This window comes from Dendronalium sp. ChiSLP03b, assembly GCF_034531165.2.
GTDB lineage: Bacteria > Cyanobacteriota > Cyanobacteriia > Cyanobacteriales > Nostocaceae > Dendronalium > Dendronalium minutum.
Genome location: NZ_JAVRBR020000083.1, coordinates 57,672 through 106,272 on the forward strand (window position 1 = coordinate 57,672; position 48,601 = coordinate 106,272).

The following is a 48,601-nucleotide window of genomic DNA, read 5'->3' on the forward strand; positions in this document are numbered from 1 at the left end:
AGTGTAGCGATCGCCAAGCTGGGGGCAACAGTTTTAGCATTAGACAACGACAGCATTGCCGTACAAGCCACTCAGGATGCTGTGCAGCGTAACGGCGTAGAACAGCAGGTGACAGTTATTCAAGGAAGCTTAGGCTGTGGCAGCGATCTGGGGCATTGGATGGGTGGCGACACAATCGACAATGTGTCCAAAATCGAAGCAAAAGAAAGCTTTGATATTATAGTTGCGAATATTTTAGCAAGGGTGCATATTACCCTTGCTGAAGATTATCGGCGATCGCTTCGTCAAACTGATACACATCCAGGACTACTGATTACAGCTGGTTTTACCAGCGATCGTGAGGAAGATGTTGTTACAGCCTTAACAGAAGTAGGATTCGAGGTCATCGATTGCGAACGATTAAACGAATGGGTTGCGTTTGTTTATCGCATTAAGTAGAGACGCGATTAATCGCGTCTGTACAATAGTCAGCAGAGACGTGATTAATCGCGTCTGTACAATGGTCTCCCCCTACCTCCCCTGCTCTCTTATCCCCTTATCTCCCTACTTTGACCGTTGCTGAGATAAATCCATTAAATTCGCTAGCTTGTAAACAATCCTTGCACCAACATTGCCATCCCACTCAGCATCACCGACTTCGCACAAATCAAAGCCAATGATTTTTCTACCACTATTAACCAATTCTCGGAACAGACAAAAAGTTTGCTCTAATTCCAGTCCGCCTGGAACAGGAGTACCCGTACTCGAACAGAGTTTGGGGTCGAGTCCATCTACATCAAAGCTAATGTGAACGTATTCAGGTAAATGAGCGATGATTTCGCGGCATAAATCAATCCAAGTTGTTCCAGAATAAAGCTTTTGTTTAATAGCTGGGTCGTAATAAGCGACAATGCGATCGCTATGGTCAATCATTTGCACTTCATCGTGAGAAATATCGCGTAAAGCCACCTGCACTAACTTGGAAATTTGCGGTATCTTCATCGCATTAAACATAATTGACGCATGAGAAAATTCAAATCCCTCATAGGCATCGCGTAAATCTGCGTGTGCATCGATGTGCAAAATGCCAAAATTGTCGTAGTTAGCTGCTAATGCTTGGAAATAACCTAACGGCGAACTGTGATCTCCACCAATCACCGCAACTCGCTTACCATTTTTGATTGCTTCTTGAGACTGTGTAAACAACCATTGATTCACCTGTTGACAAGCTTGATTAATTTCTGTCAGGACAGGTGTTAAATCTGGTGTTTCTGTTAGAGGTTTGCCTTGTGCTAATCGTTCAATAACTTTTGCTGCTAAGGCGCGGAAGTATGTGTTTTTCTCTAAAATATCTTGGGAAATTTCCTCCATGAAAATTCCCTGTTTCCAGCCATCAGGATGGTCAAAATCGAACAAATCTAGTTGAACTGAAGCATCTAGAATTCTCTGCGGGCCGTTGGCTGTGCCAGCACCATAAGAAACGGTAACTTCCCACGGCACGGCAAAGACAATCAAGTTTGCAGACTCGTAATCGAATGGCAAACCCAAAAGATTGCCATTGATTTCACCTATGCCGCTGGGATTGTAGTCCTGAAGTTGATTACTCATTGATGTCTTTCAGATTTACGTGGGTAGACAGCACGCCGCCTAGTGGACACCTGTATTGTAGTAGAGCAAATTATGCTCTGAGGCGTTAGCAGTTAATCTCTAGGTAAAATTTGTCTTAAACTTTCTGGTATTATGCGTTCAAAGAAACGCTCGATCGCTCTACTGTTTTGTTCGTATAAAATACCCAAATAGATAATGCATAATCCCACAACAGTCAGTGCCACCGGAAATAGTACGGCATCCTGAAAAACGGATTGGGCAAGGTGTCCCAAATACGCAAATACTCCTATTGCGCCAAAAATTATAAAAACTTTTCGTTTCAATAACACCGACAGTACTATTAATCCCAAATTAATCAAACAATATATAAATTTTTGCAATTCATTACTGTCTCCTGTGAAAGAAAGACCGAACCAGAAAGCGAGTAATCCAAACAAATACAACCAAAAAGCAAAATCTCCATCCCGTCTGCGCGTGCGAATATCGACTAGGTAGGCAACGATTAAACACGCTATCCCAAACCACATGGAAACTAATAATCGTTGCTTCCAATTAAAATTCGCTTCACCAAATAGTATTGGTGTTATATCCATCGACATGAAATACAGTGAAAAGGCAATGGGAGCAGTCAAAAATGGAAACCGTACAAACTTGAGTGCGATTAACCCAGCAATAATAGTTCCCAACTCCATGAGAAACCAGCTGCCTTTGACCCAACTATAGAAATCACGATATGTACCAGGATCGCCTTGAGTCCAAAATCCCGTCCATCTTTGCAGTCCGTAAATGACTAAAGGAGCCATGGAAACTGCTATCGTAAATAGCAATCCTCCAGGAATTTTGAGATTTTGGCGAAACCACATATCCCTACCTGTGAGGACAAAGCACAAGGCATAAACGCTAGCTAAAAGAAAAATTCCACCACCACCAAACGACTCCCACGCCAATGTCATGAACCAAGTCATGGCGGAAATCACAATCAACGCACCAAAGTAAAAAGCTACATTGGCAAAATTAAATTGGGGGCGCTCGCTGTTACGCTCAGATAGTGCTTTCCAAAGTGCATCTGCTTGTTCCACAGAAATTAAACCTTGCGAAGCAGCCCATTGCAAATCTTCTTTATCAAATTTCATATGACTGATGACGAATGAATCCCAACAGTCTAGCAAGTGAATTTGCAATTTTATTGATGTAATAGCTTAGTGCTTAACTATACGTTATTCGCTTACAACAATGCTTCTATTACTCGATCGAAATTGCGAAGATACACTTTTTCGTTATATTCTTGCCACTTTTGATTTGAAGAGTAAGGTAAGCGTTTTAACGTTACCTCTTGTACGTAAGCCATCAATGGACGACGAAGACGTTCGTATTTCTCAAAAGCTGTGGCTATAGCTTGTGTATCATCCCAGCGATTGTTTTGGGCAATGTTTGCGATCGCAGTTACTATTGCTAATGCATCTTCCAATCCTTGATTCGCCCCTTGAGCCATAAAAGGAGGCATTCCGTGCGCTGCATCTCCCACTAAGACAACGCGCCCTGCACTCCAGGCTGGCTGTTTGATAGAGCGATCGCTATTATTGTCAGAACTAATAGCGCGGTGAATGTAAAATGGACGCTGCTGCATATTCGCAGGAGGAGATATCCGCACTAATTGGATAAGTACATCAGAAAAGCTTGCTTTCTCGAATTTCTGCACAGCTAACTCTACTAGGGAACTTCCAGACTTACCTTGCAATAACTCCAAAGGCAAAGCTATATGTATGGTATATCCAATTTGACCATTTGGTCTGCGAAATAATAGCATCCTTGTGCCATCCACATCAGTAGGTTCTGTGGATATTTCATCATTACAAATTGTCAAAATAGGTGAGTTTTCAAAGAATTTCTCTTCCAATTCTGCCCGTAGTTCGTTTGGTATGTCGGTTATTTCCGTACAATATATAGATGCATAGCCAGAATATTCAGGTCGTGCATAAAGACTATCTGAGTAAAGCACTCTACGAATTGTAGAATTAATCCCGTCTGCTGCAACAATTAGTTTAGCTCGGATTGATTTTGTTTCTGATCGTTGGTAGGCAATATCTGAATTTTGTGGCTGCACTTCCTTAGATTGCTGCCCGTTTGTCCAATGTGCGTAAGGGTTAGCTTCTGTACCTTTGTCAGATACATAATCAAGCCGGATGCACTCATTTTCTGGCTCATTTACAACGTTGATGCAACGATGATTAGCTTTAACTAAGTCTTGAGGCAGCAAGTTTCTTAGGGTAGTTTGCAATTCATACCAAGACAGTGAAACTCGTCCCTCGCCATAATCTTGAAACCACTCATCGAACCCAAGAGGAACTGTCCGAATTCGCTCGCCTTGCAAATTTTTGAAAACCCATTCTAATGTAGTTTTGGTAGGTGTTGGTTCCTCATTTGTCTTTTCATCAGACTGCTTAAGATTTAAAAACCCAAGGTTATGTTTCTTGACTTCGTCATAAGCATTAGGATCTAAATATTTAATAGCTTTTAATCCGTTGGGAAGAATATCCAAGACTTGCCCAACTTGACGAAAGGCGCGAGTTTGGTCGATGACAAGAATATTTTCAATGCCACGTTTACGCAAACCAACAGCTGTTGCTAACCCCACAGGCCCAGCGCCAACCACTAAAACATCGTATATTCCTGTGGGAGAAGATGAGGAAACAACAGCTTCAGCTAAGGTGTCAATATTGGTTGATATGTCTGCGGGTGTATGAAGACTTGATTTAGATTCTGACATTTTTATACAGGAAAAATGTGGATTGGTACTCAGTAAAGTGAAAAAGAATAGCTATCAAGTAACATACCATCACAAAATAATCTTAATTGATTAGATTGCGATCGCTCCTCTCAACATACTAGCTACTAGCACGAGCAGGTTTTCATCAGATATCGCCTTTTTTACTCGACAGTTCGTGTTTGGAAGTGGAATGGTGAGGGTTGGAGGGTAAGCGATCGCCCTATTTACTCGACAATTTGTGTTTGCAAGGTGAATTATGAGGGTTAGAAGGGGAGCGATCGCCTTTTTTGCTCGACAGTTCGTGTTCAGAAGTGAAATGATGAGGGTTGAAAGGGGAGCGATCGCTTTTTTTGCTCGACAGTTCGTGTTCTGAGGTTGAATGTTGAGGGTTTGAGGGGGAGCGATCGCCTTTTTTACCCTTTATACTGACTAAATCAGTGATTAGCTTGGGTTTAGTGGTGCTATTGCTTCAATGCAATCCTTGATACAAGATAAATTATTAATTAACTCTATTTGCTGCGTAAAAGCGCAGTGGCTTGTTGTCAGACATTGTGTTGATAGAAACTCTGCTCATGACCAACGAAGAACTGCTGCAAATCATTGAAAAAGCTGCTAGAGACAAAGCGACAACATTAGACCTTTCTGGTAAAAGCTTAACAACGCTGCCAGAAGAAATTAGTCAACTCTTCAACCTCAAGGAGCTTGACCTTAGCTACAATCGACTGGCGAGACTGCCAGCAGTAATTGGTCAACTCTACAATCTCAGCCTGTTTTACTTGAGCTACAATCAACTGACGAGTCTGCCAGCAGAGATTGGTCAGCTCTCCAACCTCAGGGAGCTTTACCTCTACTTTAATCAACTGACGAATCTGCCAAAAGAGATTGGTCAACTCTCCAACCTTAGTGGACTTTACCTCAGCTCCAATCAACTGACGAATCTGCCAGCGGTGATTGGTCAACTTTCCAACCTCAGGAAGCTTCACCTCTACTCTAATCAACTGACGAGTCTACCAGTAGAGATTGGTCAACTTTTCAACCTTAGTGGACTTTACCTCAGCTCCAATCAACTGACGAATCTGCCAGCAGTGATTGGTCAACTTTTCAACCTCAGGGAGCTTTACCTCTACTCTAATCAACTGACGAGTCTGCCAAAAGAGATTGGTCAACTCTCTAACCTCAGCACACTTGAGCTTAGCTTTAATCAATTGACGAGTCTACCAGAAGAGATTGGTCAACTCTCCAACCTTAGCCAGCTTTACCTCAGCAATAATCAATTTACGATGCTGCCAGTAGAAATTGGTCAATTCTCCAACCTCAGCCAACTTGACCTTAGCAACAATCAACTGACGATGCTGCCAGTAGTGATTGGTCAATTCTCCAACCTCAGCCAACTTGACCTCAGTAACAATCAACTGACGACGCTGCCAGCAGAGATTGGTCAACTCTCCAATCTCAACGTACTTTACCTTGACGGTAATCAACTGAAGACCCTGCCAACAGAGATTGGTCAACTCTCCAATCTCAGCGTGCTTGATCTCAGCGATAATCCCCTAAAATCACTTCCACCAGAAATCCGTATAAATGGGTTTAGAGCAATTCTCAACTTTTACAGACAACAGCTAGAACAAGAAACCGATCGCCTCTATGAAGCCAAATTATTAATTGTGGGAGAAGCTGGTGCAGGTAAAACTACCCTAGTTAAAAAAATTCAAAATGCCAATTATCAGTTACCGCAAGATGAAAATTCCACTGAAGGCATTGATATAATTCAATGGCAATTTTCACTAGGAAATGGTAAAGAATTTCAAATTAATATATGGGACTTTGGTGGTCAAGAAATTTATCATGCTACCCACCAATTTTTCCTAACAAAACGCTCACTTTATGTTTTAGTTGCAGATAATCGTAAAGAAGACACAGATTTTTACTACTGGCTTAATGTGGTTGAGTTACTCAGCGACAATAGCCCCTTGTTGATTATCAAAAATGAAAAACAGGAACGCAAACGTGAAATCAATGAGCGAGAATTACGAGGTATATTCACCAATTTTAAAGAAACACTCACTACAAACTTTGCTAATAATCGCGGTTTACCAGAAATAATAAATAATATTAAGTATTATATTAGTAATCTACCTCATATAGGAACAGAACTACCCAAAACATGGGTTAAAGTTCGAGAAGCTTTAGAACGCGACGCCCGCGAACATATTAGCTTAGAACAATATTTGAATGTCTGTCAGGAGCATGGATTTACTACAGAAGAGGACAAACTCCAACTCAGTGGCTATTTGCATGATTTAGGTGTATGCCTTCACTTTCAAGACGATGACTTGCTAAGAAAAACCGTGATTCTGAAACCCACTTGGGGTACAGATGCCGTTTATAAAGTATTAGATAACTCACAGGTAATTGAAAATTTAGGTAAATTTAACCGCAATGATTTAGCAAATATTTGGCATGAAAATAAATATGCCAATATGCGAGCAGAACTGTTACAGCTAATGAAGAAATTTAAACTGTGCTACGAAATACCTAGTCGTTTGGGTACTTATATTGCACCTCAATTACTTTCTGCTAACCAACCTAACTATACCTGGGATAAATCTAATAATTTAATACTCCGCTATAAATATGACTTCATGCCTAAAGGTATTCTTACCCGCTTTATAGTCGAAATGCATTCTTATATTGAACAGCAAACGCTCGTTTGGAAAACTGGCGTTGTTCTCAGCAAAGACCAAACCCGTGCTGAAGCAATTGAAAACTATAATTTACGAGAAATTAAAATACGTGTGGCAGGAAAGCGAAAAAAAGAACTGCTAGCAGTTATCAGTCATAAACTTGAAGAAATACATAATTCATATGAACGTCTGCAATATCAGATACTTGTTCCCTGCAACTGCGAGAGATGTAAGGAGAGTCAAACGCCTCATTCCTACCCCCTAAATGTGCTGTACGATTTTCTGGACGCTAAACAATATCACATTCAGTGTCAGAAAGGCTTTCGCATGGTAGATGTTCGCAGATTAATTGACGATGTTTTACCGACACTTAAAGATTTGCAACTAATATCAGAACCCGTAACCAGAAATCAAGTTTTTATTAGTTATAGCCGTCAAGACCAGACATGGTTTAATAAACTCCAGACTCACCTAAAACCCATGATTCGCAACCAAACACTGGATGTATGGGACGATAACAAAATTAAACCGGGCGCTGAGTGGCGCAAAGAAATTGAAAAAGCTTTAGCAGCAGCAAAAGTAGCAGTGTTAATGGTTAGCCCCGACTTTCTAGCATCAGACTTTATTGCTGATAATGAGTTACCTCCATTGTTAGATGCTGCTGAAGCCGAAGGACTTACAATCATTTGGATACCAATAAGTTATAGCAGCTACAAAGAAACAGAAATTGAAAAATATCAAGCAGCGCACTCTCCCAACCAACCCATAGACAGTCTAAGTTCAGCAGAACAAAATCGAGTTTTAGTGGATATTTGTAAAAAGATAAAAGCAGTGGCAAATAATCAATAAAAGAGATAAAAATTTATTTTATCAATTATGAGCGTACAATTATAAAAGATGCTGATACTATGGGATTTCCAAATACAGTATTTGGTTACATCAAAGTTGAAGGTGATATTAATAAAGCTTTAGAGAAGATTGAACAACTGCCATCAGTCACAGCAAAAGAATGGCCGCCCATGCCGCGTGAAATGTTTAGTGTTGTCAACCATTCTGATTCGCTTGTCAGTTATAAAGATGAACACATCGTGCATTTTGGTATGTGCGTTAAAGAAATCAATTATGAATGGGCTACATGGTTAGAAAGATTTGAGGCTTTATTTAAAAGTATGAAGGCTACAGAAGCTTTTGTTGTTTTACAGATAGTGTATTGGGATTCAGGTGAGTTTGATGGACGGTTTTATTACAAATGGAGTTTGGGATGGTCAGATGAGATACCCGTCACAGAAAGGACTTTAGATAATCAAGTATGGATATTTGCAGGTAGTCCAAGAGAGTTTTGAGAACAATAACACTGAGGACAAATCTGTAAAGTGTTCAGACTAACTCAGAGATGATATCCTTAGCCAATCTCCAGTAAAAGATAGAGAAGATTTTTTCTGTCAAACTTGTGCATGGTTTTGGGTAAAGGCGATGTTTGGCAGTAAGCTGCTACATCTACGCATGAATAGAATAGTTATATGTCAGCATTGCTTGAAGAAATTCGTCGCAAGATAGTTAGCAATCAATTTGAATTCTCTAAACATGCAGTTGACCAATCTATCCTGCGTGACATTCACATACAAGAAATTAAAGAGGCAATTGCCAGTGGTTAAGTTATTGAAGACTATCCTGATGATAAATATGGGCCTAGCTGCTTGATTAGTGGCTTGACGCAAACAAACCGACCTATTCACGTTCAGTGTAGTTATCCCTTTCGCTCATTAATCAAAATCATTACAGTTTACAAGCCTAACCCAAATCTATGGAATAGTAATTTTACTAAAAGGAGAACCAGCAATAATGAATAACTGGAACGAGAGACTAGTAGAGCAAACAGTAACCTACACATTAGAGATGAATGGCAAATTATACTTGATAGAGAATGTACCTGCACGAGTAAATACAGAGACAGGAGAACAATTTTTCTCACCATCCACAGTAGAACGCTTGCAGCAAATTATTCAGACTCAACAAGAGCCTGTTCGCACGGTTGAAACGCCAGTGTATGACTTTGCTGCTTAAGCAAGCAAGCTGATAGTTAATATCCTCTTGTACTTTATGCGATCGCTCTCTTCATTTACGCTTGCAATCGCCTTTTTGACTCGGCAATTTGTGTTCTGATGTGCAAACTTCGTGTTTGGAAATCAAATGATGAGGGTTTGAGGTCGAGCGCTCGCCTTTTTGACTCGACAAACCGTGTTCAAAGGTACATGCTTCGTGTTCGGAAGTCGAATGATGAGGTTTTGAGGTCGAGCATTCGCCTTTTTGACTCAAAAATTTGTGTTATGAGGTGCAAACTTCGCGTTCGGAAGTCGAATGATGAGGCTTCCAGGTCGAGCGTTCGCCCTCTGTGTACAAAATCTTCAAAACGGTGTCTTTACATATAGGTGAATAGTTTCTCCTAACTGCGGATGCTGAAAGCGAATTTCTCTTGCGTGTAAATGTAACTGATCGCCAACTGCACTACATCCATAAAGGCGATCGCCTAAAATATTCACCCCAAGTCCTTGCAAATCAGCAGCGTGAACTCTCAGTTGATGAGTCCTTCCTGTGAGAGGCATAAACTCTACACGAGTGTAGTCTCCTTCCCTTCCTATCACCCGAAAGCGTGTCAAACTAGGTTTACCGCGTTGCCAATCAACTTTTTGATAAGGGCGATTTTGCGGATCTCCCCAGAGTGGCAATTCAATTACACCTTGATCGCTTGTCACATCACCAGCAAGTACAGCTTCATAAATTTTGTGAACTTGACGCTCTTGAAACAGCCCACTAAGTTGACGATGGGTGAAGCGATCGCGAGCCAGCAAAAGAATACCAGAAGTTTCCAAATCCAAGCGATGCACCGTCGCCAGTCCTGTGCCATCAGGCAATAAATGACGCAAACGACTGAGAACGCTGTCTTGGGTTTCATAATAACGACCAGGAACCGATAGTAGCCCAGCAGGTTTATCCACAGCAATCAGCCACTCGTCCTCATAAACAATCGGTAAAACCTCTCCCCTACTTAGTGACATTCTTACTCTCCCTTCCCTCGCAGGGAAGGGGGTAGGGGGGTTAGGTTTCAATCCCGACAGCAAAAACCCCATTAACGGCTGACACCGTTCAACACAAGCCTCATAAAATTCTCCCTGAACTTTATCCTGATTCACCGAAGATGGCCCCCACCAAAACTCTGCCATCGCTAATGGTTTCAAATTATGCGTCGCTGCATAATGGAGTAACTTCGGGGCACAACAATCTCCTGTACCAGTAGGCATAGAACCTTTCGGCATTAATTGTTGCAGCGATCGCGATTGTCCGAAAAAATTCGTCAGGCTGTAGACAGCGTGCATCTGCGCCTGTAACTGACGGGATAATTCTTTACGCCGCTGTTTTAGTTCGCGCATCCGTGCATCAACTGCTGCGATCGACTCCTTAAGTGGCTGTAACACTTCATCCCGTCGGCGTTTGAGTTGTCGCCGTTCAATTCCATGCTGACGACTTTCAGCATCGAGGTGTTCGAGGGCAATAGTCAGTGCTTCGTCTTTTAGAGTTTCGCACAGCAGCCGACGCTTTTCTTGTCGTTGCTGTTTGCAATTGCGATGGCGATCGCTCATTGCTTGCAACTGCTGCTCAAATTCACGAGATAATGTTTCGTACTCTTGCCGTTCTGCGAGTTGTTTTAAAGTAATGAGTTCTTGTTTAATGGCATCTAACTCAGTTAAAGTACGGGCTTCTTCTAAGGCTACTTCGTCTCGTCCTGGAATTGGCGGTATCCAACCTTCAACTACGCTGTAACCATTCATGAGGCCGGAAAACGCTTTTATTACCCTTTGTTCGCCAGCGGGTAATTCTACCAGCAACACCCCATACATCTTGCCCTCACGAGAATAACAGTCATTTTCGGCAAGATATCGCATCAAACCACAGGCGATCGCTTCTGCTAAAGGTGTGCGCGGTAGTCTCAGCAGTTCGCCACTTTGAGGACAACGCCCCTCATACCAATAGCGAACAGATGAGTCACTGACAGCAAAATTAGAGTCAATAAAATCTGAAAGCGGATGAAGAACCACCATACAAGGCTTGATTTTAAATCTGGCTGAAACTCATTCTGAAATTATTGTGTCTTAAGCTATATACCTTTGCGTAGTGCGATCGCCAAATATCGGTGTAAGTAGATGAACAAAAATATTTACAGTCATTGCGAGCGAAGCGAAGCAATCCCAACCCTTGCGATTGTTTTATTCCGCTGCGCTACATTCGCAATGACTTTGTGTAATTAATTATGTTTACCTACTTACCAATTTGAATAATGATTGCAACAGATAGAGTGCTTAAAAGCTTATCCTGTAGCTCTTTTACAATCCTAAATCTCAAATCCAAAATCCAAAATGGTATAACCTAGAAGCAATGCCGGGATTATTCTTGTCAGTACAAGGACATCCTTCTTCACTTGATTTGAAGTTTCCTGTTACCGTGACTTGGTGCTATCTTAGGCGCGATCGCGGCAAGATGGAAAAAGGCTTTTTCCCCAGGTGCAAGCTATGAATAAGGCTATCTGCATAAATCCTGACTGTCAACGTCCTTATCCTCAGCCTTGGGGAAACAAGTTTTGCAACAGTTGTGGCACAGTCCTACAGCTGTTAGACCGCTATATCCCACTCCAGCGCTTAGGTTCTGGAGGTTTTGCCCAAATTTACACGGTTTGGGATCAAAAGACCAAAACCGAGAAAGTGTTGAAAGTGTTGGTGGAAGATTCACCAAAGGCACTGGAATTATTTGCCCAAGAGGCAGAGGTTTTAATTAGATTGCAGCATCCCGGTGTCCCGAAAGTCGATGCTGATGGTTTTTTTCAATTAAATTTGACTAATCCCAAATCTCGCCAACTAGCTTGTTTGGTGATGGAAAAAATTAACGGGCAGACTCTTGAGGAGATTCGAGAAAATTATCCTCAAGGCTGTCCTCAAGATATGGTGTTAACTTGGTTCACCCAAGCGCTAAAGATATTACAAGAATTGCACAAACGCCAAATAATTCACCGTGACATCAAGCCTTCTAATTTGATGCTGCGAATGCCTGCGACAGCAACCGCCTCGAACCAAGGCAGAAGCGGCTGGGAACAATTGGTATTAATTGATTTTGGTGGAGCAAAACAATTTAGGGCAGCAACGCTAAGTCGAGAGTCTAGTTCCACGAGGTTATTTTCTTCAGGTTACAGTCCACCAGAACAAGTGACTGGGGGAAATGTCGGGCCAGCTACTGATTTTTATGCCCTCGGTCGGACGATGATTGAATTACTAACGGGTGAATATCCGCCAAACTTGGAAGATCCCATCACTGGCAAGTTGATGTGGCGAACCAAGGTAAATGTAAATGTGCATCTAGCAGATCTACTCGATGAGATGGTGCAAGAAGATGCGCGATCGCGTCCGGCAAATGCAGCTATTATTCAAAAACGTTTGGCAAATATTACCCGCAAATCAACACAGCCAAGGTTATTTGCCCAACTTCAGGACTTTGTGCGCCAAGCATCTACGCAAACTTCTAACCAATTGACTTTGTTAATCCAAGCCCTAGAACAAGCTGGAGCCGGTTTTACCCAAACTTTAGGCAAAACAGTTATTTTTATCGCCCAGGTGATTATTAAAGTCTTACAGGCATGTCTGGCAACAATTTGGGCGATGCTGCTAACTGGTATTGGCGCTAGTGTAGGTGCGATCGCTGGTTATATCTTGGCACGATGGACAATCTTAGGCGATCGAGTTGCCGAATTTATTTTTCGTCAGTTGCCCGAATTAGTGCAAAATACTCAAACTGTCGTCGGCACACAAACTTTAGTATTTGCCGCCGCAGGCTTGGGGACAGCATGGGGACTAAGAGCATCGGGGTGTTTTGGTCAACGGCGGCGGTTTTTGGTCGCTTCGCTAATGGGTGCGATCGGCTATGGGTTCGCTTGGTTATTTTTGCAATTAATCTCTTCACAAGATAGCGGCGAGGGACTGGTGACAGTGATTTTAGTTGCCGTTTTTCTGCTCACCCTGAGTTTAGGTTTTCGCAGCCATCACATAGTTCATGCTGTAGTTGCTGCATTTGGTACCGCAAGTATCTTTGCAGTTTTAATTTTTTTAGGATTTCCAACGAATGTCTTGCAATTTTCCGGTGCAAACTTTTGGTCAGCATTATTTCCTCCCCTGACTTTTTTTGGTTTTGTGGGCATCTTCATGAGCTTTTGGTTAGGGGTGAGTCATTATCTAATTGTGCCTGGGCTACGCTTTTTGGGATGGCGTTAATTAAATGCCCAAAAACAAGATCCCCCCAGCTACTTGTTTATCTAGCCAGGGGGATCGCATATGTGGTAGTCTATAATTAGTTCGGTATAGTTCCTTACGAATCGATTTTATAGCCTAAATTTTGTTTTGAGTAGTCTAAGAGTCAGAATTTATAGTATTTTTACAGATTCTTCACCACCGCTTCATCCCTGATATTTACTGAGAAAATCGTGTATGTTAAGTATGATACTTAGAAACGCGTAATTTTTCATCCATAACAATATCCATAAGAAATATGAAACTCAAGATTGTTGCTACTATTGCCCTGTTAGCCTGTTTCGGTTTGACAGAACAAACCCTCGCGTTTAACCAGGGGGACTTAGAGCAGTTGAAGGCAACTGGTGTCTGTCCCCGATGCGATTTGAGTAGTGCAGATTTAACTCAACTGAATTTGACTGGAACAAATTTACGAGGGGCTAACTTAAAGGGAGCCACTTTATCTCAAGTGAATCTTACAAATGCAGACCTGACTGGAGCTAATTTAGAAGTTGCTGTTTTAAATTCTGCAAATTTAACTGGTGCTGCGTTAACAGGCGCAAATTTAAAATCAGCCTCTCTAGAAAATGCCGATTTGTCTTTCGCTGGTTTCATTAGCGCCAATTTAGAAGCAGCTAACTTAAAGGATGCCAAATTACAGTTCACCAATTTTCGGGGAGCCAACTTCCGATTAACAACTCTAGCAAATGGTGCTGTCACTTCTGACAAGCCCTATGATTGGTCGTTAGAGCGTACAACTCTCAAAGAATGTAACAAGTTCCGCACTGAAAATTACGGAGGCACAACTTGTTCTACTAAATAAAAGGACTGGGGACTGGAAGATAGAAGCAGAGGGGCAGAGGGGCAGAGGGGAAAAAGACTGTACTGAAATTAGCTTGTTTACCCATTTCTTCCGCTCCCTATCACCCATCCTCTTTTTTCTCTAACTCCTAACTCTTGTACAGACGCGATTAATCGCGTCTCTACTTAGCACTTAGCTACTAACTGTCTTTTTCGGCTATAGCAATTTGCAGCATGGTTTTGAGTACAGAGTCAGGGTTAAGACTCATGGAATCAATTCCTTGTTTTACTAAGAAGCGGGTAAATTCAGGATAATCGTTAGGTGCTTGACCGCAAATACCTATTTTACGTCCGTGCTGTTTAACAGTAGCGATCGCTTTAGCAATTGTTCGCTGCACAGCGTCATCGCGTTCATCAAATAAATGCGCTACTAACTCCGAATCTCTATCTAGTCCCAGTGTTAACTGCGTCAGGTCATTCGAGCCAATGGAGAAGCCATCAAATACTTGACTAAATTCATCTGCTAGTTGCACGTTACTGGGTAACTCGCACATGACATAAACTTGTAAGCTGTTTTCTCCCCGCACCAAACCATGTTTTGCCATTTCTGCCAGCACCCGCCGACCTTCTTGGGGAGTACGGCAGAAGGGAATCATTAAAATTACGTTGGTTAAACCCATCTCATCCCGTACCCGCTTCATTGCTTGACACTCCAGGGCAAAACCTTCCCGGTAGCGTTCGTCATAGTAGCGAGAAGCACCACGCCAGCCAATCATCGGGTTGTTTTCTTGGGGTTCAAACTGCTTGCCACCTAAGAGATTGGCGTATTCGTTGCTCTTAAAGTCTGATAGGCGGACAATTACAGGTTTGGGATAAAAAGCAGCAGCGATCGCACCAACACCTTGTGCTAATTTATCTACAAAGAATTGCGCTTTGTCTTCGTATTGGGCAGTTAATTCAGCGATTTTGTATTTGGCAAGTTTGTCTTCTAACTCATCAAAGTGAATCAACGCTAGAGGGTGTGCTTTGATGTGGTTAGCAATCATAAATTCTATCCGTACTAATCCCACCCCATCATTAGGAATAGCAGTTAAGCCAAAAGCTTCTTCTGGATTGCCTACGTTGAGCGTAATGTGGGTGTGAGTGCGGGGCAGTTTTTCTAATGCTACTTCTGTTACTTCGTAAGGCAATAAACCCTGGTAAACCTTTCCAGTTTCACCTTCCGCACAACTGATGGTGATTTCTTGCCCCGTTCTTAAAACATTAGTGGCATTACCACAACCAACAATTGCCGGAATTCCCATTTCTCTGGCAAGAATTGCTGTGTGACAAGTGCGCCCACCTGAATTGGTGACAATAGCGCTGGCACGTTTCAAAATCGGTTCCCAATCAGGGTGAATACGGTTTGTTACCAGCACTTCTCCTGATTGAAACTGGTTAATTTGATCTACATCCATAATGACTCTGGCTTTGCCTTGCCCAATCATTTCGCCAACACTATTACCAGTCACAAGAGGATGGGGGGACAAGGAGAAATTATTTAAGAATTCTCTTTCCTGCTCTCCTGCTTTTTCTACAAGGCGATAGCTACGTAGCACGTTGTTCATCTTCTGAGACTGCACCGTTTCTTTCCGCGCTTGGACAATAAATAATTCATTAGTTAAACCGTCTTTTGCCCATTCAATATCCATGGGTGTGTAAACGCCACACACTTGGGAATAGTGTTCTTCAATTACACAGGCCCAATGTGCTAGTTGTAAAATCTCGTCATCGTTGAGTGCAAATCGGGTGCGATCGGATGGTGTAACAGAGATGTTTTTGGTTAATTTCAAGCCTTCCTGGTCATAAACCATCTTTATTTCTTTAGTACCCAGACGCTTTTTAATAATTGAGCTATATCCCTGTTTCAGGGTAGATTTAAATACTAAATATTCATCGGGGTTAACTGCTCCTTGGACAACATTCTCACCCAAACCGTAAGCTGCGGTAATGAGGGCAGCATCTTTAAAACCTGTCTCAGTGTCAATAGAGAACATTACGCCAGAAGTTGATAAGTCAGAACGCACCATTTTTTGCACGCCCACTGATAAGGCAATATGAAAGTGGTCGAAGCCTTTAATTTGTCGATAGGAAATGGCACGGTCTGTAAATATTGAAGCAAAACACTTGTGACAAGATTCCAGAACAGCCTCTAATCCGTGAACGTTTAAAAAAGTTTCTTGCTGTCCAGCAAAGCTAGCATGGGGATCTTGAGTAGTGGCACTAGAACGGACGGCTACATCAGTGTCAGCACCATAATTTTGGCAGAGGTTTTCGTAGGCTAGAGCGATCGCTTTCTGTAATTCTGGAGGAAACGGAGTTTGGAGCATAAGCAATCTCGCTTTTCTGCCACACTGTCGCAGATTTGTAACATTCTCGACATCTAAATTTGTAAAAATCTCTCTGAGTTTTGCTTCTAAACCTGCTGAAGAAATGAAATACCTATAAGCATAAGCAGTTGTAGCGAACCCTGTGGGGACTTTCACTCCTTTGCGTCGCAGTTGCTGAATCATTTCACCCAGAGAAGCGTTTTTAATGCCTACTAAAGCAATGTCTGCAATCCCAACTTTGCTCAAAGGCAAAACTAAGGCTTGTTCTTTAGAGATTGGGTTTTTATTGTCTGAATGTACAAGTATTTCTAACATGACTGAAGTTCCATAAGTATCAGGATACTTAAAAGGCATGTAGTAAATTAATCTACTACTAAGGTTCGCACTTAATGTTTATAGAGAGTTATTTTGAGGATCTTGTGAGGATAAAGCTAGTAAGCAATTCTATTCACATTTGACATATAGATAAAGTCAGAAACGTTTAACTAGCTTTGTATTGAAAAGCTAATGGATTGCGGACGGATTTTCTCATGAGGTAGCAACTAGACTGCAACTATACATCAAGTACTAAAAATTACTATTACTATTAGTGCTAGTAAAATTTTAAAAAGCTAATTCGTGGGTATTACTTAAGCAATTATGTATAAATATTAAAAAAAATTGATTAATATGATTTTCTTCACAACTTCCTCATATTTGACGACTATCCTCGAATTATAAATAGTTTGTTTTGAAAAACTACTGGCTTATCAACTGAACCGCTTTAATATTGAACACACTTATTTACAATCAGGGTTTCAAAAAATATGACTTACTGTCCTTGCTGTTCTGGATTACTTTTACAACATGTACGTGGTTCCGAAATTTCCTGGTTTTGCCGCCATTGCTGGCAAGATATGCCAGTATTTAGTGGAAATAATTCTGGGTCATTAACAGAGCTTGTTGTAGGAGAATTATCTCCCAATCTTCAGACCCGAAAAAATACGAATACCAGAAAATACACTAGCAACCGCAAAACTGTAACTGGGTGGATAGGGGTACAAGATGTGCCCGCATAAAACGCTCGCACTTATAATGTTTAACTTGCATATTCTAGCCTCTCTCAAAGTCTAAATAAGTAAACGCTGAGCTTGAGCAAAACGTACCAATTTTGGATTTTAGCTCGCACCTTTGGTGCTATTCCAGCGCAACTTAAATTTTGGATTAAAAGGCTTTTCCAGAAATTTCAAACAATACTATCCATCCCAATTTGGGACTATACTCTGATAGACGACTAAATCGTGTTATTGCTCAAGTATGACTGCTATATCATGCAAAATTCGTCAAAATTTCTTATAAATGCCCTCAAGTGCCTGTTTTTTAGATAGAAATATGGTGCTAAAATGCCAAAAATTCCGTTTCATAACTTAATTATTTAAGACCCTCGAAGATATTCGGGGGTCTTTTATTTAATTTTTAATTTTTAATTGTTAATTCAATAAGGATGCTGTTAATGTAGAGCAATTTCTACGTGCAGCTTCAATCGTCTTCCCAGTTTTCACAACCTAATAAGTCAATCACCCTATCTCTGAGCAAAAATTCGTTTTTTTCGAGTTCTAGCTCAAAACATACCCAGTCGCGATCGGGGATGTATTTACAGAGTGCGTAAATTGGTTGTTGACGGTGAACAAGTCCCTTATTCACCAGTAGACGTGCTTCTTCCTTGATAACCTCAATGTCATATTTAACAGCAGTATCCATGGCTTGTTCCTTCGCTTTTGATCGAGGAATTAAGAGCCAAAACATTTTTGTTTTGACTTTATCTTAAACTTATCAAAAAAATTGGAGGAAATTGTGAAGAATCAAGACGTTGAAACTTGCTTAATTTAGCTAATTTATCAGTCTTTAGATAGACTCATTGCAGAATATTTTATGCGGATTGGGAAATTTTTAATTAGGGAGTGGGGGGATGAGGGGCATGAGAGAGATGAGGAAGATGAGGGAGAAATAATAACTACTCCTACCTCGTACCTCCTGACAACTAACAACTAAACGGCAGTTGCTACCCTGCGGGAACGCGCTTGACCGAACAAGTCGGCAAAGCCGACGACAGTCGCCTCAAGTCGAGCCACTGCCTCCTCCTAACTCAGCACTGTTATTCACCAGACAAACGCCAAATCTTGATAGTATTATCCTCACTACCACTGACTAGGGCCTTACCGTCAGGACTGAAGGTAACAGATGTCACAGTATCGGCATGACCGACAAGAGTACGAATTTCTTGTCCTGTGGTTAAATCCCACAATTTGATTGTGCGATCGCGGCTAGCACTGGCAAGGGTCATACCATCTGGGCCAAAGGCGATGGATGTAATGGTGTTGGCATGACCAACAAGAGTACGAATTTCTTGTCCTGTGGCTAAATCCCACAATTTGATTGTGCGATCGCGACTGGCACTTGCAAGGATTGTACCATCAAGACTGAAGGCAACGGATGTGATCGTGTTAGCATTGCCAGCAAGTGTACGGATAGCATTTTCCTTGCCCAGTTGCCAAATTTTAATTGTCTTGTCAAAACTGCCACTAGCTACAGTACGACCATCTGGGCTGATAGCGACTGACCGCACCCAAAATGTATGCCCTGTAAATGTACGTATTAGCCGTCCCGTTGCTAGATTCCATACTTTAATGGTGTTATCATCACTGCCACTCACCAAAGTCTTACCGTCCAGGCTGATGGCTAGCGCCTGAATCGAGTCGGAATGCCCCTCCAATGTGCGGATTTCCTTTCCTGTTGCCAGATTCCACAGTTTGATAGTTTTGTCATCACTACCACTAACCAGAGTTTTACCATCTGGGCTGATAGCCACAACATTTACCTTTCGGGAATGACCTTTGTATGTGGAGATTTCTTCTCCTGTCGCTGCATTCCACAGTTTGATCGTCGGTTCAGCATCGCCACTGCTAGCAATGGTTTTGCCATCTGGGCTGATGCTCACCGATACAACTGATTTTTCATGACCTTTAAGGGTGTTAGCTAAGGAAATATTATTTGAGCTAATATTTAGCGCACTCTTATCCGAACTATTGTGATGCTGGCTCAGCCTAGATAACAAAATGGTATGAACGCGGCGATATTGGTTATACCAAGTTTCTCCAAATCCGAACAAGAGGATGACAGTACTCACCAAAACTATATTTCTGAACAGGGTAGATTTGACTGGTAATAATGGTGTCTGTGTTACTGGTAGTTTTCCAGACGACTGACCAGATGCTGGCAGTGCAAGTATTTGTTTTGGAGTCAAATCTTTGATCGCTTCATCAGCTGATTGGTAACGTTGCTGGATGTCTTTTTTCAACAGCTTGTCGAGAAGACAATCCAATTCAGGAATTAATGGATTCCGCAAATATTGCCGCCAATCGTTCACCCAGCCGTACCCATGTTCCATCCACAACTGAAAGGGGGAAGTTCCAGTTAGTAGGTGAAAGCAAGTAGCCCCCAAAGCGTACAAATCGCTAGCTGGGCAAGCTTTACCATCTCTGAGCTGTTCTAGAGGAGAATAGCCATGTGAGCCGATTGATGTGCCGATTTTCTTTTGTACTTTTGCTGTAAATTGCTTAGAGGAACCAAAATCTATCAGACTTAATCGCCCATCTTTACGACTGCGGATAATATTTTCTGGTTTGATGTCTCGGTGAATGACACCGCGATCGTGAATGAACTGGAGAACGGGTAATAAATCATACAAAATTGCTTGAATTTCCCCCGGTCTATACATCTTTCGCTGCTGTAACTCCTTTAACAAATTCTGCCCGTTGATAAACTGTTGCACTAAATACAGACAGTTGTCTTGCTCAAAATAAGCCAAGAGAGTTGGTATTTGTGGATGTTCTCCTAGTTCTTGTAATCGCTTTGCTTCTTCAGCAAACAAATCCATTGCTTTCTTCTGCGACCAAGTTCCTTGGAATTTTGGCGCTAGTTGCTTGATTACACAACGTTCATTGAGTTTATCTGTATCTTCTGATAGATAAGTTCTGCCAAATCCCCCCTCATCAGAAAGCACCCGGATGACACGGAAGCGATTTCTCAAAAGTGGCACCAAGGGGGTGCTACAAGTTCGGCACAACTTCTTTCCATTGGGATTTAGGGGATTTGGGCAATCGGGATTTAAGCAGCAGATCATAATCTGACAGACGCGACTGCACTACAAAATAGGCTAAGTTTGTCCCGAAATTTCCCTTAATAAAATTGGCTCTTGTGTGATGTTGGTAGAAAACACTGGTGTTGAAATTGGGGAATTACTTGTAGAGACAATATTGGTAAATGCTAGCCAGTTCTCCAACTTTGTGGAAAACTACAAGAGCCTGAAAATTAATTATTTTACGATTATAGAATATTCTTGTAAAAAAGTGTTTGCGACTTGAAATTCAGGTAAATCTGCTTGGCTATCACTGAATAAAAAGTCACTTGATATTTAGTAATAATTATTGTTTGTGAATTATTAATGTTTATCTACGTAATAAAACAAACTCACTAAAAGTATATTTTGTGGTAATTTGTTATGCAAAAAAATTGCAATTGAATCGAGTATACCTTTGACAGTCATCCCTCAACAACCACATTAATTTGATACTTGAGATAAGTAATGATTTAACTGACGGTGCGACTTATTTTCTTGGAGTTTAGCTTTTCGTGCGCGAATGGCGATCGCTGTTCGGGCTATAGGTGGCACATATATCTCAGGACTTTCTACTTTTGTTTGACAATTGCTGCTGAGTGGTTGGGTAGTCAAACAATTAGTCAAAGTTGGTGAATAGTTTTGAGTACCTAAAGCCTTGATAACATCATCAGTTGTATTAAAACGCTCTTGTAAAGAAATTTTCAACATTTTTGCCAAAATCTGAGCAAAACTGTCACTGATATTGACTTCTTTGTGCCAACATATCTCACCAGTATCAGTATCATGTTCAAATTCTAAAGGTGCTTTGCCAGTCAGTAAATAAAGACAAGTTACACCCAGAGCATAAATATCACTAGCATAAACTGGACGTAAAGCAAACTGTTCCGGAGGTGCAAACCCCATCGTTCCCACAAAATTGGTAGTTGCGGTTTTACGGAGTGAGTTTTCACAAGCGTCAGCCAATTTTTCTTTCACCGCGCCAAAATCTATCAGTACTATCCGCCCATCATCTCCACAACGTAATAAATTTTGGGGCTTAATATCCCGATGAATCACATGATTTTGATGAACATACTGCAAAACTGGCAGTAATTCTTGCAAAAACTGTTTAACTGCGGCTTCAGTTTTAGGGCCTGTTCGCTTCACTTGGCGGGCTAAGGTGTCACCCGGTATATATTCTTGAACTAAATAAAACTCTCCATTCCCTTGAAAGTAGTCCAGTAGCATGGGAATTTGCGAATGGCTACCGAGTTTAGCCAAAGTTTTTGCTTCTTTTTCAAAACGCTGACATGCACTTTGCCAGCTTTTGGCACTAGTCACTTTGGGACAAAGCTGTTTAATGACACACAAGGGATTTCCAGGCAATACAGCATTTTTAGCTAAAAAAGTGATGCCAAAACCACCTCTACCTAAAATTCGCAGTATTTCATAGCGATCGCGAAATAACTGCTTGGAACCACACATCTGACCAAGCCGATTTTGCTGTAAATTGTACTCGCGAAAATTCGCGATCGTTCCTGAAGAGACATTCATCGGTCAAGCACAGCTACTGGATAGTGTTTTTAATTTAACCACAAATATATTTTAATGGCAGTAGTATTACTGCATCTTTGCAAAATCCTGACCTTTGCTATTATCCAAAAGCAAATTTAAAATAAAAAATTTAACATTTTACCGTAAATTCATCCGGACATACTGAAGGGTGAAGTATGAAGCTGATTTTTCTTCATCCTTCACCCTAGCCTGTGGCAAGTCGTTATGCATCTAAAGCCTTTCTAAGGTACTTCAATCGGAATTAAAGTATTTTCTGGCAAGTAGTTGCAAAAACGCCCTTCATCCGATGTAACCAAAATCAAGCGTAGAGGATAATCTGGTGGAACTTGTAAATCTGCCCACGGCACTGCTACTTCCAAACAAGTATTTAAACCTACTTGAGCGCGGCTAAAACGGGGATGCCATTGATAATTATCTCCAGCTTCTCGAAATTGCAGCGATTGTGTTAGCAAATTAATCTCCAGATGGTGATGGAACAGATAATTAACTGGGGCTGCATCGGGAACATCTGCTAAGGGAACTGGGCTGTTGTGCATTGTTTTATTGGGATAGAACCATAGCAGATTCAACTCTGGTGGTAAATCCTTTCCTGGCGCAACGCCACTTTTAAAGTCCACTCGCAAATAGAAATTTAGGTGATCGACCCCATACCAAAGTCGCTGGATGACACTGCTATTGTGCATCGTCCCTCGCGCCCCGCCAATTTCTATGCGCCCAGCTTTGTCCCAGTCCTGTTCATCACCTTTACCATCAATAACGGGATGAATAAACCCTTCGGGCCTATGGTCGGCTCTTGCTTCGTGAACCTCCACTGCTTGCCTGAGATAGGGCGGTACAGGTTCATTTAAAGCTTTGTAAATGCCAAACAGGTGTTCTCGAAACAATTGGTCAAAGATGGCATCTTGATTTGAGGAATGACCTTCACCAAACCACCAGAACCAATCAGAACCTTCTGCGGCGTACAAAGCTTCCCAAGCTGCTGGGTTGTTTTCTTCTGTGGCTTCGGGATGATTTGCTAGGGTAATCCTGGCTTGTGTCAGGTAGTCCCAAGCACGATTTTTGGCGGGGTCGCCAATCCAGGTAGTGAAGCTACCATCAACCCAAGAACCGCTATGCAGTTGCCCTCCGGGGATGGTGGCTGTGGGTGGAAATTGTTGGAGAAATTCGGAGACGGTGACGAGTTTCAGGTGGGGTTCGTTGCTTAAGCTTTGATACAACGCTTCTAGGAAAGGTTTGCCGTCTTGCTGATAAAATTCCCAGCAATTCTCTCCATCTAAGGCGATGGTAACTAACCAAGGTTGTTCGCTGGGGCATTCTCTTTGCTTTTTGGCGATCGCTTGTAGGTGTCCCACTAAGTCTGCAGCCGCCTGTTTTGGTGGCATCGCCCCGTAAGTAAAGCCAATCAAATCCGATAATCTGTGGTCGCGAAAGACAATTGCCAAATCACCTGCTGGTGTTTCCAGGTGGTACGGTCGGTACAGTAATTCTGGCTCTTGGACGTTCCCTGCCCCATCTCGATGGAAGAAGTGTTTTAGCGTCCAACCTAAGACGGCTTCATCCGAGCAAATCCACTGAAATCCTTGTTTAATAATATATGGCAATATTTCAGGACTTACTGATTGTTCTGAAGGCCACAGACCGCGCGGTTCCTGCCCAAAGCGCTCTCTATATAATTCCCAAGCTTTCCGCAAGTGGCGGGGAATGTCTTCCGACCACCGAAATCTGGAGTTAGGTAGCGTCATATTTGGCACAGCTACACGTCCAGAGTTGGTATCAGCTAGCAAAGGCAAAATTGGGTGGGTGTAGGGCGTGGTAGTAACCTCTAGCTGCCCCGCTGCTTGCATTTTGCGATGTTGGGGGATGATGCGACTGAGGATTTCGCGCTGTTTGGAATAAATCCGCTGGCGATCGCTTAAAGTAAAATTTCGACCTTGTTTTAACCAAGCTGCAATTTCCGGATCGTCCCAAAACAGAGGATCGATCCAAGCTAGATTATGCCAAGCGAGCAAATCGCTATAATCTGGCAATTGCCAATTTGCCAAACACCAAGATTGCCCCTTTTCCTGCTTTTGCTGATACAACTGGGCATAGCGGGGATGGGGATCGATTAGAGTATGGTGATTGGCATCAAAAAAGTGTTGGATAATAAATTCCCGTTGTTGCTGAGTTAGTTGTTCAACGGGTGTCAAGCTAGCTGTGAGGTAAGGGTCAAAAGCAGTGCCAGCAATATAATCTTCTATTTGTAACATCAGGGATGGTACCAAATTCACCGTTTGGTGTAACTTGGGATACCGCTCCAGGATTAATACCAGATCCAAATAATCCTTAGTGCCATGCAACCGTACCCAAGGCAAGCGGTAATGTTGACTAGAAGAAAGCGAAATGCCGCTGTCAGGAGATTTGTACAGCGGCTGATGTTGATGCCAGATAAACGCAACGTAGAGTGGATGGGACATAGAAGGTGATTGGGTATTGGGTATTAGGGAGTGGGGATTAGAGATTGGGGATTAGGATTAGGAATTGGGGAAAAGGAAAGGGGAAAGGGGAAAAAGGAAGAACCATCCCTTTGCCCTTTAACTTTTAACCCTTTGGGCGACGCTTCTTTGTCGCTACCGCTACGCTAACGCCAGTTATCTACCGAGGGAAACCCTCCCCGAAGTTGCCACGACGCGACGGCACTTTCTTCAAGTCGGTAAAGCCGACGGCAGTTACTTCAACGGGGGGAACCTCCGCAACGTACTGCCTCCCCAACGGAGTGTCTTGGAAACCCACGCAAGGCACTTCTCTTCGCAGCACTGGTCTCACCTTTTCCCTGTCTTTCCTAGTCCCCAGTCCTCAGTCCCCAGTCACCAGTCCCCAGTCCCTAGATTACTTGCTCGACTTCTCCAATTTCAGGAATCAATTCCTTCAGGCGGCGTTCAATGCCCATTCTCAGGGTCATTGTAGAACTCGGGCAAGAACCACAAGCACCTTGCAAACGTAGTTTGACTACAGGGCCATCAAGTTCTACAACTTCCACATTACCGCCATCAGATATCAGATAAGGGCGCATTTCATCTAAGACAGTTTCGACGTTTTCAAGTGTCAGTTCCATGGTTTAAGTCCTCTTTCGGCTGAAAAATCTTTATATTCAATAGCTTGTTAACTCAATCCTAGATCCAATTGCTGCTAGATTGTGTTGTGTGTCAAGTTTGGGAGCTTGAGAGTCATGTGTTCATGACTCATGAATAAACCGCTGCTGGTTCTAGCAGTCTTATATTAGAGTAGCTATACTCAATTTTGGAACGTTGTCCATTTATATACTCTTGTACGACATGTGAGGGTTTCCCTCTGGGCAAACTTTGGTGATTCAGCACTCAGCACTATTTGATAAGTCGTTGTCACTAGATAAAAGCACTACTGGTTGTTGATAAAGAGGTACTGAGAATATGACTGTTGAACCAAGTCCTTCACCAAGACTATAAAAATGCACTTCACCACCCATTGCCTCTACTAGCTTCTGGGATATTGCCAATCCTAAACCCGTACCACCGTACTGGCGAGTACGAGAGCCATCTACCTGAGAGAATAATTGAAATAATTTATCTTGTTTATCCAAGGAAACACCGATACCAGTGTCTGCCACCCTGACTCTCACCATTCCTGGAAATTGCTGTTCCTGAAATTTTGCTTTTTTCAGTACTAAATCGGCGCTGATAGTGATGCCCCCTTCTTGAGTAAATTTAATGGCATTGTTCACCAAGTTGAGCATAACTTGTAGCAATCGTTGGTAATTGCCTTGGACAATAATTTCATCAGAGGTGGGAGGCAATTGCATCCGGAAGCTGAGTTTTTTCATCTCTGCTTGGGGACGCATGAAACTTTCTACATCACCGAATAGCTCATCTAGCTTGACTGGAGCGCAAGCTAACTCCATTTTACCTGCTTCGATTTTGGCTATGTCTAAGATGTCGTTGATGATGTTTAGCAGGTGTATTGATAATTGGTGAGCTTCTAGCAAAAATTGATTCTGTTCTTCTGGGTCATCTGCCATGCCCTCTAAAATCAGCTTCAAAAATCCGATCATGCCGTTGAGAGGGGTGCGAATTTCATGAGATACATTGGCCAGAAATTCACTTTTGAGGCGTGAGGCTTCTTCGGCTTTTTGACGCGCTGCTTCTAATTCTTTATATAAAGTAGCATGGGCGATCGCAGTTCCTAACTGATCTGCTACTTCTTTTGCTATCTCAAGTTCTGCACCTGTCAACGGGCAGCATTCATCTCGCAGAGTTATAGCAATTAATCCATTGGCTTGGTCTTTATAGCATGTAGCTACCACCAACATTTTCTGCTGCGGACACAAACTACACTCAGATACCTCCATCACAATTGGTTCTAGGGTTGCCAATGCTTGAGCAAAGGCTGGCTTAGAAGTTACATCTATTTCTTCGCCAAGCATTGAGCTACTACAAGCTGGCTGATGATACTCTGCTATCACCCGCACTCTCGAGCTAGAAGGCTGGTATGGACAAATAATACAGCGCTCTAGCCGCAGTGCTTTCCCCAAACTGTCTACTGTTTGTTGCCAAATGATATCCAAATCCAATGTGCGCCGAATATTTCTGGTAATTTGATTGACAAGCTTTTGATGTTGCTGTGAACGTAAAGCCAACTCTACCTGTGTGCATGGTTTTGATACCACATTCACTTCTTTTTTGTTGACTGTTGCTTGCAATAGCCGTCCCATTACCAAAACTGTAGTAGTAGCTGTTCCCAATTGCGGCATTATTGGGCAAATCAACAATTCCAACTCGAATAACTCTTGGTGGCAGCTAAACCAGCACTGAAACTTTTCCGGCACCAAACTGGTCAAAATTCGGTGCAACCGTTCCAAATAGGCAACCTTATCCACTGGGGCAAAAGTTTCATTCTCATCGCCCTCATTAACTATTTGCTCAGAGTTTAACCCCAACAGTTCGCTTTGCTGCCAGTGAAAGGTCAGATAGCGTCCTGCCCCATCTTGCGTGTACACCAACTCCGCTCCGAGAGTTGATAATGAGCCATCGCTCTTACTATTGAAATATTCCAGATTTTGGGGAAATAAGTTTGGCAATTGGGAATTGGCAGTAATAGTCATTAATCGAGTTGGATAGACAAATAGCAACTCAAAACAGTTTTTTTAAAGCTGTTAAAAGTTTGGCATAAAATGTTACAGCTTTGACAAACATACATTGGTATTTTGGCTGATTTGGAATCCAGATTGACAAACTTCACATTTGTTTATTTTCTTTTTACAGCTTATTTATGGATGTCAATCGTTCCATTCTCCCCTAGGTGGAATAGGGGTGCGGTGAGGGGTACGTGTCAGTTCATCATCTCTAGGAACATCACCCCGCAACCATTGCCGGATCGCTACCTCAATCACTTTACTGGGGTCATTGGTTAAATGCTGAATTTGCTCCAATAACTCCGAATCTAGGCGGACAGCAATTTCTACCTTATCGGCTCGTCTTTGCTCCGCATCGGTAGCTTTCTCTTTCATATTCATAGGTTTATATACTCAGAGGTTGCTTTTTCAAAAGCTTTGTAAAGTAGTTCTATTCATGGTTCGGGTTTATTTACTGACAAGTTTTAAAGGTCACAATTACATAGTTCCCCGAAATCGTACCAAAATAACAAGGTCAGGTTTCAAGTGTTAATTTTCATAGAACTCGCTATACAGTAGCTCTCTAGAAGTTTTGTCAGTAAATCAGTAGTTCCGGGCAATTACGAGGTGTAACTGCCCACGATATCTACACTATGTACTTATATATATTTATTGTACGCCCCTGCTTGAGCAATACCATCAGGTAAAAATAGACTTTATATATAGACTTTATATATTTTTAAAAGTCTACTTGAGTGGTCAGTGGTGAGCCAGCGCGGTCTTGGGGGTTTCCACGCCACTTGCTTTAACGGGGGGAACCCCCCTTCGGGTTCGCAGTTCCTTCAAGTCGGCGAAGCCGCCCAACGGACTGCTCACCGCAACGCACTGGCTCCCCATGAGCGACTGGCGTTAGCGAAGCACTAGCTTCGCAGGAGCATCACCCGAAGGGGTCAGTAGTTCTTCCTTGTCCCCCATTTCCCCAGTCATCGGTCATCAGGAGCCAGTGCGTTATGGAGTCAGCGCTGTGCGGAGGTTCCCTCTGTTGAGGCAAATGGCGTTCATTAGTCATCAATGCCCAATAGCAGCATCTTGACTAATAAAGCATTAAAATACATTAAGTAAATTGCTCTTTAAACCTTTGGTTGCTGCTTCAGCAAAGATAGTATATGACTGACGTTCCCGCAGTTCGCATTCGCAATTTTTGTATTATTGCTCACATCGATCATGGGAAATCAACCCTGGCCGATCGCTTACTGCAAGCCACTGGCACTGTTGACGAGCGGCAGATGAAGGAACAGTTTCTCGACAACATGGATCTAGAACGGGAGCGCGGCATTACAATTAAGCTGCAAGCTGCCCGGATGAACTATACAGCAAAAGATGGTCAGCAGTATGTGCTGAACTTAATCGATACGCCTGGCCATGTGGACTTTTCTTACGAAGTGTCGCGCAGTCTTGTCGCTTGTGAAGGGGCGCTGTTGGTAGTGGATGCGTCTCAAGGTGTCGAGGCGCAAACTTTGGCGAATGTATATTTAGCTCTCGAACATAACCTGGAAATTATCCCGGTTTTAAATAAAATCGATTTGCCTGGGGCGGAACCAGACCGGGTAATCAGCGAAATTGAAGAAATTATCGGTTTAGATTGCAGCGGTGCTATTCTGGCCTCTGCTAAAGAGGGAATTGGCATTGATGAGATTTTAGAAGCAGTTGTGGAGCGCGTACCTCCACCACAAAACACAATAGATGAACGCTTACGCGCATTAATTTTTGATAGCTACTACGATAGTTACCGAGGTGTGATTGTCTATTTTCGGGTGATGGATGGCACTTTGAAAAAAGGCGATCGCGTCTATCTGATGGTATCTGGTAAAGAATACGAAATTGACGAGTTGGGCATTCTCTCTCCTACTCAAAAGCAAGTAGACGAACTACATGCCGGGGAAGTAGGCTATTTGGCAGCGGCGATTAAAGCTGTAGCTGATGCTAGGGTGGGAGACACAATTACCCTAAGTAAAGCCAAAGCAGCAGAACCCTTACCTGGTTATACAGAAGCGAACCCGATGGTTTTTTGTGGGATGTTTCCTATCGATGCCGACCAATTTGAAGATTTGCGGGAAGCCCTAGAAAAGCTCAGTCTTAACGATGCAGCGCTACACTACGAACCAGAAACTTCTAGCGCCATGGGGTTTGGCTTCCGCTGTGGATTCTTGGGCTTACTGCACATGGAAATTGTGCAAGAACGTCTAGAGCGAGAGTATGACCTTGATTTAATTATTACAGCCCCTTCAGTAGTTTATAAAGTCATAACTAATAAGGGTGAGGAACTGTACATTGATAATCCTAGCCACTTACCTGCACCCAACGATCGCGAGAAAATTGAAGAACCCTACGTCCAGGTAGAGATGATTACGCCGGAAACATACGTCGGCACATTGATGGAGTTGTCGCAGAATCGGCGTGGCATCTTCAAAGATATGAAATATCTCACCCAAGGACGAACTACACTCACTTATGAGCTACCCTTGGCGGAAGTCGTCACCGACTTTTTCGACCAAATGAAGTCGCGATCGCGCGGTTATGCCAGCATGGAATATCATCTCATCGGCTACCGCGAAAATCCTCTGGTGAAGCTGGATATTATGATTAACGGCGATCCCGTTGATTCTTTGGCGATGATTGTCCACCGGGATAAAGCTTACAATGTGGGGCGGTCAATGGCAGAAAAACTCAAAGAACTAATTCCCCGGCATCAATTCAAAGTGCCAATTCAGGCATCCATTGGCAGTAAAGTGATTGCCAGCGAACACATCCCCGCCTTACGGAAAGACGTGCTTGCCAAGTGCTACGGGGGCGACATCAGCCGCAAAAAGAAACTCTTACAGAAGCAGGCAAAAGGTAAAAAACGCATGAAATCTGTGGGCACGGTGGATGTACCGCAGGAAGCTTTTATGGCAGTACTGCGTTTGGATCAAACTTAATTTGACAGCGGGTATTGTCTACAGCTAACTCATAGGGAGTAGGGAATAGGAATTTTTCTTCCCCACTCCCTATTCATTTAATTGCTGTGAGTTATTAAAAGGTAGGAGGCAGGAGGCAGAAGGCAGGAGTTATTATTCTTTCCCTTGTCTCCCTTGTCCTCCTTGTCCCCTCATCTCCCTCTGCCTCCCCTGCTCTTCATCAAGGGGTATGATACTTCCTTGAAATTTGGCATTTTTAGGTTAATCTTCTGAGATGTTTCATATGGTCTTTGCTGATTTCCTCAGCCTTGATAACCTTTTAATCAGCTTTATCAAAAAAACTGTTAAAAAATCTAAAAGTTTTCGTAAATTTACTCACTGCAATTGCCACCCTTGTATTTTTAGATAAATGTAGTTTTTTAGATATTTATAAAAGTAGCGGAGAGTTTTAGTATATGAAGGTACTGGTACTGAGTTGGGAGTTTCCACCAAGGATAGTTGGGGGAATTGCACGTCATGTCGCAGAGTTGTACCCGGAACTCGTGAAGCTAGGACATGAAATTCACCTGATTACCGCAGAGTTTGGTCAGGCATCAATGTACGAGGTAGTTGAGGGAATACATGTGCATCGGGTGCCAGTGGGATATAGCAACGATTTCTTTCACTGGGTTGTCAATCTGAACCAGAGTATGGGACATCACGGGGGCAAGTTAATCTTGGAGGAAGGCCCGTTTGATTTAATTCATGCTCATGATTGGTTAGTTGGAGATGCAGCGATCGCCCTTAAGCATAACTTCAAAATTCCTTTAATTGCCACCATCCACGCTACTGAATACGGACGTTATAACGGCATTCACACTGAGACTCAATATTATATTAGTAACAAAGAAAACTTACTTGCTTACAACGCTTGGCGGATTATCGTTTGTAGCGATTATATGCGGCAGGAAGTACAACGAGCGCTGCACAGTCCTGGGAACAAAATTGATGTTATTTATAACGGTATCCGCGCCGAAAAGAAAAAGCACCACGAAGATTTTCATGCTCAAGATTTTCGCTGCCAATTTGCCGAAGACAATGAAAAAATCGTTTACTACGTCGGTCGCATGACCTATGAAAAAGGTGTACCTTTATTACTCAATGCTGCTCCGAAAGTGCTTTGGGAAATGGGGGGTAACGTTAAATTTGTAATTGTTGGTGGTGGCAATACCGATCATCTCAAGCGTCAAGCTTGGGATTTAGGAATTTGGCATAAATGCTATTTTACCGGCTTTCTCTCCGATGAATATTTAGATAAATTCCAAACTGTTGCTGACTGTGCGGTGTTTCCCAGTTTTTACGAACCTTTTGGAATTGTGGCTTTAGAAAGCTTTGCTTCTCGCGTTCCTGTGGTAGTTTCCAATACAGGAGGTTTTCCAGAAGTAGTCCAACACACCAAAACAGGTATTGTTACTTGGGTAAATAATGCTGATTCCCTTGCTTGGGGAATTTTAGAAGTTTTGAAAAATCCCGATTATCGGCAATGGCTGATTGATAATGCCTATGAAGATTTGAAGCGACGCTTTAGCTGGCCGAAATTAGCCGAGCAAACAGAGAAAGTTTATCACCGAGTTGTGCAAGAGCGAGCGCAAATTGTGTGGCTTTAACACTTACAATAAAACCAAAAATTCTAACACAATAACGCAGATAATTAATGATTATTCTGCGTTATTTTGCGTTAATAAACAGTACAACCTCTGTACGCTGGAAATTTTACCTTATCTGGTGCGAAAGTTAGCAATAATTGCAGTTTGCACCAGAAGTTTAGTATGACAAACGCATTACCAAATATAGGAAAGCGCTTGAAGACTGTCGGAACCAAGTTGTTGAGGATGGTAGTTGTCTTCATCGGCGATTTTATAGCAGACTTGAAACGCTACTTCCTGGGGGGCGACACTGCCGATTTTCGTTATCCCTTGCCTGAGACTGTTCGTCCCGCCTTAGCTGGGCCTGCCATTAGCTTGGGTGGGGGTGGTCCTGATGTAGAGGAGGGTATCCAATGGATGATTAACCAAGTTAGGGGAGGTACTCACAGCGCTACCAAAGTTGATGTTGTAGTTATCCGCACTTATGGCAATCACGATTACAATCGGCTAATTTCTGACATGAAGGGTGTCAACTCTGTGAAGACGCTGATTATTAGCAATCGCAATGATGCAAACAAAGTGGAGATTGTTGAGAAAGTCGCAAATACTGATGTGGTTTTCTTTGCTGGTGGCGACCAATGTCAGTACATCCGCAGTTGGAAAGATACCAAACTAGAGGAAGCTGTCAAGTCAGTTTATGCCAGAGGGGGTGGTATTGGTGGCACTAGTGCAGGTGCAATGATCCAGAGTGAATACATCTACGATGCTTGTGCTTCTTCCGAAGAAGGCATTGAAACTAGGAATGCACTGGAAGATCCCTACCAAGACATTACTTTTACTTACAACTTTTTTAGATGGAGAAATCTCCACGGAACCATCGTAGATACCCACTTCGACAGGCGTAAAAGAATGGGTCGAATTATGGCTTTTATTGCCCGTCAGATTAAAGATGGTGTATCTAAAAGCGTTTTAGGTATAGCTATTAGCGAAGAAACATCGGTTGTTGTGGATAGAAACGGTCTAGCAAAAGTTACGGGCAGGGGTGCCGCATATTTTGTACTTGGCGATCATCCACCAGAAGTATGCGAACCTCGAACTCCTTTGACATATCATGACTACAAGATTTGGAGAGTTCCCCGTGGCGATACATTCGATCTAAAAAATAGACCGACGACAGGATACTATCGTCGCAGCGTTAAGAGGGGACGGTTTGATTCAGATCCATATTGAGTCAGTTGTCAGTGGTCAGTGGTCAGTGGTCAGGAGTTCTTCTCCTTGTCCCCTTGTCCCCGCGTCCCTATCTCTTCTACACCAGGGTTGTCTGCTTGCGTAAACTTTGAATAGTAGCGATCGCATGTTTAGCTACAATATCAATCTCCTCTGAGGTATTAAACCGTCCAATGCCAAACCGTACTGAGGCATAAGCTAGTTTTTCTGAATGTCCCAGTGCTGTGAGGACATGGGAAGGCGCTGTGGTAGCCGAGGAACAAGCAGAACCAGAAGATACTGCCATAACTGGCTGCAATCCTAACAACAATGCGGCCCCATCTACACCTTCAACGCTGATATTCAAATTTCCCGCCAGTCGTTGGGTAGGATGTCCGTTGAGGTGAATTCCTTCTAATTGGGAAAGCTGCGATCGCAATCTTTGCCTGAGTTCGGTGAGGCGTTGGTTTTCTATTGTCTGTTCTGCCAAAGCTATTTCTACAGCTTTGCCAAAGCCGACAATTTGCGGTGTATATAAAGTACCAGAACGCATCCCCCGTTCGTGTCCGCCACCATGTTGCTGGGGAGCAAGTTGCACTCTGGGATTGCGCCTGCGAACGTACAGCGCCCCGATGCCTTTGGGGCCGTATACTTTATGTGCAGTCAGCGACATCAAGTCAATTTTCATTGCCTGCACGTCGAGGGGAATTTTGCCAATAGCTTGAGCTGCATCTGTGTGAAAAATGATATTGCGATCGCGGCACATTTCTCCAATTTCTGCCAAAGCCTGCAAAACACCAATTTCATTATTTGCAGCCATCACTGACACCAAAATCGTTTCAGGACGGAAAGCTTTTTCTAATTTAGTTAAATCAATCAGTCCATCTTTTTGAACTGGAAGTATAGTGATTTCAAAACCGAGGGTTTTTAAATATTTGCAAGGGTCAAGAACTGCGCTATGTTCAGTAGCAACAGTAATAATATGTTGTCCTTTTTGAAAATAAGCCTCTGCAACACCTTTAATCGCTAAATTATTTGCTTCAGTTGCGCCACTAGTGAAAACAATTTCTTCTGGAGTAGCATTAATTGCTGTTGCTAATATTTCTCGTGTTTGTTTAACAGCAGCTTCTGCTTCCCAGCCGTAAACATGACTAATACTAGATGGATTGCCAAAACGTTCTGTGAAGTAGGGTAGCATTGCTGCTACTACCCGTTCATCTACAGGTGTAGTAGCATGACAATCGAGATATATAGGGCGAGTAGACATAAATTAACTCAAAACTTGACTTAATTTTTTTAAGATACTTAGAACCTGATGTAATTCATTTCCTCTTCTGGATAAAGTAAATTTATCAGACAAAGCATACTCAGGTTTATCTTGATTTATTAGCTTGATAAATTGAAAATCTTCTCCACTTGTCACACATCCAAATACGGGTTTTTCTGGATTGGGATTAGCCAGTATATAACCTAGTGCCTGGGGTATAGCTTCTAAAAGAGAAAAACTAGCCCTTTTAGATTCAATTACTAACAACCATAGTTGTTCTTAAATAATTAAAACGTCAATGCGCCCTCTAACAATTTCTTCTTCATCTTCCAAAGCAAGTTCTATAGACTCTTCAGTAGTGATAAAAAATGGCTCCCGATAAAATCCTGCTAAATCTAATAATGGAGACACAACTACCATTTTTACTGCATTCTCTAAGATTGGTGGGCGTTTTACCAATCTGAGAAAATTAGTTTTAACTCTATCTAAATATTGCTTTTCTAAATCTGTAATTTCTGGTAGGCTTTCAAGCCATTCTAGGAAAAATGTCTCATCTTCAGCAAGCTGTAGACCAAATCTTTCTTCCAGATAGGCAAGCCCGATATTTTGTGCTTGGATGAATTGAACCATGTTTATTTCAACTTGCGAAAAGTCTGATTCCTTACTTCGATGATAGCGCTGGCAGTTTCTAAATCTATATCCTAATCATTCGAGAATTATCAGTCCTTTCACTTGGGACTTGAGGTGTGTACTAATTCCCGTAATTTAGTTAAAACTGCTTGAGCATGACCTTTGACCTTCACGTTAGGCCAAGCATAAGCAATGATTCTATCAGGTGAAACCAAGAAGGTTGAGCGAACAACACCCATATATTCTTTACCCATAAACTTTTTTAGTCGCCAAGCACCATAACTTTCTGTTAGCAGATGTTCCGGGTCACTCAACAAGGTGATTGATAAGTTATGTTTGTCAATAAATTTACAATGGGATTTACCCGAATCTGGACTCACACCTAAAATTGTCGCTCCCAGAGCGCTGAATTCTTGATGTAACTCGGTAAAGTCTTGCGCTTCTGTGGTACAACCAGGGGTGTCATCTTTGGGGTAGAAATAGAGGATAACCCACTGTTCGCCAAAATCATCCAGACTGACTAGGTTGTCATTTTGGTTAGGAGTAGAGAAATCAGGCGCTTTTTGTCCAGCCTCGGGAATGTTACTCATGATGGGGTATGTAAAGATTGCGTAGATGCAAAGCAGCTTGTCGCTAGACATCGCCTTCAAATTTTATCCAGATTGGGCGATCGCATGTAATTACCAGTGAAGAATCAGGCGTTTAGACTGATAGCTCTGGTGAATGGCACAAATTCTGTGACAATGAGTAACAGCAAACCGGAATACCGATTTAAGCTACTCATGAGCCATTCTCATAAAAGTCCTTTACGACGTAAACCCTTTCAATCATACCTTTATGCTTTTTGGAAGTTTTCCCGCCCTCACACAATTATTGGCACGAGTCTGAGTGTATTGGGTTTATATTTAGTTGCTATTGCCCTTTCTAAGACAGAGTTTTCTAATATTCAATTAGTTTCACTTTTGGGTGCATGGATTGCCTGTTTGTGTGGCAATGTTTACATTGTGGGGTTAAATCAACTGGAAGATGTTGATATTGACAAGATTAATAAACCTCATTTACCGCTAGCATCAGGAGAATTTTCTAAAGCGCAAGGGCGATTAATTGTCATTATTACTGGAATTTTGGCGCTAGTTGTAGCATGGCTAACTGGGCCTTTTTTATTTGGTATGGTGGCTTTGAGCCTAGCAATTGGTACAGCTTATTCATTACCACCAATTCGCTTGAAGCAGTTCCCATTTTGGGCAGCACTATGTATTTTTTCAGTGCGCGGCACAATTGTGAATTTAGGACTATTTCTGCACTTTAATTGGGTACTGCAAAAAAGCCAACTAATTCCTTTGACAGTTTGGGTGCTAACAATATTTATTTTGGTATTTACGTTTGCGATCGCTATCTTTAAAGATATCCCCGATCTGGAAGGCGATCGCCTGTACAATATCACTACTTTCACTATTCAACTCGGACCGCAAGCCGTGTTTAATTTGGCTCTTTGGGTACTAACTGTCTGCTACTTGGCAATGATTTTAGTTGGTGCTATACGGCTAGCTTCAGTTAATTCAGCATTTCTCGTGATTACTCACTTGGTAGTGCTGTGTTGGATGTGGACGCGGAGTTTAGTTGTAGACTTGCAAGATAAAACTGCGATCGCTCAGTTCTACCAATTCATCTGGAAACTATTTTTTCTAGAATATCTGATGTTCCCTGCTGCCTGTCTTTTGGCTTAACACAATGATAGACACTTTTCAAGTAACTGATATTCTGGCGATCGCCGTAGTAAGTACCAGTATTGCTATTCTCGGTTATTTTGCTTGGAAAACCTTGATTACTTCAGACTTTTATCAAAAAGGAATCAATCTTTATCAGCAACAAGACTATGAAGGTGCAGAAGCAGCTTTTCGCAAAGTGATTTCTATCAACTCTACAAATGATGTTGTTCGCTTGTTGTTAGGAGATGTTTTAAATCAGCAAGGCAAAGTTCAGCAAGCAAAGGAATTATTTAGTGAAGTAATTCGACGCAGTCCTAAAAATCCTGATGCCTACTTGCGTATGGCAAACATTTTAATGCAGGAAAACCAAAAAGAAGAAGCTAAAACTAATCTTCAAAAAGCTCAAGAGTTATTGCAAAAACAACGCCAACCAAATAAAGCTCAAAAGATTGCTCAACTATTAGAACAAATAAACGGGAGGTCAAGTTGATTTGAAAAGCTTCAGGAATAGCGTAGAGAATGTTCTAATCATTATTGAATACTTCAATCCTCGCTTTTGGGGAGTAGTATAAAACAAAAAATATACTCTTTTAAGCTAGTTAATCTCAAATCATGACTGAACAAAGGGGCAAAGTTTACCTCGTAGGTGCTGGGCCTGGAGACGTGGTACACCTGACAGTAAAAGCTTACAATCTTTTGGGTCAAGCTCAGGTTTTAGTTTACGATGCTTTAGTAGATGACCAATTGTTGCAATGCGTACCGTCTGATTGCTTAAAGCTGGATGTGGGCAAACGCGGTGGTAAACCCAGCACACCACAAACTGAGATTAATAAGTTACTTGTGAAGCACTGCCAGCAGGGTAAACAAGTTGTCAGACTCAAATCAGGCGATCCGTTTATTTTTGGGCGCTGTACTTCTGAAATTGAAGCTTTGAAAGCATCGAGTTGCGAATTTGAAGTAATACCAGGAATTTCTTCAGCCCTTGCAGCACCCTTGCTGGCGGGAATTCCGCTAACAGATCCCGTTCTGAGTCGTTGTTTTGCAGTGTTTACGGCCCACGAACCAGAAGCTTTAGACTGGGAGGCATTGTCACGGTTAGAGACACTGGTAATATTGATGGGTGGACAACATCTACCGGAAATTGTACATCAGCTATTACGGTATGGGCGATCGCGCTTAACACCCATTGCCATCATCCGCTGGGCAGGCACTCCAAATCAAGAAATTTGGGTAGCCCAACTAAGTAATATTTTGGAACAAACTACTGGTTTATCTCTTTCCCCAGTGGTAATTGTGATTGGCGAAGTTGTCGGGCTACGCAATTTCTTACAACCTGAGAAAATATACTTTGAAGATTCGACTACAGCCAAAACTTCCAGCCTGCCAAATATGTCAAGCAACTTCCCCCCATCCCCCCACCTCCCCCTCGCTGGCAAAACAATCTTAGTGACACGTTCATCTGGACAATCGAGTCAATTTAGCGATCGCCTCACCGCATCAGGTGCTAAAGTCATTGAAATGCCTGCCTTAGAAATTGTCCCGCCTACTAGTTGGGAAGCTTTGGATAATGCGATCGCTAATTTATCTGACTTTCACTGGTTAATTCTTACCTCCACTAATGGTGTAGACTACTTTTTTGCAAGATTAAACGCCCAAGGTAAAGATACCCGTGCTTTAGCTAGTGTCAAAATTGCCGTTGTTGGCGAGAAAACAGCCAAAAGTCTCAAACAACAGGGAATCCAACCAGATTTTATTCCCCCTGACTTTGTTGCCGATTCTTTAGTCGAAAACTTTCCTGAAGAACTGCTTGGGAAAAAGATTTTATTTCCCAGAGTCGAAAGTGGCGGACGAGAAATTTTAGTCAAAGAATTAACCGTCAAAGGCGCAGAGGTAATCGAAGTTGCCGCATATCAATCTTCCTGTCCTAGTAGTGTCTCGTCACCGACAAAATTAGCTTTGCAAAATCGCACGATAGATGTAATTACCTTTGCTAGTTCTAAAACTGTGCAATTTTTCTATCAACTCACAAGCACTATATTTGCTAATAACGGCGATGGAAATCAATCTTCTGTAGTAGCAAATCAGTTAGAGGGAATTTGTATTGCCTCTATCGGTCCCCAAACCTCGAAAACTTGTCAGTCTTTATTTGGGCGCGTAGATGTGGAAGCTGAAGAATATACTTTAGATGGGTTAACTCAAGCACTTATCCAATGGGCAACCAAATGATTGACAACTGTACAGACAGCGATTAATCGCGTCTCTACTAATGACTAAACGCATTATCGGCTTAACTGGAGGCATCGCCACAGGCAAAACTACCGTTACCAATTATTTGGCTAGCACTTACGGTCTGCCGATTTTGGACGCAGATATTTATGCTAGAGATGCAGTAACTCTAGGTTCGCCCATTCTCGAAGCGATCGCTCAACGTTATGGCAAACAAATTTTACTAGCAGATGGCAGCCTCAACCGCCAAAAATTAGGCGAAATTATCTTTCAGCATCCAGATGAACGCAACTGGATAGAGGGTTTGATTCATCCTTATGTAGGCGATCGCTTCCTTAAAGAAATCGCCCAATCGTCTTCGCAAACACTGGTGTTAGTTATCCCTCTGCTATTTGAAGCTCAGATGACTAATTTAGTTACAGAAATCTGGGTTGTGTCTTGTTCTGAATCACAACAACTACAAAGATTAATACAGCGAAATCATTTAAGTAGAGAACAAGCACAAGCCCGCATCAATAGCCAATTATCTCTTGAACAAAAGGCATCTCTCGCAGATATTGTGTTAGACAACTCCTCTACCCTAGAAGCACTGCTGAAACAGATCGATGCTGCCCTAGCAATAAGAAGTATAAATTAAAACTAAATTCTCTTTTTAAATTTAGATTAATGATACTCTAAATACATACAGCATTTATAAGCTTAATTAATTAACATATCTTAAAGATTGAGCATTGCAAACCCAGTGCTTTAGTCGGTTTTGCCGATTTAAAACAAGTGGCACGATTGGGTATTAAAAGTAAGATTTTCATGCTTTGTTGTAAACAAAGTTCATGGTTATATTTTACAAATCTTGTCCAATATGTTCGTAATTTTACTGTAGCTGGTATAGTTAAAACCGATGTATAATATTTAATAAATTTCCATTACTAGAGTCATACAAAATATTTAACTAGATGTTCAATATTGCAGGCATTGGATAGGCGTAACCAATCATCTCGATACTTAATTAGTACAGACTCGCTCAGCATTATTAATGATGCTGATTCCAGCCTGGTAAAAATTAAAAATTAAGAGTTACGAATTAAGTCTTAAGAAAAATTAATTTGAATGCTGGGTATTGCTTTTAAAATTGTTTTTGTATTTCAAAAGAACTACCGACAAGTTTTTAATTTTTGATTTGCGATCTACAGGTGAGGCTAAAGACATTTGTGTAATCAGTTGGATAAGAGGTAAAGGTTAAGGAAAAAAGGAAAATCCAATCTCTTTGACTCTTTCCTCAGCTGCCTATCTTCAAAGGTAACGCCACTTTTTCCTTCTTCTGCAAGCAGTCTATTGTTTTTATTAGAAAAAGGTAAGGTTAATTACTGTCTGGATTTTATACCAATCTTTTCTAGATTGGTTATTGTCCAAAATTGATATCCGTTTATACAGAGCTTTTTTTGTAAACATGATATTGGAAAAAACACTTATGTCTTTTATTAAAACAAGTATTAACTTAAGTTCCGGTGTTTTAAGTTTGTTCCCACTGGTAATGCTCTCAGCAAAATCAAAAAAGAATTATAAAACACACGATTACAGCCAACTGATTAAGGGAAGAGACTACGTATTTGAGTCCCTTCATGGAGGAATAGAAGGACACATGACCGGGATAGGAAAAGGTCTAAAACCTCATGATTACATTGTTTTAAAGCATGGTTCCTCAACTTTTAGATATCAAATTGCGGAAATTGATTATTACTCTGAGCCGCCAGATATGTGGATAGCTTTACTAAAACGAGTACTAGTTGAGTGACAGGGGGAAAGGAAGAGATGAGGGAGACGCGGGGACACAGAGAATTATTTAAGAATTCTCTCCTCTGCCCATCCTCCGCCCCCTACCTTTTAAGTCATACTTCTCCACCAACCACTACATCGCGAATTCGCAGACTTGGGCCACCGCAACCCACAGGCAAGCCATTTTGTCCACCCTTACCGCAACCACCAGATTCATCCCAGTAAAAGTCATCACCAATTGCTTCAATATCGGCCAGCGTTTGGAAAACATTTCCTGAGAGTGTCACATCTCTCACGGGTTCAGCTATTTTGCCGTTTCTAATCATCCATGCTTCCCCAGCGCTAAAAGTAAACATTTCGCCATTCGTCATGCCACCAAGCCAATTACGGGCATATACTCCTTCTTTAATACCAATGAATAAATCTTCAACTGGTGTTTTACCCCGTTCAATCCAAGTATTTGTCATCCGCACAATTGGGGTAAAGTGATAATTGAGACAGCGGGCGTTGCCTGTAGGCGCTTCTTCTAATTTGCCAGCGGTTTCACGGGAATGTAAACGTCCTACTAGAACCCCATCTTTAATTAATTGGGTAGTAGTGGCGGGTGTACCTTCATCGTCATAAAAATAACTACCTCGATGCCCTTCTGGAGCAGCACCATCAAAAATTTGCAGTTCTTCTGGCCCAAATCGCCGTCCAATGGTCATGACTTCTAGTAGATCCGGATTTTCGTATGCCATATCAGCTTCGGAAAGATGACCAAAAGCTTCATGTACAAACAAACCAGTGAGAATTGGGTCAATGACAACGGTGTAAGTATTGCCTTTCACCGATGGCAGTGATAAGGCAGCAACAGCCCTTTGGGCAGAACTCTTGACTTGTTCATCCAAGTTAGTTAGGTCTTCGTAGGATTTACGAGAGCCAGTAGTTTCTCGTCCGGTTTGGATGGTTTCGCCGTTTTTTGCTGTAGCAGCAAAGCGCATTTCCATATCTACCCAAGATTGCTCAATGAGAGTACCTTCTGAGGTAGCGAGGATGACTTTTTGAGTGCTGTCACCGTAGCGCACGGAAGTTGTGGTAATGCGACGGTCAACGCTTTTCAGCAGTTCGGTGTAGCGATCGCACAACTCTTTTTTGTTCTTGAGGGGAATTATGCGGGGATCTGTGCCTGTCAGAGGTAGGTGGCATACTGCTTGCACTGGATCGATGGGAGCGAGGATAGTTTCTTCGTCACCAACCATTCGTGCAGCGGCGATCGCTTCTTGAATGCGTTCTGTAATTGTCGCCAGTTCGTTAAAGCTGCTTAATCCCCAGCCACCTTTATAACAAGCACGAATATGTCCACCAATTGAAATACCTTCGCTGAGGGTTTCTACCTTGTCGCCACGCAACAAGATATCAGTCCCTTCTGCTTCTTCGAGGCGAATCATCAGATAATCCACGCGGGATGAGTAGCGGGCGATGAGGTCAGAAAGTAAATTTTGTGCGTCAGCAATTTTATTCGACATTTTTAGGTAGTAACCATGACGAACTGACTTTATTTTGCAATTATTTTGTCAATGTCGGCTACTCTTTTGAGTGAGGACACGGGGACAAGGAGAATTTAGACCAGATGCAATCTGGTAATTCCTCGACAACGACAGGCGATCGCTCGATCGGCGGACTTTACGCTAACCTCAACCCCGCAAAGAAATTGAAATAGGCTAATTTCACAACCGGATTTTTCCCCTCGAAGTAGAAGGTTTTGGCAAAATTCAAATTAGACATCACTGACAAAGCTAAAATTACTAGTAGGGTTTTCTGCGTCTAAAAATCCCGCATGGTAAGCCCAGGTAAGCGTCTTAGAAGCTATCTACCATTGTGATGCCAATGACTGAACAACATGATGCTGACTTGCCATCAGCGGAATCTGAGCAGTCCAGTGAACCAACTGATAGTGTGACAACTAAGTTGGCTAATGTCTCCTGGACAAACCGCATTAGTGGTGTCTGGAACAAGGCAACAGCAAATTTAATACAACGCCTACCCGTAGAGCAAGTTGCACAGACGGTTATTCAGTGGTTTAGTGTCAGCGAAACTGAGGTTGCAGAGATTTTGGAGACGGTTCGAGCAGAACTGCCAACGACAGAAGCTTTGCTGATTGGTAAGCCTCAAGCCGGAAAAAGTTCGATTGTTCGAGGACTAACGGGAGTAACTGCCGAGATTGTTGGCCAGGGATTTCGTCCCCATACGCAACATACTCAGCGCTATGCCTATCCTTCCAATGAACTGCCGTTGCTGATTTTTACAGATACGGTAGGACTGGGAGATGTGAACCAGGACACCTCAGCAATTATTCAGGAGTTAGTTGGTGATTTACAAAAAGAAAGCGATCGCGCTAGAATCCTGATTCTGACCGTTAAAATCAATGATTTTGCCACTGATACTCTGCGACAAATTGCTCAGCAGTTGCGTCAGAAATATCCAGAAATTCCCTGTCTGCTAGCGATTACCTGCTTGCATGAAGTTTATCCTCCTGATATAGCCGATCATCCTGCATATCCACCAGACTATGAGGAGGTCAATCGAGCATCGGCTGCCATTGTAGAAGCCTTTGCACAACTGTGCGATCGCTCGGTTATCATCGACTTTGCTCTCGAAGAAGACGGCTACACTCCGGTGTTTTATGGCTTAGAAGCGCTCAGCGATAATCTCGCAGATTTACTTCCAGAAGCAGAAGCCCAAGCGATTTATCAGCTATTGGAACGGGAAGAAGTTGGTAAGCAAATTGGCAATCTCTACCGAGATGCTGGTCGGCGTTACATTTTGCCATTTGCGATTATGTCCGCTACCCTCGCAGCCGTGCCGCTGCCATTTGCCACAATGCCTGTACTGACTGCTTTACAAGTCTCGATGGTGGGTCTATTAGGTAAGTTATATGGGCAGACGTTGACCCCATCGCAAGCAGGGGGTGTTGTGAGTGCGATCGCAGGTGGTTTTTTGGCACAGGCGGTTGCAAGAGAGTTAATTAAGTTTCTCCCAGGTTTCGGCAGTGTAATAGCAGCTTCTTGGGCAGCTGCCTATACTTGGGCATTAGGTGAAGGAGCCTGTGTTTACTTTGGTGATTTAATGGGAGGGAAGAAACCAGATCCTCAAAAAATTCAGTCTGTAATGCAAGAGGCGTTTAAAACAGCAAAAGAACGGTTTAAGGGAATTAAGCGTTGATTTTTTTGGGCACAACCATGATTCGCTCGATCGCACTTTTTACCACTCGCCTTTCTTTCTACAATTTCTCCTTTGCTGGCGGGACAATACCAAACTTATTTAAACCTGCATCAATGTCTCTCAGTAGCTTAAAATCCTCCTCTGGCAAAGGAAAACTGTTACTGCTGAATAAACCCACATTCACCGCAGACTGATTTTCTAGAAAGGAGAATGCTTGGCGAAACTGTTGCGGCGCTGCTTTGATTGGTGAGTCAAAATGGCAGGGAATAATCCACTGGAAGTCCCAACTCGCTACTTTATTTGCCCAGTTGATAGTTTCCCTTGGTGCCCGATTGAGAATAAGTGTTTGTAAAATGGGTGCTACAAATAAACGTCCGTTACCACGTAGGGCATCAAACGATCGCTTCCAGTCTGGATACCATTTAAAGGGAAACAACCCAAAATAAGCTTTTTTCGAGCGTTCTGGTGCTTTCAGGGCATCACGAAATACCCGATCCCATGCAATTACTTCCAGTACGCTTGGTCGAAAGTACAAAGCAAACAATGAAACGCGCTGCCATCCTTTACGACGATTTGCTTGATTATCGGGGACGATATCAGAGGCTTTATCTTTGGCATGGAACAGCAAGGGGTATGGATCTAATTGAACGATCGCAGGCGGATCTTCTGGTATAGAAATAACGGAATCTGTGATTAAAAGAGTATGCGATCGCCTGTGGAAAAATGCAACTTCTGCAAACCGCCCAGGGCCGAGTTCTATGGGGCCGAGGATTGCGTAGTCAAACTCATCGGCAAAGGGGACTTTGCTACTGTCTTCTGGGAGTACCTGGGTACGTTTGGAGGGTAAGCCCAGCCAGCTAAGTGGCAGGTTCAGTGGAAAACTCCATTGTTTGGGAGCCACAAATACCCGTGCATTGGGAAAGAATCTAGCGAAGGGGCCAACAAAGACCTTGTGTTCTAGTCCGGAGATAGTTGGCAGGATAATGTACTTCACATCGCCGTGTTCTGCTACCAACTCATTCACTAGGCGGATACACTCTGGGGTTGGTGCTACGGGGGCATAAACAAGTAGTCCGCCGCCTTCTAGCTTAACCACAGTCATGCGGATGGGTACGACAACGTAAAAGATGCCTTGTAACTGGTCAAAAGTCCAGATGGTGTCCTTAACTACTTCTTGGCGAATTGTCCGCCGCTTGCCATATGGATAGAGTGGCACAACGGGCCACAACTTCCATGAAAAGTCACTTGGATGAATCTGTTCTGCGTTTTCCACACGTTCATCATCAGCCACTCTGCCACACCCTCCCAATTCCCGATGCTCAGACTATTTTTATTTGAACTCCAAAAGTCGGAGTTTAGCAAATTGTTGAGCCAATAAAATAACTCTTGTTAAAACTTTAGTTTTAAGGGTAAACGTCATACCATTGCTGGCAGGGGTGTCAATGCGATCGCCTAGGGTGTCTGAAGAACATTGACTCATCTTTCTCAAATAGATAAGGTAAATGTGATGAACTCGAAGTTTGCACCTCGGAACACGAATTGTCTAGTCAAAAGGGCGATTGCTTGACTTTTTATCCTCGAAATTGCACCTTTTATCCTCGAAGCTGCGCCTTTGCTCTTCATAATTGAGCTTCTGAACTCGAAACTTGCACCTTGAAACACGAATTGTTGAGTCAAAAGGGCGATTGCTCGACTTCAAAGCTTCATGATTTGACTTCTGAACTCGAAGCTTGCACCTTGAAACACAAATTGTCGAGCAAAAAAGGCGAACGTTCCACCTCTAAACCTCAGCAATAGCTTATTCTTACTCATTTAAACGGTCTGCGATCGCATTCACCAATCTCTCAAATTCTGATTCGCTGTGAATATCTTCAGTCTGAGTATTCATGTCTCTCAGCAGGTCGATAAGTTTGGCGATCGTGTTGCGTATCTCTCTGTATTGGTCAATATCTTCTCGAATTCCCTGCAAATTATCTGCGGAAACCTCTTTTATCGCTTTATCCAATTCTTTAATTTGCTCTTCCCAATACTTAACATATTTAATTCTTTCAATTGCTTTAAAAATATTGGCATCTGCTAAAATAATCGGAAATATTCGTTTATAAAACTCTTTATCTTTAGCAATTTCAACCAGTTCATACATACAATTTTCGGACTTCAAATACTGGTCGCTAATTACTAAAATTACGCATGTACCACGGCTCAAACGCTGCATAAATTCTTTAAATCTTTCTTTATAGCCAATTGCATTAATATCACGAATAATTTTGATGTCCTTGGCTTGAAATGCCTGCTCTATCTTCGCTACAAGTGGTTTACTTTGTTCATCCCGCCAAGTGTAAGAGATAAACACTTCCTTTTGATTGCTATATTTTAGCCCATGTGTCAATGATTCCTCTCTTTCTTGCTCCAGTTCGCTTTGCAACTGTGCAACTTGAGGGTTGAGTTGCCCATCTGTGCCGACGGATAGGGATTTGACATCATCAATTAACCTGAGGACATTTACCATTTGATAGCTATTTTCGCACTCAATTTGGTAACGACCAGCATTTAGGCGTTTGTAGAGTGCATCCAGAGAATAAACATGAGGTGTCTGAGTGTTTTTGCAAGTATCACAGTTACAAGGAACTAAAGTTTGATATTGCAAACGTTTGTCGTAAGAATTGTGGATTTTGTCGAGTTCATGGGTAACGACCGCCATCAGTTCTTTTTTGCGGTTTCCTGTTACACGAACTTTAATTTCCCGTTGATTGTAGTGTTCAATGACTTCGGCACGAGTTTTGTCTTTATTGAGAACAACACCACTTTTCCAAACGAGTTTTTGCTGTTCAATCCAAGGGTGTGTCTCAACAATAAAGCGGGTGACGATGCCTTTGGGCATAAATGTATAGGTGTAGCGCAGGGTGAGGTTGTTGGTATCATCCCAGGTATAATCAGCTTTTTCAATAGAAAGCAATTGCGGCGCAATATAAGTGCCTGGAAGACCGGGAATTTCGTAGCATAGCTTGAACCGCATCATTAGTTGCAGTAGTTCATCTCGCATATCAGCATATTCGCCGTTTTTCCAAATATCTTTGAGGTCGTCTTTGGTAAAACAACCCAACTTTTTCTTAACATTGTCATTGTCCAAAACTTTGTAGACGGCAGTAGTTCCCCATTCCGGTTTGAGGATAACGTAGTGTTTCAGTGTGGAATCGTCCTGGTTGCCCAAATTCTGGTGGCAGACTGCTTAGTTGATTGTTGTAGAGGAAGAGTGTTCGTAGGTTAGTGAGTTGTCCTATTTGTAGCGGCAGAATACTCAGTTGATTACTGTTGAGGAACAGTGATCGCAATTTGATGAGTTGTCCTATTTGTGGCGGCAAACTGCTTAGTTGATTGCTGCTGAGGTAGAGCGAGCATAAGTTAGTGAGTTGGACTATTTCCTTTGGCAGAATGCTCAGTTCATTACTACGGAGGTCGAGCGATTGCAAGTTAGTGAGTTGGACTATTTCCTTTGGCAGAATGCTCAGTTTATTAATACCGAGGTTGAGCGATCGCAGGTTAATGAGTTGTCCTATTTCCGGTGGTAGCGTTATTATGCTGTTGTCAGAAAGGTCTAACTCTATCACCTTATCTGTGACAGCTTGTTCAATAATTTGCAGCAGTTCTTCGTTAGTCATTTCGGATTTTACAGAGGTGATGCCTGACGACGAGTTGCTGCTTGGACGCGCAGCAGAGAAATTCAGCTAATTAATAATGTAGCCTGTATCAAGCATTGCATTAAAGCGATCGCCCACTTCCGACATCGGGATATTGAGCGATCGCTATACCTGCGTTCAGTATATTGTCTTGTAGGTATTGTGTTTTTGCGGAATAATTCAGCAACGCCAAAAATCTTTCTTCCTGTTTTCCTACTTTTCCCAGCGTTGAGAGGTTGTTTGAAAAGTGGTTAGCTGTGATTTTAGGCACTTGTCGATCCCCCCTAACCCCCCTTGAAAAGGGGGGAAAATTCTTCAAGTCCCCCTTTTTAAGGGGGATTTAGGGGGATCTAAAACATTTTGCTACCAACAAAAGGACTTTTCAAACATCCTCTGAGACTCTCTATCATTGAAACTAAAGTCTTAGAGAATGCGATCGCCTGTAGTCATTCACAATGCGATGCCAAAAACTTTACGAACATACTATGGTAGTTGTGAAAATATAAAAAGTATCTAGTCGTTATCTTCAACTTGATATGAATGCAGCAGATTTATTCCCAACTTTGCAAAAGCTATCTCGTGCAGATAAACTCAAGGTCATGGAGTTTTTAGTTCAAGAACTAGCGACTGAGGAAGAAGCATTATCGCTAAAGCCAGAAGTCACTAATCATATCTGGTCTCACTATAATTCTTATGAAGCTGTTCATAAATTAGCTGCACTGTTAGAAGAAGACAGACAAGGAAACGATGCTTAATTCACAAAGATTCCCCTTCATTGAAAGTCGTGATGTGTTCGGGGATATCGATGCAGTACTAAGTAATCGGACAGAATTAATTACACAATGTCATTGCGAGTGCAACGAAGTGAAACGAAGCAATCGCAAGGGTTTGGGATTGCTTCACTTTGTTCGCAATGACAGTAAATATTTTTGTCCAGCTACTTACCTCTTAATTC

41 protein-coding genes and 2 pseudogenes (1 of these 43 running past the window's edge) are annotated in these 48,601 nt (G+C 42.3%); 21 read left to right on the forward strand and 22 right to left on the reverse strand.

The genetic code is table 11. The features are described 5' to 3' along the window. Positions 1 to 438, forward strand: partial view of a 50S ribosomal protein L11 methyltransferase gene (locus tag RMY31_RS20115; protein WP_322658576.1) — the end only. It extends 525 nt beyond the left edge of the window; only the last 438 of its 963 coding nucleotides appear in the window; its start codon lies beyond the left edge, outside the window; it ends in the stop codon at positions 436 to 438. Between the two features lie 105 nt (positions 439 to 543). Here the strand turns inward: RMY31_RS20115 and speB are convergent, their stop codons facing one another. The 3 genes from speB to RMY31_RS20130 all read right to left on the reverse strand — a co-directional run bounded on the left by speB (position 544) and on the right by RMY31_RS20130 (position 4,354). Next, the gene (speB, locus tag RMY31_RS20120; RefSeq protein WP_322658575.1) at positions 544 to 1,587 is read right to left on the reverse strand and encodes an agmatinase SpeB; all 1,044 of its coding nucleotides are present in this window, start codon (positions 1,585 to 1,587) and stop codon (positions 544 to 546) included. Positions 1,588 to 1,679: 92 nt separating this feature from the next. Beyond that, positions 1,680 to 2,720 carry a hypothetical protein gene (locus tag RMY31_RS20125; protein ID WP_322658574.1) on the reverse strand — a complete coding sequence of 347 codons (1,041 nt, stop codon included), beginning with the start codon at positions 2,718 to 2,720 and terminating at the stop codon, positions 1,680 to 1,682. A gap of 92 nt (positions 2,721 to 2,812) precedes the next feature. Then, entirely contained in the window at positions 2,813 to 4,354 is a 1,542-nt protein-coding gene (locus RMY31_RS20130; RefSeq protein WP_322658573.1) for an FAD-dependent oxidoreductase, read from the reverse strand. Positions 4,355 to 4,926: 572 nt separating this feature from the next. Here RMY31_RS20130 and RMY31_RS20135 point away from each other — a divergent pair. From RMY31_RS20135 to RMY31_RS20155, 5 genes are all read left to right on the forward strand, one after another. Beyond that, entirely contained in the window at positions 4,927 to 7,887 is a 2,961-nt protein-coding gene (locus RMY31_RS20135) for a COR domain-containing protein (RefSeq protein ID WP_409878124.1), read from the forward strand. 59 nt (positions 7,888 to 7,946) lie between these two features. Continuing rightward, positions 7,947 to 8,381, forward strand: a complete 435-nt coding sequence (locus tag RMY31_RS20140; RefSeq protein ID WP_322658571.1) for a hypothetical protein — start codon at positions 7,947 to 7,949, stop codon at positions 8,379 to 8,381. A 177-nt stretch (positions 8,382 to 8,558) separates the two neighbouring features. Beyond that, positions 8,559 to 8,693, forward strand: a complete 135-nt coding sequence (locus RMY31_RS20145) for a hypothetical protein (RefSeq protein WP_322658570.1) — start codon at positions 8,559 to 8,561, stop codon at positions 8,691 to 8,693. A 3-nt stretch (positions 8,694 to 8,696) separates the two neighbouring features. Next, a complete protein-coding gene (locus RMY31_RS20150; protein WP_409878127.1) occupies positions 8,697 to 8,888 on the forward strand; it encodes a DUF4258 domain-containing protein in 192 nt (63 codons plus the stop codon). After that, positions 8,881 to 9,102, forward strand: a complete 222-nt coding sequence (locus tag RMY31_RS20155) for a hypothetical protein (RefSeq protein ID WP_322658569.1) — start codon at positions 8,881 to 8,883, stop codon at positions 9,100 to 9,102. Before RMY31_RS20150 ends, RMY31_RS20155 begins: the two co-directional genes overlap by 8 nt. A 341-nt stretch (positions 9,103 to 9,443) precedes the next feature. Here the strand turns inward: RMY31_RS20155 and RMY31_RS20160 are convergent, their stop codons facing one another. Beyond that, the gene (locus RMY31_RS20160; RefSeq protein WP_322658568.1) at positions 9,444 to 11,135 is read right to left on the reverse strand and encodes an RluA family pseudouridine synthase; all 1,692 of its coding nucleotides are present in this window, start codon (positions 11,133 to 11,135) and stop codon (positions 9,444 to 9,446) included. 468 nt (positions 11,136 to 11,603) lie between these two features. Here RMY31_RS20160 and RMY31_RS20165 point away from each other — a divergent pair, with 468 nt between their 5' ends. Then, positions 11,604 to 13,349, forward strand: a complete 1,746-nt coding sequence (locus tag RMY31_RS20165; RefSeq protein ID WP_322658567.1) for a serine/threonine protein kinase — start codon at positions 11,604 to 11,606, stop codon at positions 13,347 to 13,349. Between the two features lie 274 nt (positions 13,350 to 13,623). Then, on the forward strand, positions 13,624 to 14,187 hold the full coding sequence (locus RMY31_RS20170) for a pentapeptide repeat-containing protein (RefSeq protein WP_322658566.1): 564 nt from the start codon (positions 13,624 to 13,626) through the stop codon (positions 14,185 to 14,187). Between the two features lie 178 nt (positions 14,188 to 14,365). Here the strand turns inward: RMY31_RS20170 and ppsA are convergent, their stop codons facing one another. Beyond that, complete coding sequence (gene ppsA, locus RMY31_RS20175) at positions 14,366 to 16,849, reverse strand: phosphoenolpyruvate synthase (RefSeq protein WP_322658565.1); 2,484 nt, start codon at positions 16,847 to 16,849, stop codon at positions 14,366 to 14,368. 491 nt (positions 16,850 to 17,340) lie between these two features. Between ppsA and RMY31_RS20180 the strand changes: the two genes are divergently transcribed. Next, on the forward strand, positions 17,341 to 17,592 hold the full coding sequence (locus RMY31_RS20180; RefSeq protein ID WP_322658564.1) for a hypothetical protein: 252 nt from the start codon (positions 17,341 to 17,343) through the stop codon (positions 17,590 to 17,592). A 460-nt stretch (positions 17,593 to 18,052) separates the two neighbouring features. Here the strand turns inward: RMY31_RS20180 and RMY31_RS20185 are convergent, their stop codons facing one another. The 8 genes from RMY31_RS20185 to RMY31_RS20220 all read right to left on the reverse strand — a co-directional run bounded on the left by RMY31_RS20185 (position 18,053) and on the right by RMY31_RS20220 (position 27,774). Continuing rightward, the gene (locus RMY31_RS20185) at positions 18,053 to 18,274 is read right to left on the reverse strand and encodes a DUF4327 family protein (RefSeq protein ID WP_322658563.1); all 222 of its coding nucleotides are present in this window, start codon (positions 18,272 to 18,274) and stop codon (positions 18,053 to 18,055) included. A gap of 394 nt (positions 18,275 to 18,668) precedes the next feature. Then, a complete protein-coding gene (locus RMY31_RS20190; RefSeq protein ID WP_322658562.1) occupies positions 18,669 to 20,696 on the reverse strand; it encodes a serine/threonine-protein kinase in 2,028 nt (675 codons plus the stop codon). Between the two features lie 438 nt (positions 20,697 to 21,134). Then, complete coding sequence (locus RMY31_RS20195; RefSeq protein WP_322658561.1) at positions 21,135 to 22,226, reverse strand: serine/threonine-protein kinase; 1,092 nt, start codon at positions 22,224 to 22,226, stop codon at positions 21,135 to 21,137. A 242-nt stretch (positions 22,227 to 22,468) separates the two neighbouring features. Next, positions 22,469 to 24,703 (reverse strand): glycoside hydrolase, encoded by a 2,235-nt coding sequence (locus RMY31_RS20200; protein ID WP_322658560.1) that lies wholly within the window; start codon positions 24,701 to 24,703, stop codon positions 22,469 to 22,471. Between the two features lie 178 nt (positions 24,704 to 24,881). Continuing rightward, positions 24,882 to 25,052 (reverse strand): hypothetical protein, encoded by a 171-nt coding sequence (locus RMY31_RS20205; protein ID WP_409878125.1) that lies wholly within the window; start codon positions 25,050 to 25,052, stop codon positions 24,882 to 24,884. Between the two features lie 58 nt (positions 25,053 to 25,110). Continuing rightward, complete coding sequence (locus RMY31_RS20210) at positions 25,111 to 25,341, reverse strand: NifU family protein (protein ID WP_322658559.1); 231 nt, start codon at positions 25,339 to 25,341, stop codon at positions 25,111 to 25,113. A gap of 255 nt (positions 25,342 to 25,596) precedes the next feature. Beyond that, positions 25,597 to 27,363: an ATP-binding protein gene (locus RMY31_RS20215; RefSeq protein ID WP_322658558.1), complete on the reverse strand. Its 1,767-nt coding sequence runs from the start codon at positions 27,361 to 27,363 to the stop codon at positions 25,597 to 25,599. 174 nt (positions 27,364 to 27,537) lie between these two features. Then, positions 27,538 to 27,774: a hypothetical protein gene (locus tag RMY31_RS20220; protein ID WP_322658557.1), complete on the reverse strand. Its 237-nt coding sequence runs from the start codon at positions 27,772 to 27,774 to the stop codon at positions 27,538 to 27,540. A gap of 363 nt (positions 27,775 to 28,137) precedes the next feature. Here RMY31_RS20220 and RMY31_RS20225 point away from each other — a divergent pair, with 363 nt between their 5' ends. The 4 genes from RMY31_RS20225 to RMY31_RS20240 all read left to right on the forward strand — a co-directional run bounded on the left by RMY31_RS20225 (position 28,138) and on the right by RMY31_RS20240 (position 33,184). Continuing rightward, a complete protein-coding gene (locus tag RMY31_RS20225; RefSeq protein ID WP_322658556.1) occupies positions 28,138 to 28,296 on the forward strand; it encodes a hypothetical protein in 159 nt (52 codons plus the stop codon). A 242-nt stretch (positions 28,297 to 28,538) separates the two neighbouring features. Beyond that, positions 28,539 to 30,350: a translation elongation factor 4 gene (gene lepA / locus RMY31_RS20230; RefSeq protein ID WP_322658555.1), complete on the forward strand. Its 1,812-nt coding sequence runs from the start codon at positions 28,539 to 28,541 to the stop codon at positions 30,348 to 30,350. 434 nt (positions 30,351 to 30,784) lie between these two features. Then, positions 30,785 to 31,975, forward strand: a complete 1,191-nt coding sequence (locus RMY31_RS20235) for a glycosyltransferase family 4 protein (RefSeq protein WP_322658554.1) — start codon at positions 30,785 to 30,787, stop codon at positions 31,973 to 31,975. 162 nt (positions 31,976 to 32,137) lie between these two features. Continuing rightward, positions 32,138 to 33,184 (forward strand): cyanophycinase, encoded by a 1,047-nt coding sequence (locus tag RMY31_RS20240; RefSeq protein ID WP_322658553.1) that lies wholly within the window; start codon positions 32,138 to 32,140, stop codon positions 33,182 to 33,184. A 76-nt stretch (positions 33,185 to 33,260) separates the two neighbouring features. Here the strand turns inward: RMY31_RS20240 and RMY31_RS20245 are convergent, their stop codons facing one another. From RMY31_RS20245 to bcp, 3 genes and pseudogenes are all read right to left on the reverse strand, one after another. Continuing rightward, positions 33,261 to 34,427 (reverse strand): IscS subfamily cysteine desulfurase, encoded by a 1,167-nt coding sequence (locus RMY31_RS20245; protein WP_322658552.1) that lies wholly within the window; start codon positions 34,425 to 34,427, stop codon positions 33,261 to 33,263. Positions 34,428 to 34,430: 3 nt separating this feature from the next. After that, positions 34,431 to 35,057: pseudogene (locus RMY31_RS20250) on the reverse strand (type I restriction endonuclease). 98 nt (positions 35,058 to 35,155) lie between these two features. Continuing rightward, positions 35,156 to 35,647, reverse strand: a complete 492-nt coding sequence (bcp, locus tag RMY31_RS20255; protein ID WP_322658551.1) for a thioredoxin-dependent thiol peroxidase — start codon at positions 35,645 to 35,647, stop codon at positions 35,156 to 35,158. Between the two features lie 192 nt (positions 35,648 to 35,839). Between bcp and RMY31_RS20260 the strand changes: the two genes are divergently transcribed. The 5 genes from RMY31_RS20260 to RMY31_RS20280 all read left to right on the forward strand — a co-directional run bounded on the left by RMY31_RS20260 (position 35,840) and on the right by RMY31_RS20280 (position 40,784). Beyond that, on the forward strand, positions 35,840 to 36,784 hold the full coding sequence (locus RMY31_RS20260; RefSeq protein WP_322658585.1) for a homogentisate phytyltransferase: 945 nt from the start codon (positions 35,840 to 35,842) through the stop codon (positions 36,782 to 36,784). A 4-nt stretch (positions 36,785 to 36,788) separates the two neighbouring features. After that, positions 36,789 to 37,256 (forward strand): tetratricopeptide repeat protein, encoded by a 468-nt coding sequence (locus tag RMY31_RS20265; protein WP_322658550.1) that lies wholly within the window; start codon positions 36,789 to 36,791, stop codon positions 37,254 to 37,256. A 122-nt stretch (positions 37,257 to 37,378) separates the two neighbouring features. After that, on the forward strand, positions 37,379 to 38,992 hold the full coding sequence (gene cobA, locus RMY31_RS20270) for a uroporphyrinogen-III C-methyltransferase (RefSeq protein WP_322658549.1): 1,614 nt from the start codon (positions 37,379 to 37,381) through the stop codon (positions 38,990 to 38,992). Between the two features lie 40 nt (positions 38,993 to 39,032). Continuing rightward, positions 39,033 to 39,629: a dephospho-CoA kinase gene (coaE, locus tag RMY31_RS20275; protein WP_322658548.1), complete on the forward strand. Its 597-nt coding sequence runs from the start codon at positions 39,033 to 39,035 to the stop codon at positions 39,627 to 39,629. An 831-nt stretch (positions 39,630 to 40,460) separates the two neighbouring features. Next, entirely contained in the window at positions 40,461 to 40,784 is a 324-nt protein-coding gene (locus RMY31_RS20280) for a hypothetical protein (protein WP_322658547.1), read from the forward strand. Positions 40,785 to 40,878: 94 nt separating this feature from the next. Here the strand turns inward: RMY31_RS20280 and RMY31_RS20285 are convergent, their stop codons facing one another. Beyond that, positions 40,879 to 42,273 carry a TldD/PmbA family protein gene (locus RMY31_RS20285; protein WP_322658546.1) on the reverse strand — a complete coding sequence of 465 codons (1,395 nt, stop codon included), beginning with the start codon at positions 42,271 to 42,273 and terminating at the stop codon, positions 40,879 to 40,881. A gap of 361 nt (positions 42,274 to 42,634) precedes the next feature. Here RMY31_RS20285 and RMY31_RS20290 point away from each other — a divergent pair, with 361 nt between their 5' ends. Next, positions 42,635 to 43,969, forward strand: a complete 1,335-nt coding sequence (locus RMY31_RS20290) for a 50S ribosome-binding GTPase (protein WP_322658544.1) — start codon at positions 42,635 to 42,637, stop codon at positions 43,967 to 43,969. Positions 43,970 to 44,027: 58 nt separating this feature from the next. Here RMY31_RS20290 and RMY31_RS20295 read toward each other — a convergent pair whose 3' ends face one another. From RMY31_RS20295 to RMY31_RS20315, 5 genes are all read right to left on the reverse strand, one after another. Next, the gene (locus tag RMY31_RS20295) at positions 44,028 to 45,260 is read right to left on the reverse strand and encodes a DUF4336 domain-containing protein (protein ID WP_322658543.1); all 1,233 of its coding nucleotides are present in this window, start codon (positions 45,258 to 45,260) and stop codon (positions 44,028 to 44,030) included. A gap of 39 nt (positions 45,261 to 45,299) precedes the next feature. After that, positions 45,300 to 45,449, reverse strand: coding sequence for a hypothetical protein (locus RMY31_RS20300; protein WP_322658542.1), 150 nt, complete (start codon positions 45,447 to 45,449; stop codon positions 45,300 to 45,302). Between the two features lie 324 nt (positions 45,450 to 45,773). Continuing rightward, a complete protein-coding gene (locus RMY31_RS20305; RefSeq protein WP_322658541.1) occupies positions 45,774 to 47,180 on the reverse strand; it encodes a COR domain-containing protein in 1,407 nt (468 codons plus the stop codon). Continuing rightward, complete coding sequence (locus RMY31_RS20310) at positions 47,089 to 47,628, reverse strand: leucine-rich repeat domain-containing protein (protein WP_322658540.1); 540 nt, start codon at positions 47,626 to 47,628, stop codon at positions 47,089 to 47,091. Before RMY31_RS20310 ends, RMY31_RS20305 begins: the two co-directional genes overlap by 92 nt. A gap of 100 nt (positions 47,629 to 47,728) precedes the next feature. After that, complete coding sequence (locus tag RMY31_RS20315; RefSeq protein WP_322658538.1) at positions 47,729 to 47,917, reverse strand: hypothetical protein; 189 nt, start codon at positions 47,915 to 47,917, stop codon at positions 47,729 to 47,731. Between the two features lie 265 nt (positions 47,918 to 48,182). Between RMY31_RS20315 and RMY31_RS20320 the strand changes: the two genes are divergently transcribed. Together RMY31_RS20320 and RMY31_RS20325 are read left to right on the forward strand one after the other, a co-directional pair. Further along, positions 48,183 to 48,401 carry a hypothetical protein gene (locus tag RMY31_RS20320; protein ID WP_322658537.1) on the forward strand — a complete coding sequence of 73 codons (219 nt, stop codon included), beginning with the start codon at positions 48,183 to 48,185 and terminating at the stop codon, positions 48,399 to 48,401. Beyond that, positions 48,394 to 48,601: pseudogene (locus RMY31_RS20325) on the forward strand (hypothetical protein); the annotation flags it as partial. The gene RMY31_RS20320 and the pseudogene RMY31_RS20325, both read left to right, overlap by 8 nt.

Bases quoted from the DNA above. Each gene is read 5' to 3' on its own strand.
- speB (WP_322658575.1), bottom strand. From the start codon at position 1,587: ATGAGTAATCAACTTCAGGACTACAATCCCAGCGGCATAGGTGAAATC.
- RMY31_RS20125 (WP_322658574.1), bottom strand. From the start codon at position 2,720: ATGAAATTTGATAAAGAAGATTTGCAATGGGCTGCTTCGCAAGGTTTA.
- RMY31_RS20130 (WP_322658573.1), bottom strand. From the start codon at position 4,354: ATGTCAGAATCTAAATCAAGTCTTCATACACCCGCAGACATATCAACC.
- RMY31_RS20135 (WP_409878124.1), top strand. From the start codon at position 4,927: ATGACCAACGAAGAACTGCTGCAAATCATTGAAAAAGCTGCTAGAGAC.
- RMY31_RS20140 (WP_322658571.1), top strand. From the start codon at position 7,947: ATGGGATTTCCAAATACAGTATTTGGTTACATCAAAGTTGAAGGTGAT.
- RMY31_RS20145 (WP_322658570.1), top strand. From the start codon at position 8,559: ATGTCAGCATTGCTTGAAGAAATTCGTCGCAAGATAGTTAGCAATCAA.
- RMY31_RS20155 (WP_322658569.1), top strand. From the start codon at position 8,881: ATGAATAACTGGAACGAGAGACTAGTAGAGCAAACAGTAACCTACACA.
- RMY31_RS20160 (WP_322658568.1), bottom strand. From the start codon at position 11,135: ATGGTGGTTCTTCATCCGCTTTCAGATTTTATTGACTCTAATTTTGCT.
- RMY31_RS20165 (WP_322658567.1), top strand. From the start codon at position 11,604: ATGAATAAGGCTATCTGCATAAATCCTGACTGTCAACGTCCTTATCCT.
- RMY31_RS20170 (WP_322658566.1), top strand. From the start codon at position 13,624: ATGAAACTCAAGATTGTTGCTACTATTGCCCTGTTAGCCTGTTTCGGT.
- ppsA (WP_322658565.1), bottom strand. From the start codon at position 16,849: ATGTTAGAAATACTTGTACATTCAGACAATAAAAACCCAATCTCTAAA.
- RMY31_RS20180 (WP_322658564.1), top strand. From the start codon at position 17,341: ATGACTTACTGTCCTTGCTGTTCTGGATTACTTTTACAACATGTACGT.
- RMY31_RS20185 (WP_322658563.1), bottom strand. From the start codon at position 18,274: ATGGATACTGCTGTTAAATATGACATTGAGGTTATCAAGGAAGAAGCA.
- RMY31_RS20190 (WP_322658562.1), bottom strand. From the start codon at position 20,696: ATGATCTGCTGCTTAAATCCCGATTGCCCAAATCCCCTAAATCCCAAT.
- RMY31_RS20195 (WP_322658561.1), bottom strand. From the start codon at position 22,226: ATGAATGTCTCTTCAGGAACGATCGCGAATTTTCGCGAGTACAATTTA.
- RMY31_RS20200 (WP_322658560.1), bottom strand. From the start codon at position 24,703: ATGTCCCATCCACTCTACGTTGCGTTTATCTGGCATCAACATCAGCCG.
- RMY31_RS20210 (WP_322658559.1), bottom strand. From the start codon at position 25,341: ATGGAACTGACACTTGAAAACGTCGAAACTGTCTTAGATGAAATGCGC.
- RMY31_RS20215 (WP_322658558.1), bottom strand. From the start codon at position 27,363: ATGACTATTACTGCCAATTCCCAATTGCCAAACTTATTTCCCCAAAAT.
- RMY31_RS20220 (WP_322658557.1), bottom strand. From the start codon at position 27,774: ATGAATATGAAAGAGAAAGCTACCGATGCGGAGCAAAGACGAGCCGAT.
- lepA (WP_322658555.1), top strand. From the start codon at position 28,539: ATGACTGACGTTCCCGCAGTTCGCATTCGCAATTTTTGTATTATTGCT.
- RMY31_RS20235 (WP_322658554.1), top strand. From the start codon at position 30,785: ATGAAGGTACTGGTACTGAGTTGGGAGTTTCCACCAAGGATAGTTGGG.
- RMY31_RS20240 (WP_322658553.1), top strand. From the start codon at position 32,138: ATGACAAACGCATTACCAAATATAGGAAAGCGCTTGAAGACTGTCGGA.
- RMY31_RS20245 (WP_322658552.1), bottom strand. From the start codon at position 34,427: ATGTCTACTCGCCCTATATATCTCGATTGTCATGCTACTACACCTGTA.
- bcp (WP_322658551.1), bottom strand. From the start codon at position 35,647: ATGAGTAACATTCCCGAGGCTGGACAAAAAGCGCCTGATTTCTCTACT.
- RMY31_RS20260 (WP_322658585.1), top strand. From the start codon at position 35,840: ATGAGCCATTCTCATAAAAGTCCTTTACGACGTAAACCCTTTCAATCA.
- RMY31_RS20265 (WP_322658550.1), top strand. From the start codon at position 36,789: ATGATAGACACTTTTCAAGTAACTGATATTCTGGCGATCGCCGTAGTA.
- cobA (WP_322658549.1), top strand. From the start codon at position 37,379: ATGACTGAACAAAGGGGCAAAGTTTACCTCGTAGGTGCTGGGCCTGGA.
- coaE (WP_322658548.1), top strand. From the start codon at position 39,033: ATGACTAAACGCATTATCGGCTTAACTGGAGGCATCGCCACAGGCAAA.
- RMY31_RS20280 (WP_322658547.1), top strand. From the start codon at position 40,461: ATGTCTTTTATTAAAACAAGTATTAACTTAAGTTCCGGTGTTTTAAGT.
- RMY31_RS20285 (WP_322658546.1), bottom strand. From the start codon at position 42,273: ATGTCGAATAAAATTGCTGACGCACAAAATTTACTTTCTGACCTCATC.
- RMY31_RS20290 (WP_322658544.1), top strand. From the start codon at position 42,635: ATGACTGAACAACATGATGCTGACTTGCCATCAGCGGAATCTGAGCAG.
- RMY31_RS20300 (WP_322658542.1), bottom strand. From the start codon at position 45,449: ATGAGTCAATGTTCTTCAGACACCCTAGGCGATCGCATTGACACCCCT.
- RMY31_RS20310 (WP_322658540.1), bottom strand. From the start codon at position 47,628: ATGACTAACGAAGAACTGCTGCAAATTATTGAACAAGCTGTCACAGAT.
- RMY31_RS20320 (WP_322658537.1), top strand. From the start codon at position 48,183: ATGAATGCAGCAGATTTATTCCCAACTTTGCAAAAGCTATCTCGTGCA.